This window comes from Streptomyces incarnatus (assembly GCF_001027185.1).
GTDB lineage: Bacteria > Actinomycetota > Actinomycetes > Streptomycetales > Streptomycetaceae > Streptomyces > Streptomyces puniciscabiei.
The window spans coordinates 3,399,811-3,454,235 of sequence record NZ_CP011497.1 but is presented as its reverse complement, the minus strand read 5'-3'; the positions used below and the strand labels follow the sequence as shown (position 1 = coordinate 3,454,235).

Genomic DNA, 54,425 nt, shown 5'->3' with positions numbered 1-54,425 from the left:
GTCCCGGCGCCCCGGCCGCACGGCGTGGCCGGTCGCGGGCGCGGCGCTGGTCGTGGCGGCGGTGGCGGCGTACCTGGTGCTCGCCGACCCCTTCGCGGGCCCGCTGCCCGGCGGCTGGGCGAAGCACCCGGACCCGAAGCTCGGCGTCACCGTCGCCGCCCCGGCGGGCTACCGGGAGATCAGGCCGGCCAAGGACGACTCCGACCAGAACTGGGTGATCTACGAGGACTGGAGCGGCGGCGTCCGGATCAGGCTGGACCTGGCCAGGAAGGCGCAGGACTCGCTGAACGAGATCAAGAACAGCGCGCGGTCCCAGATGTACGCCGACGACGAGAAGTTCCGCGGCGACGGCGACTACACCCTCGACATGCCCGGCCACGCGAGGACCCGTCCGGACGACACCGCGACGTACCACGGCAGGGAAGCCGCGGAGAACACCGTCGACTTCACGACCAGCGACAGCCAGGACCCCCGCCCGCGCGAACTGCAGATCTTCTACTACCGCACCAGCGCAGGCGACCTGTACAAGCTCACCGTCGGCTACCCGGGCAAGGGCGACTTCACGGCCCGCGGCCGCGACGTGGCCAGGGCAGCGATCGCGAACCTGGACATCAAGAGGCTCTGACCTCCGGGGCGCCCCGGCCCCGGTACCGGCCCGGGGTGGTGCCGAACTCCCGGCTGAAGGCGTGCGAGAGGGCGTACGGGCTGCCGTATCCCGTCTCCCGCGCCACCGTCGCGAGCGGCGCGTCCGTCTCGCGCAGCCGTCTCGCCGCCAGGGTCAGCCGCCACCAGGTCAGATACGCCATCGGCGGGCGGCCGACCTGGGCGGTGAAGCGGCGGGCGAGGGTGGCGCGGGATACTCCGGCGCGGGCGGCCAGCAGGCCGTTCGTCCAGGGTGCCGCCGGATCGGAGTGCAGGGCGTGCAGGGCGGTGGCGGTCACGGGGTCGGCCAGGGCCGCGGGCCAGCTGCCCGAGCGGGCGCGGGCCGCCCAGGCGCGGATCATGTAGACCAGCAGCAGGTCCAGCAGCCCGGGCAGCACCAGGGCGGCACCCGGCCGGCCGGCGTCACCGTCCAGTTCCCGGGCCAGCAGGCCCACGGCGGCGCCCAGTTCGGGGCAGCGCCCACTGTCGTCCGGCAGGTGCACCAGGTCGGGCAGCTCGGCCAGCAGGGGGTGCTTCCGGCTGCGGTCGAGGCGGTACTTGCCGCACAGCAGCCGCACATCGGGCCCGGCTCCCGCGAGCGGCCGGTCCGCTTCCCGTACCTCCTCGAAGGGCCGCGCCCGGCGCGTCGCGTCCGGTCCCGCCGTCGCGTCCGCCAGCACGTGCCCGGCGCCGTGCGGCACCAGCACCACGTCGCCGGCACCGAGCGGCACGGGCGCGCCGCCGCCGTCCGGCAGCAGGGTGCAGGCACCGCTGAGCACGACATGGAACCCCGCCCCCTCGTACGGCGCCAGCCGCACCGCCCAGTCGCCGCTCACCCGCAGCCGGCTGGAGGACGGCCGCCCCACCCGTACGGCGGAGATCGCGTCGCTGACCACGTCCATCGGACACCTCCTGGGACGGCCCGCGAAGCGGCCCACGAAACACCTCTGTGAGACTCCAGCGTATTCGATCGAGCCGGTCAAGCATTGGGATGCTCGTCGCGGGCTCCTAGGGTGGAGGCATGGCCGAAGACAGCGTGCAGAAGTTCATGGTCGGGGACGTCGAGGTGCTCCGCGTCGTCGAGTGGCAGGGGCCCATCGCCCCCGCGCGGCGGCTCGTCCCGGACTCGGGCCCCGAGCTGTGGCAGGAGCACGAGGACGAGCTCGCCCCCGAACACTGGGATCCCGGCGCCGACGTCGCGGTCTCGGCGCTGCAGACCTGGGTGGTGCGCAGCGCCGGGCGGACCGTCCTGGTCGACACCGGGGTGGGCCGGAACCGGGAGCGGCCCGCCAACCCGCTGTTCCACCGGCGCCCGGGCGACCTCCCCGAGCGGCTGCGGCGGGCCGGGGTCGACCCCGGCGAGGTGGACATCGTGGTGAACACCCACATCCACGCCGACCACTGTGGCTGGAACACCCATGACGTCAACGGCGCATGGGTGCCGACCTTCCCCCGCGCCCGGTACCTGCTGCCGGCCGCCGACGACCGCCACTTCGGCCCCGAGGGCGGGTACGCCGGCGGGGTGCGGGTGGACGACCGGCTGCTGTACGAGGACAGCGTCGCGCCGGTGCACCGGGCCGGGCAGGCCGTGCTGTGGGAGGACGGCCACCGGATCGACGAGCACCTCGTCCTGGAGCCCGCCCCCGGCCACACCCCGGGCTCCTCCGTGCTGCGGGTCGAATCCGGCGGCGAGCGGGCCGTGTTCGTCGGCGACCTCCTGCACAGCCCGGTGCAGATCCTGCGCCCCGAGTGCAGCAGCTGCTTCTGCCTCGACCCCCGGCAGGCGGCCGCGACCCGGCGGCGGGTCCTGGAACGCGCCGCCGAGGAAAGGGAGTTGGTCGTCCCGGCCCACTTCGCCGGTGCCGGAGCGGTGGAGGTGCGCAAGGCGCGGCACGGCTTCACCCTGCACCGCTGGGCCGCCTGACGCCCGCTACGGACGAGCCGAACCGCCCGCTACGGACGAGCCGAACCGCCCGCTTCGGACGAGCCGAACCGCCCGCTTCGGACGAGCCGAACCGCCCGCTTCGGACGAGCCGAACCGCCCGCTTCGGACGAGCTGACCGCTTCGCTGTGTCCCGCTTCGACAAGAGCCTGGTGCGCACGGTACTCATGTGACATGAGTGGAGACGGCGAACGCCCGCCCGACGCACGTCTGATCGGTGGCCGCTACCGGCTGACCGACCGCCTCGGGTCCGGGCCCACCGGGACGGTCTGGCGTGCCCTGGACGAACAGCGGCCGGGCCGCCAGGTCGCCGTCAAGGAACCGCAGTTGCCCGGCGATCCGGCCGACGACGAGGACAGCCGCCGTATCGCCCACCGCCTCTTCCGGGAGGCCCGCGCCGCGGCCCGGGTGCGCCATCCCTCCGCCGTCACGGTGTACGACGTCGTCACCGAGGGCGAAGTCCCCTGGATCGTCATGGAGCTGGTGGCGGGGGAGTCGCTGGAGGTAGTTCTGCGGCGCGGCCCCCTCCCGCCCGCCGAGGCCGCCCGGATCGGGCTCGCCGTGCTCGGCGCCCTGCGCGCCGCCCACGCCGTCGGCATCGTGCACCGGGACGTCAAACCGGCCAACGTCCTGCTGGAGTCCGGCACCGGGCGGGTGGTCGTCACCGACTTCGGGACCGGCGACGGACACGCCGAGGACGCGCCCGCCGGTTTCGTCGCCCCCGAGCGCGCCGCCGGCCCCGGCGCCGGCCCGGCCTCCGACCTGTGGTCCCTCGGTGCCCTGCTGCGCGCCGCCCTGGCCGGCACGGACCCCGGCCCGCTGAGCCCCCTGCTGGACCGGCTGCACGCCGACGCACCGGAGGCCCGCCCCGGCGCGGCGGAGGTCGCGGCGGCCCTGCGGGAGTACCTCGGGCTCACGCCCATGACCGACCCGGCGCCCGAAGCCGCCCCCGAGCCGCCTGCGCCACCACTCCCCTCTGCGCACCCGACCCCCGGCCCACCTGCGAGTCCGTCCCCCGATCCCCCGCGCCGCACCCCCAGGACCGCGCTCGGGCTGCTCCTCGCGAAAAAAGCCGGACTCCAGTGATCCTTCCGCTCGCCACGGCGCCAACGCCCTGATCAGCACATTCACTGCCAGTGATCACTGGCAATGTGTGAGCACTCGGTGAATCCCCGTTACCGACGGGTACACAAAGGCTGCGCCGCGGCATACCCTGCGCGTCATGACGGACACGCAGGCCCCGGACAGCACCGGCACCAACCCGCTCGCGCCCGCCCCCGAGGGCGCCCGCACCGCCGCCGACGTGGTCACCCCGGAACTGGTGGCCCAGCTCACCAAGGGCGTCGTCGGCTCCGGCCGGACCGCCAACCACACCCCGTTCACCGGCGAGAAGCTGGCCGACCTGCCGGAGTCCACCCCCGAGGACGTACAGAAGGCCTTCGAGGCGGCCCGGTCCGCCCAGGCCCTGTGGGAGAGGACCCCCGTACGGCAGCGGGCCGCCGTCCTCCTGCGCTTCCACGACCTGGTGCTGCAGCGGCAGGCCGAGGTGCTCGACCTGATCCAGCTGGAGACCGGCAAGGCCCGGCTGCACGCGCACGAGGAGGTGCAGGCCGTCGCCGTCGCGGCCCGTCACTACGGCCGCAAGGCCCCGGCCTACCTGCGGCCCAAGGGGCACACCGGCGCCGTCCCCACGCTCACGAAGGTCACCGAACTCCGCCATCCGCGCGGCGTCATCGGCCAGATCGCCCCCTGGAACTACCCCCTTGAGCTGTCCGTCGGTGACGCGCTGCCCGCCTTCGTCGCCGGCAACGCGGTCGTGATGAAGCCGGACACCGAGACCTGCCTCACCGCGCTGTGGGCCCGCGACCTGCTCATCGAGGCCGGTCTGCCCGAGGGCGTCTTCCAGGTGGTGCTCGGCGAGGGCCCGGTCGTCGGCCCGGAGGTCGTCCGGCACGCCGACTACGTCTCCTTCACCGGCTCCACCCGCACAGGGCGCGAGGTCGCGCAGGGTGCGGCGGCCCGCCTGGTCGGCGTGTCCCTCGAACTCGGCGGCAAGAACGCCATGCTGGTCCTCGACGACGCCGACATCGAGAAGGCCGCCGCCGGCGCCGTACGCGCCTGCTTCTCCTCCGCCGGCCAGCTCTGCATCTCCATCGAGCGGCTGTACGTCCACGAGTCGGTCGCCGACGCCTTCCTGGAACGCTTCGCCGCCCGGACGAAGGCCATGCGGCTCGGCAACTCCCTCGCCTACGGCGCCGACATGGGCTCACTGGTCGGCGAGCGCCAGCTGAAGACCGTCGAGCGCCATGTGGAGGAGGCCGTCGCCAAGGGCGCCAAGGTGCTCGCGGGCGGCCGGGCCCGGCCCGACATCGGCCCCTACTTCTTCGAGCCGACCATCCTCGACGGCGTCGAGGACTCCATGGCCGTCTGCGCGGAGGAGACCTTCGGCCCGGTCGTCTCCGTCTACCGGTTCAAGAGCGACGACGAGGCGATCGAGCGCGCCAACGCCACGCCGTACGGCCTCAATTCCTCGGTCTGGACGACCAGCGCCCGGCGCGGCCGCGAGGTCGCCGCCCGCCTGCGCACCGGCACGGTCAACGTCAACGAGGGCTACGCCCCCGCCTACGGCAGCGTCCAGTCCCCGATGGGCGGCATGAAGGACTCCGGCCTCGGCCGCCGCCACGGCTCCGAGGGCATCCTCAAGTACACGGAGGCCCAGACGGTGGCCCAGCAGCGGCTGCTGCCGATGGCGCCGTCGCTGGGCATGACCGATGAGGCCTACGCGCGCTTCATGAGCACGAGTCTCCGGCTCATGAAGGCGTTCCGCTTCCGCTAGAAGCACCCGTACGGAAACACCCGTTCTCGACGAGGAGAGCACGTGTCGCAGGAGAAGTCTGTCCAGACCCGGGACGAGGACGGGTACGACTACGACGTCATCGTGGTCGGATCGGGGTTCGGCGGTTCCGTGTCCGCCCTCCGCCTGACCGAGAAGGGATACCGGGTCGGCGTGCTCGAAGCGGGCCGCCGCTTCACCCGCGACACCCTGCCCAAGAACTCCTGGGACCTGAAGAACTACCTCTGGGCCCCCAGGCTCGGCATGTTCGGCATCCAGCGCATCCACCTGCTGGGCAACGTCATGGTCCTCGCCGGCGCGGGCGTCGGCGGCGGCTCGCTCAACTACGCCAACACCCTCTACGTACCGCCGAAGGCCTTCTTCGACGACCCCCAGTGGCGGGACATCACCGACTGGCAGGAGGAGTTGAAGCCGTACTACGACCAGGCCCAGCGCATGCTCGGCGTACGGCTCAACCCGACGATGACCCCCTCCGACGTCCATCTGAAGGCGGCGGCGCAGCGGATGGGCGTCGGCGACACCTTCCACCTCGCCCCGGTCGGCGTGTTCTTCGGTGACGGCAAGGACGCCGACGGGAAGGCGAAGGCCGGGCCCGGCGAGCAGGTGAACGACCCGTACTTCGGCGGCGCCGGTCCCTCCCGCAACGCCTGCACCGAGTGCGGCGAGTGCATGACCGGCTGCCGGCACGGCGCCAAGAACACCCTGAACGAGAACTACCTCCACCTCGCCGAGAAGGCGGGCGCGGTGATCCACCCCATGACGACGGTCGTGTCCGTCACGGACGACTCCCGTGGCGGGTACGCCGTGGCGACCCTGCCGACGGACCGGAAGAAGAAGGGCGAGGGCCGGCTCTTCACCGCGCGCCGCGTCGTCCTCGCCGCCGGCACGTACGGCACGCAGACCCTGCTGCACCGGATGAAGGCCGGCGGCCAGCTGCCGTACCTCTCCGCCCGGCTCGGCGACCTGACCCGCACCAACTCCGAGGCGCTGGTGGGCGCGCAGACCGACAACCGCCGCTACCGCAAGGCGACCGGTGAACCCAGGGCCGACTTCACGCGGGGCGTGGCCATCACGTCCTCCATCCACCCCGACGAGAACACCCACATCGAGCCGGTCCGCTACGGCAAGGGCTCCAACTCGATGGGCGGCCTGTCCATCCTCCAGGTCCCCTACGCCGAGGGCTCCTCCCGCGCGCTGGCCTGGCTGGCGAACGCGGCCCGGCATCCGCTGCTGGTCCTGCATTCCCTCTCCAACCGGCGCTGGTCCGAGCGGACCATCATCGGCCTGGTGATGCAGTCGCTGGACAACTCCCTGACGACGTATCTGAAGCCCGGCGGCGTCGGCAAGGGCCTGCTGACCGCCCGCCAGGGACACGGCGCCCCGAACCCGAAGCAGATCAGGGCCGCCACCGAGGCCGCCTCCGCGCTCGCCGCCGAGATCAACGGCTTCGCCGGCAGCAACGTCGGCGAGCTGATGGGCACCCCGCTCACCGCGCACTTCCTCGGCGGCTGCCCCATCGGCGACTCCCCGCAGACCGGCGTGATCGACCCCTACCACCGCCTGTACGGCCACCCGGGCATCTCCGTCGTGGACGGCGCCGCGGTCTCGGCGAACCTGGGCGTGAACCCGTCGCTGACCATCACCGCGCAGGCCGAGCGCGCGATGTCCTTCTGGCCGAACAAGGGCGAGGAGGACCCGCGTCCGGCGCAGGGTGCGGTGTACGAGCGGCTGAAGCCGGTGGAGCCGCAGGCCCCGGCCGTTCCCGCGGAGGCGTTCGGCGCGCTGCGCCTGCCGTTCCTGGGGATGCCGGCGGTCCCGCCGAAGAAGTAGTGCGGTCGCCCATGAAGTAGTGCGGGTATGCCGAAGGGGCCTGCACCCCCCTCCTGGTGCAGGCCCCTTCCGGTTGCGCGACTGCTCGTGCGGCCGCGCCCACGTGGCTACGGCTTTACGCGGCCGCGTCCGAACCGGCGCCCTTGCGGCGGCGGACGGCGAACACCGCTCCGGCGCCGACGACGACGGCGACACCGCCGACCAGACCGATGGTCGGCAGCATGGAGCTGGAACCGGTCTCCGCCAGCGAGCCGGTGACGTCCTGGGTGTTGGTCTTGCTCGGCTTCTGGGTGGGAACCGGGACCTGGCCGCCCTCCTGGGGCTTCGTCCCGTCGGTGTCCGTGCCGGCCTTGACGATCTTGATCAGGTAGCTGGCCTGGTCGGTGCCGATGCAGTTCTCCTCGTCGTCGAAGTACATCCCGCCACCGATGGTCAGGCCCTCGCCGACCGGGGCGCCCGCCTTCACGTTCAGCCGGAGCTGGTAGTTGACCGTCTGGCCGGCCTTGATGTTGTTCAGGTCGAGGTAGCCGTTGGAGTGACCGGCGCCGTCCTCGACGTCGTACCAGGACCCGTCGTACTTCACCTGCAGCTGGACCTGGCTGGTCTTGAACGCGTACTGGGCGTTCGGGTCGCTCGGACCGACACCCGCGTAGAAGATGACGTCCTTCAGGTTGCCCGACGTCGGGTTCTTCACGCTGAGGGTGAAGGGGTGCCAGCCGCTGCCCACGGCGATCTCGCCGGGCAGACCGCTGAGCGAGGCGTGGATCTTGGACTTGTAGTGGGCGTCGTCCTCCTCGCAGACCCCGGACGGCGTGGTCGGCCCGTCGCTGGGCTCGGCGCTCTCGCTGGGGCTGGTGGAGGCGGACGCGGAGGCGGACCCGGATGCCGACTCGGACGCGGAGGCGGACGCCGAGGTGCTCGCGCTCGCCGAGTCGGAGGCGGACGGGCTGTCCGACGCCGTGGCGGCGGGCGAGCCCGTGTCGGCGGCCGGGCTGGTGCTCGGGTCGGCCGCAGGAGTCGACTCGGTCGCGTCCGGGCTGCTGACCGTCGCGCTCGGCGCGTCCTCGGCGAACGCGGCAGGGGCGCAGACCAGGGCGAACGGCGCGAGGGCAGCCGTCGCGGCCGCGGTCATCATGGCGCGGCGAAGCTTCATTGGGGACCTCTTGTGGGGCTCGCGTGCTGCCGCGCGGCAGCACGTGTCGGAGGCCTCCGTGTGTGGGGCACGGGCATGGCCGTTGGTTGCGTAGGTGAGACCCGTGACCTGTGAGGAGGGTTGTGCGTCATCCGACGGGATGATGATGTGAAGTAGGCCACACGTGCCGAGGTGTGCCGGGGCATGACGCCCGGGTGTGCCGGGGCATGACGAAGGGCCCCGCGGGACGGAGAGACCGCGGGGCCCTTCTTCTGGTCAGCACCGGCGTCAGGGCAGCGCCGGTGCCTGGGGGCGGCGCCGGGGGGTGCGCCGCTGGTCCTTGGTCCTGCTCCCGACGGGGTGGGTGGTCCTGCCCCCGAGGGGTGGACGGGGTGCAGCCGTGCCGTTGTCGGTGCGGGGACGTGACGGGTGACCCGGCACTGGTGCGCATGTGCAGTTTTCCGCCGGTCGGCCCCGGGCGTCCCCGGAGCCGACCGTTCTCTTGGGTGACCGGGCTGCTGTCCCCTGCCGTCCGGTCACTTCCCTGGAGCGAGGTCCCACGGCGTACGGCACGACCCGTACGCCTCATCGCTCCAGCGAGCCACGCGTGGTTCTGTCGGGCCCGCCCCTGGCTGGCACGGACACCCCGCTCAACGAAGCGCCGCGCGAGCCGGTCACGCGCCGTACGGGTGAGACGGCGCCCGAACTCAGATGCGACGCGCGGACACGGCGGGGACGTGGCGCGGAAGCGGCGCACGGCCAGCCGTCTGGACACGACGCGGCTCGTACACGACGCGGCTCGGACACGGCGTTCAGATGCGGCCCCGGCACAGTTCGAGCAGGGTCATGGCGAGCCCGGTGCCCGGCTTGCCGAGGGCGTCCCGGTACCGGCCGAGGATCTCCATCTCACGGGAGAGGTGCACCCGGCGTCCGCCGGAGGCGATGCGGGTCTGCTGGACGACGGCGGAGACGGCCATCCGCTCCTGGATGAGACCGATGATCCGGTCGTCGAGCACGTCGATGCGCCCACGGGCGTCGGCGATGGTCTGTTCCGGGGTCGAGGCGGTCTCTTCCGGGGTGGTGGTGGTCATGTCGGGGGCTCCTGGTGAAGGTGGCGGGACGCCCCGGAACGGCAGGACCCGGAAAACGACAGGCGCCCCGGGCCTTGTCGGCCCGGGGCGCCTGGGAAGTCGCTTGGCGTTGCGCTCAAGCAGCACGACCATGGCAGCCGGCGGGCCGGGTGCCATAGGTAAAGACGAAGGTCGCGTGCTGAAGCATGCGCCCAGTATGCCACGGCCCACTTCCACCCCACCGGGCCGATCGGGGTCTGGCGGCGGAGCCCCCGGTGACCTGAGCTGTCCCCACGCGCACCCCGTTAGAATCGGTAGCACAGACCCCCGCCCAGACCGCCGGAAGGCACATCGTGTCATCAGCGACCTCCGCTGCCGCCACCCCCGACACCGTCCTGGTCGTCGACTTCGGCGCGCAGTACGCCCAGCTCATCGCCCGTCGCGTCCGCGAGGCCCGGGTCTACAGCGAGATCGTGCCGAGCACCATGCCGGTGAAGGAGATGCTCGCCAAGAACCCCGCGGCGATCATCCTCTCCGGAGGCCCCTCCTCGGTGTACGAGGAAGGCGCCCCCCGCCTCGACCGCGAGATCTTCGAGGCCGGTGTCCCCGTCTTCGGCATGTGCTACGGCTTCCAGCTGATGGCGCAGGTCCTCGGCGGCACCGTCGACAACAGCGGCGCCCGCGAGTACGGCCGTACCGACCTGCACGTCTCCAGGACGTCCTCCACCCTCTTCGAGGGCACCCCGGCCGAGCAGCACGTGTGGATGTCGCACGGCGACGCCTGCTCCGCCGCCCCCGAGGGCTTCACGGTGACCGCGTCCACGGACGTCGTCCCGGTCGCCGCCTTCGAGAACGACGACAAGAAGCTCTACGGCGTCCAATACCACCCCGAGGTCATGCACTCCACGCACGGCCAGCAGGTGCTGGAGCACTTCCTGTACCGCGGCGCGGGCCTGAAGCCGAACTGGACGACCGGCAACGTGATCGAGGAGCAGGTCGCCACGATCCGCGAGCAGGTCGGCGACAAGCGCGCGATCTGCGGTCTGTCCGGCGGCGTGGACTCCGCCGTCGCCGCGGCCCTCGTCGCCCGCGCCATCGGCGACCAGCTGACCTGCGTGTACGTCGACCACGGTCTGATGCGCAAGGGCGAGACCGAGCAGGTCGAGAAGGACTTCGTGGCCGCGACCGGCGTCAAGCTGGTCGTCGTGGACGCCGGGGAGCGCTTCCTGACCGCCCTCAAGGGCGTCTCGGACCCCGAGGAGAAGCGCAAGATCATCGGCCGTGAGTTCATCCGCGTCTTCGAGCAGGCGCAGGCGGACATCATCGCCGACGAGGGCCCGGCCGTGGAGTTCCTGGTCCAGGGCACCCTGTACCCGGACGTGGTCGAGTCCGGCGGCGGCACCGGCACCGCCAACATCAAGTCGCACCACAACGTCGGCGGCCTGCCCGAGGACCTCGAGTTCAAGCTGATCGAGCCGCTGCGCAAGCTGTTCAAGGACGAGGTCCGCATGGTCGGCCAGGAGCTCGGCCTGCCGGAGGAGATCGTCCAGCGCCAGCCCTTCCCGGGCCCCGGCCTCGGCATCCGCATCGTCGGCGAGGTGACGAAGGAGCGCCTGGACCTGCTCCGCGACGCCGACGCCATCGCCCGCGAGGAGCTGACCGCGGCCGGCCTGGACCGGGACATCTGGCAGTGCCCGGTGGTGCTGCTCGCCGACGTCCGCTCCGTCGGCGTCCAGGGCGACGGCCGCACCTACGGCCACCCGATCGTGCTGCGCCCGGTGTCCTCCGAGGACGCCATGACCGCCGACTGGTCCCGGCTGCCGTACGACGTCCTGGCCCGCATCTCGACCCGGATCACCAACGAGGTGCGGGACGTCAACCGCGTCGTGCTCGACGTCACCTCGAAGCCGCCGGGCACCATCGAGTGGGAGTGATCCCCACGGCCCCTAGGTGCGCTTGATCATGCGCACGGGCTCACCGGGCGTCCAGACCTGGACGACCAGATACCGGTCGTCCTCGACGTAGGTTCGCACGACCTCCGTCAGCTCGGTACGGAAGAGGTGGAACGGCTCCGGCGGTTCCACCTCTTCCGCGTATCCGGACTTCCGCTCGCCCTCGACCTCGTACGCCCGCCCCGCGATCCGTACGTCCCCGCCGCCCATCCCCGTGCCCTCGCCCGGGTTCGCCTGGAGCGCGAAACGCGCATCGCGCCGCAGGTCGAGGGCTTTCCGCGAGCCCGCCATCATGCCGAGCCACAGCTCGCCGCCGCGGAAGTCGGCCTCCAGGCCGGACGTGCGCGGCGAGCCGTCCCCGCGGAGGGTGGCGAGGACGTGGTGCCGGAAGGCACGAAACCGCTGCTCGACGGTTGCGGCCAGCTCGGGTTCGGCGGAGCTGAAGGCCGCCCAGTTCATCCGTGTCATGCGCGCCAGTCTCACCGGCAAACCCGACATCTTCTGTCGGGTATCCGTCGCGTACGTCATCTTTACAAAACGTCTCTGCCCTTTTGCGCTGACCGGCGGTAACTTCCGGCTCGTAGAGCAACCCCAGTGCTGGAGGACCTATGCACGGGCCCACCCCGCCGCTGCCGCTGCCCACCGACCAGCTGCGGTTCGCCATGCCGCCGATGTTCGACTCGGTGGCGGACGAACGCCGGCACCGCAAGGAGCGGCTCGCCGGTGCGCTGCGGATCTTCGGCCGGACGGGGCTCGAGGACGGGGTCTCCGGGCACATCACCGCCCGCGACCCGGAATTCACCGACTGCTTCTGGGTCAACCCGTTCGGGATGCCGTTCAAGCACGTCACCGTCGGCGATCTCGTCCTCGTCAACCAGGACGGTCAGGTCGTCGAGGGCCGCTATCACGTCAACCAGGCCGCGTTCACCGTGCACGCCCAGGTCCACGCCGCCCGCCCGGACGTCGTCGCCGTCGCCCACTGCCACTCCGTGTACGGCCGCGCCCTCGCCGCGCTCGGCGAGCTGATCGACCCCATCACCCAGGAGAGCTGCGCCTTCTACGAGGACGTGGCCCTGTACGACGCCTACACCGGCGTCACCGTCGACATCGAGGAAGGCCGCCGGATCGCCGAGGCCCTCGGCTCCCGCAAGGCGCTCGTGCTGCGCAACCACGGCACGCTCACCGTCGGCGACTCGGTGGACGCCGCCGCCTGGTGGTTCCTGTCCATGGAACGGTCCTGCCAGGTGCAGCTGACGGCCAGGGCCGCCGGCCGCCCGGTCCTCATCGACCACAAGCAGGCCGTCGCCACCCGCGAACAGCTCGGCGGCGACCTGGTGGCCTGGATCAACTACCAGCCCCTGTGGCAGGACATCAGCCGCAGCGAGCCGGACCTGCTGAGCTGAACCCGCCGGGCACGCTCAGCCGAACCCCCTGAGCACCGCCGCCTTGGTCGTCGCGAACTCCTCGTCGGTGAGCACCCCGTCCCGGTGCAGCTCCCCCAACTCCCGCAGCCGGCGCAGCAGTACGTCATGGTGGTCGGCCCGCCCCGGTACGGTCCCGCGCCGCCGGTCCCGGCCGTCGCACCCGGCACCCGTGCGGGTGGAGGGATGCGGCAGCCGGGCGGTGACGGCCGTCGCGACCAGCGCGGTCAGCAGATCGCGCCGCACGCTGCCCCACAGGTCCAGGGTGTAGGGGTCCCGCTCGGGCGGCAGCTTGGAGAACACCGTCTCCGGGGTCACGAACCGCAGAAAACCGTCCTCGAACCCGGAGTTCGGCAGCCACTCCACCTGCACCAGGTCGCCGAGGGCGATGATCCGCGGGCCGGTCGCGCGCTTGACCCGGTCGGAGGTGTCGGCCCAGTCGATGCGCACCTGCGTGCCGTCGAAGGAGACCGTGCCGTCGGAGGACCGCACGGACACCGGCACCGGCGGGCCCGGCAGCAGATAGGCGGTCGTGGGCTCCTTGGGGATCCGGTCCAGCAACAGGGCGTGCCGGATCTCCTCGGCGACGTACTCCGCGACCCCGCCGCGGTCCGCGTCCACCGCCAGCCGGTAGGGGTCGGCCGCCTCCGGCAGCCGCCCGCCCGTCGCCTGCAGCAGCGGGTCGGCGCCCTCGCGCAGCCGCATCCGCAGCCGGCCACGCCTGCGCTCGGGTTCCCAGACCACGTCCGAGACGGCTTCCAGCGGCACGGAGACCTCCCCGTACGTCTGCCGGAACAGCGGCACACAGCGGTGCAGTCCGGGGGTGATCCGGATCGTGCTGCCGTCGAAGGCCCAGGTCCCGTCCCGCTGGATGATCTCGGCCATACGGAAATTCTCGCAGCCGGGTCAACACGGCGGCTCGTACTTCACCCGCCGTGACCCGGTCCGACGGTCCCGGACGGCCCGGCGTAGGGCACAATTCGCTGTCGACACAGGGCAGTTGCGCGGCGGCCGGGCCTTCCCACGAGGGCCCGCCGGCCGTGCCGGAAGGACGTGGGGAAGGCGGGCGCCGGTCGTGGCGGTGCAGGAGGCGAGACAGGGCACGGATGCCGAGGGGATCCACCAGGGCGGCTGCAGCTGCGGGGACTGCCCGCACGGCGCCCGGGAGGGACACCGGCGGGCCGTCGCCGCGTTCCTGCGCCGGCGCGACGAGTTCGCGGCCGGGCAGGGCCTGCCGGTGGCCGTGGCGCACTCGGCCTCGGCCTCCCGCCAGTGGGTCTCCGAGGAACTGACCCAGCGGGCGGAGGCCGTCGCCGAACGCGGCCGCGCCGAGGGCGAGGCCTGGCTCGCCCGGCTGTGGCTGCGCACGGTGTGCGTCGTGTGGGGCGCGGTGCTCGCGCTGCTGCTCGGCGAGGCGCTCACCGCGGTCGGCGCGGGCTGGACCGGCGCCCGCACCGCTGCCCTGATCGCCGCGCTCGTCGTCGCCGGTGTGCTCGGCGCCGCCTCCTGGCTGCACCGGGCGCGCGGCGGGGCGCTGGCCCCGGTGATCGGCGAGGACAACCGGATGTCCACCTCCCGTACGGTCGCCGCCTGTTGGGTGCTGTTCGTCGGCTACGCCGTCCTCCTGCTGGCCGCACGCCTCGCCGCCGCCTCCGACCACGCCCGGCGCGACGCGCTGATCTCGGGCCTCGACCTCGCGCGCGGCGCCGGTGTGGTGACCGTCCTCGCCGTGGTGTGCGGCATCGCCGTCCTGGTCCGCCGGGTGGTGGGCCTGCGCATCCTCGCGCAGCGGCTGCAGAAGGTGCCGGCCGACCGGCCGCGCGCCGCCGACCTGCTCACCGACGACTCCGGCCGCGGCGCCTTCACCGACATCCAGTACGTCGCCGTCAGCGCCGTCGCCCTGCTGTTCGCCGCCGTACGGCTGGCCCGCCGCCCCGACCAGCTGCCGGACCTGCCCTGGGGGCTGGGCGTGGTGGTGCTGATCTCGGCCGTGACCTACCTGGCCGGCAAGTACACCGAGGGCGGCCGCCCGGTCGTCCTCTCCGTGGTCCGCGCCCGTGAGCCCGGCGACCTGGACGGGCCGATCCGCACCGGCGACGACATCGAGATCCGGGGCGCCGGTTTCGTGCCGCCCGGCGCCCACAGTGCCGACCGGCTCTCCCGCATGGTCGTCCGCATCGGCAGCGTCGACGTGCACGTCCCGCTGGTCCCCGTCACCGGCGGCTTCAGCAACCCGACCGACAGCGTCCTGACCGTGCCCGTACCGGCCGACGTCGAGCCCGGCGCGGTGGAGGTGCAGGTGGTCACCGCGGCCGGGGTGGCGACCAACCGCTGCATCGTCCAGGTGACGGAGTGAGCGGCGGGGGAGCGGCGTTGCGGTGAGCGACGACATCCTGTCGGTGATACCGGCCGACCCGCACCGGCAGCCGGCACCGGACGCCGGGAAGCGTGCCGCGGCCCTGGTCCTGGAACCGGTCTCCGGCTCTCCCGACGACGCCGAACCCGGCGATGTCGACGATGTCGACCTGGACGTCGACTGGTACGAGGCGATCACCGCCGTCGACTGCGGCTCGAACCTGGTGAGCATCCGCTGCCGCGTGTCGAGCAGGTCCCGGTACCACTCGGGGGCGATGGAGCGGTCGCAGTGGGGGGATCCACAACGCCCCCCGCTCACCCCCGAAGAACTCACCACCGTCGGCCGCGCCCTCGGCCATCCCGTGCGGCAGATCCCGGCGCGCATCTGAACGAGGTCCGACGGGCGCCCGCCGGCCTCTTCGCACCGGGGGCCGAAATCCGGAAAAACATCCGGGTTGGGATTGAACTGCGCCCCCTTGTCGTACGTATGGTCAAGTGAGGGGCGGGACGGCGGGCGAGAGGGCGGTTTGCGGCCATGACTCACGGCATGCGGACGGACACGCACATGAACCGGCTGAACGGCCCGGGCGGTTGGCGGGACACCGCCGCCCACTACGCCCTCCTGCCTCTGCGCGTCTTCCTCGGCGTCACTTTCATCTACGCCAGTCTGGACAAGCTCACCAGCAGCTCCTTCCTGAAGTCCGGCGGGGCCGGGTCCGTCGGCGACACCATGCGCTCGGCCCGCGACTCCGCCGCCATCCCCGCCCTGGTCGACCTGGCCCTGAAGTCCCCGGTCGGCTTCGGCTACGGCATCGCCCTCGGTGAACTGGCCGTCGGCATCGGCACCCTGCTCGGTCTGCTGGCCCGGCTGGCCGCGCTCGGCGGCGCGCTGATCTCGTTCAGCCTGTGGATGACGGTGAGCTGGTCGACGACCCCGTACTACTACGGCAACGACCTCGCCTACTTCATGGCCTGGATCCCCCTGATCCTCGCCGGCGCCCCCTACCTCTCCGTGGACGCGGCCTGGCGAGCCCGCCGCTGGCAGCGACTGGGCGGCTACCGCTAGCGGTCGGACACCCCCGGCCCGGCGGATCCCCCCCGGCCAGCGGATGCCCCGGCGACCGGACACAACCCGGCAACCCTGGCGCCGGCGACGCCCCGGCCACCGGACACCGCCCGGCCACCGGACACCCTGCGGCCCGCCGAACCTGGACCGCCGGCCCCCGACCGTCAGCCGCTCCTGGCGTCGCCCCGTCTGCGGATGCCCCGGGCCACGGCCGCCGTGGCACCGGCGAGGAACAGGCCGCCCACGACCAGCGGCACCACCGCGAACCACGGCGTCTCCCACAAGCCACCCGCGTCACCCGCGAAGACGACGCCGGTCGCGGTGAGGAAGAGCCCGGCGACCAGCCTCCCCGGCTGGAACTCATGACGCAGCACGATCGACCTCCACCTGTCCCGCACCGACCCTGAGCGTGAGGTCCAGCGTGCCGGTGTCCCCGGCGCCCTTGGCCGGCGCCAGCGTCACGTTCTTGAGCCTGCGCGGCTGCACGTCCACGTCCTTCCTGTCCTCCCCCGGCAACCGGATGTCGCCGACGCCCACCTCGATGTTCATCCGCACCCTCGCGTCCGCCGGCACGATCACCTTCAGCTGTCCCGCCCCCACATGGGCGTCCGTCGCGACCGTCCGCCCCGGGCCCGGACGCACCCGGCTCAGGTCCAGCGTGCCGCGCCCGGTGCCGAGGTCGTACGACGGCCGCACCTGCGCTGCCGCGGCGGGCGTCCAGGAGGTGTCTCTCCAGTGGGTGGTGATGTCCTTGGGCATGGCCGCCGCCCCGGCGAGCAGCGCCGCGGTGACGAGCGCCAGGAAGACCGTCCCGGCTCCCGTGCGGCCCAGGAACGCGCTGAGCGTGATGCCCAGGCCGAAGACGGCCAGCGCGCACGCCAGACCGGTCTGCAGACTCGTGCCCAGCGGGTGCGTGTCCCAGGTCAGACCGGTGCCCAGGCCGCCCGCCACCAGGGCGAGCAGGAACACCCAGCCACCGATCCAGCGCGGGCCACGCGGTCTCTCAGGCGCACTGGGCTGCGGCTGTATGGAGCCCTGGTGGCCGTGGTGCGTCCAGGGGGTGGCGATGCCGATGTCGATCAGCGAGGTGATGTCCCGGTCGCGGGCGTCGCCGGGCCCCCACAGATAGCCGGTGCCGCCGACATGGCTGCCGTCCTTGACGATCGGGTCCCGCCACCATGACGGGTAGGTGGCGACGACCGGCGGCGCCTGGGCCTCCGGCGGCGCGTCGGCGGCTGCCTGGGCGGCGAGCGGGTCGGGGTCGGTGGCGCCGCGGCGCCGCGACCAGTACCCGGCGCCCGCCAGCAGCAGGGAGAGCACCACCGCGAAGGTCAGCACCCCGCCGTTTCTCAGCATGGTCAACAGGCCCCCGCAGCCGACCAGGGCGAACAGCACGGCGGCGAGCGCCTGGCCGTCGACCCGGCCCGTCAGCAGCTTGCGGACCTCGTTGCCCTCCTCGTCCTCGTACGGCACCAGCAGCCAGGCGAAGCCGTAGAAGATGAGGCCGATGCCGCCGGTCGCGGACAGCACCGCCAGGGTGATCCGGAAGATCACCGGGTCCATGTCGGTGTGCCGGCCGAGGCCCGCGCACACGCCCGCGATCATCTTGTGCCGGCGGTCGCGCCGGAACCGGTCGGGGGCTCCGGCGGCGGGCTGCTCCTGCTCCTGCCGCTGTGCGTCGGCGGGTGTGCCGGCGCCGGCCGCTCCCTTCTCCTGCGTCGCGGCGGGTGCGGCATCCGTCGGTCCGGTGCCCGGGGCCGGGCGCGGGCCGGTGCCGGGTCCCGGACCCGTCGCGGCGTGCTCGTGATCCGTCATGCGTCCATGGTGACGGTCCGGCCGCCGCCGCGGCAGTCGGGACGACCCTGGCCGAACCCTGAAATCGGCCCTGAGACCAGGCGGGGAACCGTTCGAGCCGCATGCGGCCGCTCCTGCCCGGCGCTCCCCGACCCGGCCCCGAGGAAGATCAGGGGCGTCTCGGGGCCCGACCCTGATGCCTGGCCCCGCCGGGCATGTGACCATCGTTGGCATGCCGGAAGCCGCAAGCCTGCCAGTCGACGACCCGCGGCCGCCGCGCAAGCTCTACCGCAGCAGCGACGGACGCTGGCTCGGCGGAGTGGCGCGGGGCCTCGCCGGGCATCTCGGGCTGCCGGTCGTCTGGGTGCGGCTCGCCTTCGTCGGCCTGTTCATGGCCCACGGCTTCGGAGCGCTGCTCTACGCGGCGTTCTGGTTCTTCGTCCCGCTGGGCGTCGGCGGTGTCGGCGACCAGAAGCCGCCGTCGCTCGTCACCACGGAGACCGCGCCGGACGGCCGCCGCAGACTCGTGAGCCGCAAGCCGGACCGCGGCCAGATCGTCGCGCTGCTCCTCATGGTCATCGTGTCCGTGGTCTTCGTGAGCAGCGTCAATCTCGGCGGCGCGGCCAAGGTGTATCTGCTGCCCGCCGTCCTCGTCGCGGCCGGTGTCGCCCTCGTCTGGCGCCAGGCGGACAACGCCCGCCGGGCCCGCTGGGTCGAGGTCGGCCGCAGGCGGCGCACCCTCACCCTGCTGCGCGCGGCCGGCGGTGTCCTTCTCGTCACGGCCGGTGTCACCGCCATCTTCTGGCTGCAGGGTTCGGCCGCCCATCTCGGCGCGGTGCTGCAGGCGGCCCTCGCCGTCCTCGTCGGCATCACCCTCCTCGCCGGCCCGTATCTGGTCCGCATGACCCAGGACCTGTCCGAGGAGCGCCTGATGCGCATCCGCGCCCAGGAGCGCGCGGAGGTCGCCGCCCACGTCCATGACTCCGTGCTGCACACCCTCACCCTGATCCAGCGCAACGCCGACAACGCGGGCGAGGTGCGCCGCCTCGCCCGCGCCCAGGAGCGCGACCTGCGCACCTGGCTGTACAAGCCGGAGGGCACCGGCAAGGACGAGGCGGATGAGCCGGACACGGTCGCCGAGGCGGTCCGGCGCAGCGCCGCCGAGGTGGAGGACAAGCACGGGGTGCCCATCGAGGTCGTCATCGTCGGCGACTGCCCGCTCGACGAGAGGACCGGCGCGCAGATGCAGGCCGCGCGCGAGGCGATGGTGAACGCCGCCAAGTACGGTGGCGAGGGCGGCGCCGTACAGGTCTATGCCGAAGTCGAGGGGAGGACGGTCTTCGTGTCCGTGCGCGACCGCGGCCCCGGCTTCGACCTCGACTCGATACCCGCCGACCGCATGGGCGTCAGAGAATCGATCATCGGCCGCATGGAGCGCAACGGCGGCACGGCCCGGCTGCGGTCGGTGCCGGGCGGTGGCACGGAGGTCGAACTGGAGATGGAGAGGGCGGAGAAGACGTCATGAGCGACGCGACCGAGGCGAACGGCACGGCGGGCACACCCGAGGGGGCCGGGTCCGGGGCTGCCGACGGCGGCGCGGGCGGACGGCACGTACGGGTGGTGCTGGTGGACGACCACCGGATGTTCCGCACCGGCGTCCAGGCCGAGATCGGGCAGACCGCCCAGACCGGCGTCGAGGTGGTCGGGGAGGCCGCGGACGTCGACCAGGCGGTCACCGTCATCACCGCCACCCGGCCCGAGGTGGTCCTCCTCGACGTGCACCTGCCGGGCGGCGGTGGCGTCGAAGTGCTGCGCCGGTGCGCGGCGTTGATGGCGGACACCGAGCGGCCCGTCCGCTTTCTCGCGCTGTCCGTGTCGGACGCGGCGGAGGACGTGATCGGGGTGATCCGCGGCGGTGCCCGCGGCTATGTCACCAAGACCATCACCGGCACCGATCTGGTCGACTCCATCTTCCGCGTCCAGGAGGGCGACGCCGTCTTCTCCCCGCGCCTGGCCGGGTTCGTCCTGGACGCCTTCGCCTCCACCGACGCCCCGCCCGTGGACGAGGACCTGGACCGCCTCACTCAGCGCGAGCGCGAGGTACTGCGTCTGATCGCCCGGGGGTACGCCTACAAGGAGATCGCCAAGCAGCTGTTCATCTCGGTCAAGACGGTCGAGTCCCATGTCTCGGCGGTCCTGCGCAAGCTCCAGCTGTCCAACCGCCATGAACTGACCCGCTGGGCGACCGCGCGCCGGCTGGTCTGACCCGTACGGCCCGGCCCCTAGACCACCCGGGTCGCCCCCGCGAACGGCATCAGGTCGATGGGGGCCAGCCGGACCGGTGCCGAGGGGTTCGGGGCGTGGATGATCTGCCCGTTGCCCACGTAGATGCCGACGTGGCTGATCCCGGAGTAGAAGAACACCAGGTCACCGGGCTGAAGTTCGGAGCGGGAAACGCGCCGGCCCGCGTTGATCTGGGCGTAGGTGGTGCGGGGCAGGGAGATGCCGGCGGAGCGGTAGGCGGCCTGGACCAGTCCCGAGCAGTCGAAGGCGTCCGGGCCGGCCGCGCCCCACACATAGGGGCTGCCGAGCTTGGCGTAGGCGTAGGCAAGGGCCGCCTCGGCGCGCGCGTTCGGGGCGTCGGCCGATCCGGCCTGCTGCAGCGCGTCCCGGGGGCCCGAGGCCGAGCGGGAGGCACGACCGGGCGCCCCGCCGTCACCGGCCACCTCGGCCCGCTGCTGCGGAGTGAGCCGCGCCAGCAGCCGCCGGGCCTCGTCCAGCTTGCCGGTGATGGTCTTCTTCTGCTGTCGCAGCTCGGCCTGCCGGGACCGCAGCGACGTCAGCTCGATGCGTGCCGCACCCCGCAACTGCTCGATCTCCCGCAGCTGTTCACGCACCCGGGACACGGCGGCGGCCTGCCGGTCACCGGCCCGCTCCACGAACCCGGCGTTGTCCAGGTACCGGTCGGGGTCGCCGGACAGGGCCAGCTGCCAGGTCGGTGCGAAGCCGCCCTCGCGGTACTGCGCCGCCGCGAACGAACCGAGTGCCTCCCGGGCCGAGCTGAGCCTCTGCTGCTTGCGGGCGGTCTCGTCCCGCAGCGCGTTCAGCCGCCGCTGCGCCGTGTCCGCCTTCTCCTTCGTGCCGTCGTACTTCTCGGTCGCGGTCTCGGCCTCCTGGTACAGCTTGTCGACCTGGGCCTTCACCTGCGCCGGCGTCAGCTGTGGCTCGGCGTGTCCCGTCCCGTCGAACCCCGCCGCTGTGGCCGCCCCCGCCAGGGCGATCGTGGCGGCCGTCCGTGCCGTAGGGCCGCCCATCGAGCGTTGCCGGGGCTTGCGGTGCGCTGCCACCTGGACCGTCACGTCCTTCCGTACGACTCGCACGACCGAGCAGTCCGTGCGTCCGGCGGCGGCCCGCACAGGGGAAACGGGCCACCGCCGGACCTTTCTCGGCGGTGGTGGCCGACGGCCGCCCCTGGCCCGGGCGGTGGTGGGGAGCCGGTCACCTGGGGGAGGACGCTAGGCCCGACTGTGACGAGTGGGTAACGCGGTGTACGGAACTGGTCCCGACCGACCGGGAGGTGACCGGAAGTGACCGCATGACCGTTCTGGAGTCGTTGGCTTCACGCAGCGTGGTGACCGAAGCGCGCAAAGCGGGACGCGCAGGAGGCGTGAGGTGCTATGGGGCGCATATATGCAAGATCGCCCGCGTGCTCGCCGGCCGCTGCGGCCGGGGTCGGTGAACCCAGCCCGTTCGCCATCGAATCCAGCCGTTGCGGCGAGGCGCACGGTTCCGTCAGCCCCATCGTCCCGGAGGATGACGGCCCTTCCGCCGTCTGACCGATCCCGCCGCACAGGCCTCGTGCAGGCGGCTCATCCGCGTCCGCCGCGCAGGCTGACGCCAAAGCATCGGGAGGCGCGTGAGCATGAGTCCCATGAGCATTCAGCCGTCCGCCACTCCCGCCACACCCTCGCCGACGCCACCCCGCTGGGCCGTCCGGGCCGCACACCTGACCACCGTGGTGGTCCTGCCGAGCGGTCTCTGGCGCATCGCCTTGGTGCTCGGATGTCCCGCCGGTTACACAGAGACGGGCTTCAGGACCTTCGACACGTTCGGGGCCAAGGTGTGGATGCTGACGCTCAGCGTGCTCTGCGAGCTCGCCGCCTTGCTGACGATCGGCCTGGTGCGGCCGTGGGGCGAGGTTGTCCCGCACTGGATACCGCTGATCGGAGGGCGGAGGGTTCGTCCCATGGCCGCCGTCGTCCCTGCCGCCCTCGGCGCTGCGATCCTGACCGTGATCTGGGCCGATGTCCCCTGGTGGTGGACGTATGCGCACGAGGACATGACACCCACCGGAAACCTGGTCGTCGGCATTCTCTACCAGCCGTTGGTGCTCTGGGGCCCACTGACCGCGGCCGTCACGATCTCCTACTACCGCCGCCGCTGCGTCCGGGTTCAGCCGGTCGACGGTTGAGCCGGCCGTTCTTCATGGGCCGACGGCTGACGCCGGACTTCTACGGCACCCTGCCGTCTCTGGGGCTGCTGCCGACGAATTAGGCTCCGGGCCCATGGACGCACTCATCCATCTCTTCGTCGGCCTGCACATCATCGGCATCGCCGCGCTGCTCGGCGGTTTCCTCACCCAGATGAAGGCGATGGGCCAGGGCACGGCCCAGTTCGTGCCCGGGATGCTGCACGGCGCGCTGACCATGCTGGTCACCGGTGTGGCCCTGGTCGGCCTCAACCAGGCCGACGACCACCACGTCAACACCATCAAGATCGGCGTCAAGCTGGCCCTGCTGATCGTGATCCTCGGGCTGGTCTACGTGAAGCGTGACGAGGAGAGGATCGACAAGGGCATGTTCGGAGTGGTCGGCGCGCTGACCACGGCGAACATCTTCATCGCCGTCCTGTGGACCTGACGGTCATCCGTCCCTGCCGCCGGCGCGGGCCGCGAGCACCGCACCGGCGGCGACCGCGAGCCACACCACCGCCGCCGCCCACAGCAGCACCCGTCCCGGCCGGTTGAGCCACGGGACGCCGAGGGCGGTCGCGACGGCCAGCGTCGCCACCGCCGTCATCCCCATCGGGAACACCGTCGCCCACCGCAGCTCGTGGTAGCCGGGCCGGGGCCGCGCCGCCTCGGCGGCCAGCAGTACGACGTACCCGACCAGGTCCAGCACGAGCAGCACGACTGTCATATTGCGCAGCACGCTCCGTTCGCCGTTGTCCCACAGGTACATGCCCGTGTCCCCGGCGACCATCAGGTTGGCCCCCGCCAGCGCCGAGATCGCCAGTGCACCGCCCGCGATCCAGTGGTCGCCCGCCCCCTGAAGCACCTGCCGTGCGTCGAAGTGGGCCAGCGCCAGGCCGTAGAGCACCAGCCCCAGCCAGAACAGCACCAGCGCGGTGTGCGCGAGCCATGCCGTGCGCTCGGCCGCGGCCAGCGTGGCGGCCAGTACGGCGAGCCCCTCCGTGGCCACACAGCAAAGGAACACCGAGCCCGCCATGCGCGGCCTCCAGTGCCGTACGACCAGGACCAGCAGCACCGGCCAGAGCAGCGCCGCGAGCGCCAGCAGCGCCTCGGCGGGGGTCTGCCGGCCCAGCGCGGAGATCCGGGTGCCGAGCACCGTGGTCGCGGCGACGGAGGTGAGCGCGCCAGGGCTCGCCGACTCGGACACCCAGCGCCGCCGCTCGCCGACCAGCCGCACAGCGAAGTCGGCGGCCAGCGCGGCCCAGGCGACACACGCCATCGCCAGCACGACCCGGGAGACCGTCTCGGCGCCGGTCATGTGCAGCCCCACCGACAGCACGCCGGTCGCCATCACGGCGGCCCCTGCCGCGGGGGGCCGCCCCGCCCACCACGCGAGCAGACCTGAGATGCCGGGCATGCGCCCGATGCTAGGGAGCCGAGGGGCCCCGGCCCGGAAGGGCACGCGCGCGTGGAGACCAAAAACGCCGGTACGCGCGCGTGGGCGGGACTCAGCGACCCGTGCCGGGAGGAGCAGGGCGCCGGGCACTCCGCGCATGGCGCGGGCGGGGCTCAGCGACCGTGCCGGGAGGAGCAGGGCGCCGGGCACTTCGCGCATGGCGCGGGCGCATCCGGCGCCCTCGGCGCGGATCCCATGACTCCCAACCCCCGCACGCCCACGCGCGCGTGGGCGTGGAATGCTGCGGCACCGTGCCTGGACATGCAAGGCGGTGGCACGCACGCGTGCAGCGGGACGGACCGGGGCCCGCGCCCGGGTCACGAGGGGCGGTCAGCCCGGGCGGACCACGCTGTGGATGATCGACTCGCCGCCGTAGTAGATCGACTCCTCGCGGACGTACGCGCCCGGCTTGGGGGCGTGGATCATCATGCCGTTGCCTATGTAGACGCCGACGTGGCTGATGTCGTCGTAGAAGAAGATCAGGTCGCCCGGCCGCGCGTCGGCGAGCGAGACCGTGGTACCCGCATTGACCTGGTCGTACGTGGTGCGCGGAAGCGTGACGCCGGCGGCCTTCCAGGCGGCCTGGGTGAGGCCCGAGCAGTCGTAGGAGTCGGGCCCGGTGGCGCCCCACACATACGGCTTGCCGATCTGCGCGCGGGCGAAGGCGATCGCATTCTCGGCCTTCGTGTCGTACGAGCCGGATGTGGACCCGGTCGAGCCGGATCCCGTCGAACCGGAGGCGGACCCCGACCCCGACCCCGTGGACGAGGACGACGACGAGCCGGCCTGCTGCCGGGCCGCCTGCTGCTTGGCCAGCTCGGCCGCCTTGCGGGCCGCCTCCTGCTGCTTCTCCCGCTCGATGGCGGCCAGCCGCGCCTTCTCCTGGGCCGTCAGCTGCGACAGCAGCTCGCGCGCCGAGGCGAGTTTCCTCTGCACGGTGGCCTTGGCGGTCTGCAGGTCGTGCTGTGAGTCGGTCAGCGTCTGGAGGCTCTCCGCGGCCTCCCGGCGCTTCTTCATGGTCGCGGCCTGCTCGCCGATGTAGTCGTCGACCGCGCTCTTCTCCCGCGAGGTCAGCCGGTTCATCAGCTGGGTCTGGTCGAAGTAGTCCTGCGGGTCGTTCGCCAGCAGGAAGGTGGCCGTGCCGGGAGCGGCGGTGCCGGTGCGGTACTGGGCCGCGGCGAAGGATCCCAGCTCCTCACGGGCCGTGTTGAGGCGTGCGGTGCGCCGGGCGACCTCGTCGCGCAGGGCGTCGGCGCGGCTCCGCTGTTTGCCGGTGCGCTCCTTGGCCGCGTCGTACTTCTCGGTGGCCGACTCCGCCTGGCGGTAGAGGTCGTCGACCTTCTTCTCGACCTCTTCCAGGCTCGGCTTGGCGTGATCGGTTCTCGGGGCGGCCTCGGCGGTCTGCGAGAACACCGCCATGGAGGTGAGGGCGGCGGTGGCGAGGGCGGGGGTGCGGAGACCGGCTCCGGTGGTTCCGCCGGGGCGCGGCTTGCGGTGCGACGCCAAGGGAGGCGACTCCTTCCAATGGGCCGCCTACCGGGTTAGCTGTCGGGTTCGGGCGGCGGTTCGGAAGGGTTGCCCTACGGCGTCGTCCCGGGCGGGAGTCGGCCGATTCACCCCAGGATCGGTGGGTCCCCGGCTCCGGGCACCACGCGGGCGCACCGGACTCGGCGGAGGCCGCGCACGCGGCCTGACGGCAACCTAGCCAACTGGTGTGACTAGTGTGAAGGTTGGTGCGTGATATGTCCGATACATTTTCGTGATCTGGCGCTGAAATCACGTTCCCGTCATCGGCCGATTCCGCACGGTGAGTGGCTTTCCCGGGCGGGCTTCGGCGGCCATCTTCCCGGGACGGCGACCGGTTGTCGGTGGGGCACCCTAGACTCGGAGAGCGATGAGCAGCCTCTTTGACGACAGCTTCCTGGCGGACCTCCAGGCCCCTCGCGGGCACGAGGAGGAGCCCCCGCCGCCGCCCGAGGACGATCACGCTCCGGAGCCGCTTCCGGACGATCTGTTCGGCGGGAAGTTCGACATGCCGCCGGACCGGGACACCCACTACCGCGACGGCGCGCCCCGCCCCGCGATCGACTCGGCGGCGCTGCTGGAGGGGCTGAACGACAACCAGCGCGCGGCGGTCGTGCACGCCGGCTCCCCGCTGCTCATCGTCGCCGGCGCCGGCTCCGGCAAGACCCGCGTGCTCACCCACCGCATCGCGTACCTGCTCGCCGAGCGGCATGTGCACCCCGGCCAGATCCTCGCGATCACCTTCACCAACAAGGCCGCGGGCGAGATGAAGGAGCGCGTCGAGCACCTCGTCGGCCCGCGCGCGAACGTGATGTGGGTGATGACCTTCCACAGCGCGTGCGTGCGCATCCTGCGCCGCGAGTCGAAGAAGCTCGGCTTCACGTCGTCGTTCTCGATCTACGACGCCGCCGACAGCAAGCGTCTGATGGCCCTGGTCTGCCGCGACCTGGACCTCGACCCGAAGCGCTTCCCGCCGAAGTCCTTCAGCGCGAAGATCAGCAATCTGAAGAACGAGCTGATCGACGAGGAGGACTTCGCCGCCCAGGCCACCGACGGCTTCGAGAAGACCCTCGCCCAGGCCTACGCGCTCTACCAGTCGCGGCTCCGCGAGGCCAACGCGCTCGACTTCGACGACCTGATCATGACGACGGTCAACCTGCTGCGCGCCTTCCCGGACGTCGCCGAGCACTACCGCCGCCGCTTCCGGCACGTCCTGGTCGACGAGTACCAGGACACCAACCACGCCCAGTACGCACTCGTACGGGAACTCGTCGGCACGGCAGAGCGCCCCGCCGACGAGGGCGACACCCCGACCGGCGAGTACGACATCCCGCCGGCCGAGCTGTGCGTCGTGGGTGACGCCGACCAGTCGATCTACGCCTTCCGGGGCGCGACCATCCGCAACATCCTCCAGTTCGAGGAGGACTACGCGGACGCGACGACGATCCTGCTGGAGCAGAACTACCGCTCCACGCAGACCATCCTGTCCGCGGCCAACGCGGTCATCGAGCGCAACGAGTCCCGCCGCCCGAAGAACCTGTGGACCAACGCCGGGCAGGGAGCGCGGATCACCGGTTACGTCGCGGACACCGAGCACGACGAGGCCCAGTTCGTCGCCGACGAGATAGACCGCCTGGTCGACGCGGGCGAGGCCAGGGCGGGCGACGTCGCCGTCTTCTACCGCACCAACGCGCAGTCCCGTGTCTTCGAAGAGGTCTTCATCCGCGTCGGCCTGCCCTACAAGGTCGTCGGCGGCGTCCGCTTCTACGAACGCAAGGAGGTCCGGGACGTCCTCGCCTACCTGCGCGTCCTCGCCAACCCGGAGGACTCGGTGCCGCTGCGCCGCATCCTCAACGTGCCCAAGCGGGGCATCGGTGAGCGCGCGGAGGCGATGATCGACGCCCTCGCCCAGCGCGAGAGGATCAGCTTCCCGCAGGCGCTCAAGCGCGTGGACGAGGCGTACGGCATGGCCGCGCGCTCCACCAACGCCGTCAAGCGGTTCAACACGCTGATGGAGGACCTGCGTACGATCGTGGAGTCCGGAGCCGGTCCGGCCACCGTCCTGGAGGCCGTGCTCGAACGGACCGGGTATCTGGCCGAACTGCAGACCTCCACCGACCCGCAGGACGAGACCCGCATCGAGAACCTCCAGGAACTCGCGGCGGTGGCCCTGGAGTTCGAGCAGGAGCGCGGTGAGGGCGAGTCGGTGGGGCTGGCCGACTTCCTGGAGCAGGTGGCCCTGGTCGCCGACTCCGACCAGATCCCCGACGAGGACGAGGACGGCTCCGGAGTCATCACCCTGATGACCCTGCACACCGCCAAGGGCCTGGAGTTCCCGGTCGTCTTCCTGACCGGCATGGAGGACGGCGTCTTCCCGCACATGCGCGCCCTCGGCCAGACCAAGGAGCTGGAGGAGGAGCGCCGCCTGGCGTACGTCGGCATCACGCGCGCGCGGGAGCGGCTCTACCTCACGCGGTCGGCCATGCGCAGCGCCTGGGGCCAGCCGTCGTACAACCCGCCCTCCCGCTTCCTGGAGGAGATCCCGCCCACCCATGTGGACTGGAAGCGGACGGGAGCGACGGCACCGGTCTCGTCCGGTCCCGCGTCCGGGATCGCGGCCTCGCTGTCCTCGACCCGCTCGCGTTCCTCGGCGTCGGGCGCGTCCGGGTTCGCCACCCGGCGCACCTCGGAGAAGCCGGTGGTCGCCCTGGCCGTCGGGGACCGGGTCACCCACGACCAGTTCGGGCTCGGCACGGTCGTCGCCGTGAAGGGCACGGGTGCGAACGCGGAGGCGACGATCGACTTCGGCGACGCCAAGCCGAAGCGGCTGCTGCTGCGGTACGCGCCGGTGGAGAAGCTGTAAGCCGAAGGGGCCCTCGCCGGAACAGCGCGGGCCCCTTCCGGCATTCCTACGCCCCTGGCATTCCTACGCCGACGCGGGATTCCTACGTCGGGTCGAGGCCGTGGCTCCGCAGCCACGGCAGCGGGTCTATGGCCGCCCCGCCCGCGGGTCGTACCTCGAAGTGCAGGTGCGGGCCGGTGGAGTTGCCGGAGTTGCCGGAGTAGGCGATCGGATCGCCGGCCTTGACGACCGTCCCGGAGGCGACGCGGTAGCTGGACAGATGGCAGTACCAGGTCTGCGTACCGTCCTTCGCCGTCACGATCATCATGTTGCCGTAGGCGCTGTTCCACTTGGTGGTGACCGTGCCGTCGGTGGCGGCCATCACCGTGGTGCCGTAGGCGACGGGGAAGTCGATGCCCGTGTGCACGGACATCCAGTTCACGCCCGCCTGGCCGAAGTAGGCGCTGAGCCCCTTCTGCGTGACCGGCAGCACGAACTTGGGGCGCAGCCGCTCCTTGAGCGCGGCCGCCGCGGCGGCCTTCTTCTTCTCCAGCTCCTGCTGGTTCTTGAGGTCGATCCGCTCCTGCGTACGGCTCGCCCGGTCGGCGAAGTCATGGGCGCCGGCGGACAGGGTGTTGAGCTGGGTGTCCAGCTTGCTGTTGGCCACCGAGGCCTTGACCGCGTGCGCGTCCGAGGCGGTGGCGGTGGTGTCCTGACTGCCGTCGGTCAGCGCGCCGATCGAGGCGGCGGCGATGCCGGCGACGCCCATCACACAGGCCGAGGGCACGGCGACGGTCAGCAGCGCGGAGCGCTTGGCGGTCGTACGACGGCGGGAGCGCGCGGCGCTGCGCGAGCCGGCCCGGCGCGCGGGCGCGCGCTCCTCCTCGTCTTCCAGCAGGCCCTGCCCGGCGTGCGCCTCGTCCGGGGCGCCCGACTCCTCGTCCCCGGTGTGCTCTTCACCGAACGCGGTGCTCTCGTACGGCGCCTCGTCCTCGTACGGGGTCCGGTCGTACGGCGCCTGCGGGAAGGCCGCGGTCGCCTGCGGGTCGCCGACCTGGTCGAAGACGCCGGTCGGCTGCTGGCCGAACGGTTCAGCAGCGTGCCCGGCCTGTGCGGGCACGGCCTGGCCGCCGGAATTCCACTGCGTGGCGTCGAACGTGCCCGACTCGAAGGACTGGGTGCCCCACGACCACTGCTGGGTCGGGTCGGTGGCGCCGGACTGCTCGGGCGGCAACCACGCGCTCGTGTCCCACTGCCCGCTGACGTCGTTGCCCCTGGCCTGGGCCGGGATCGTCCAGGCGGTGGAGTCGTAGGCGCCGGAGTCGTAGGCGGCGTGGTGCTGGGCGGCGTACGGGTCGTAGTGCGGGGTCTGGCCGGTCTGCCACTGCGTGCTGTCGTACGAGCCGGTGCCCTGCTGGCCGGGCATGGTGCCGAAGAGCGGGTCCGTGGAGAAGGTGCCGGTGCCGTCCGGAAAACCGGTGGTGCCGTAGCCGCCGTACGTGGTGAGGTCGCCGTAGGGGGCTTCATACGTCCCGTACGGCGCGTAGTGCGCGGCGGAGGCGTCGGAAGCCGGGGCCGGGGTGGTCATGGTCCCCGACGGGTGACGGTCGTTCACCAACTTCTCTTTCGCCTCGACAACAGGGGCTGCCAGAGCAGTGCGGTGACTGTACCCGCCGGTACCTGGGCGCGACAATCTTCGGGTGGTTTCGGGCCCGCCGTAACCGGGCAATCGGCGGCGTTTCGGGGGGCGCCGGACACGAGTTTGGCCGAGAGTTCGATTGCCGTTCGATGTGCGGTGGCTGTTCACCACCTGTGCGTCACCCGGTCGTCGGGCCTCACGCCACTGTCAGACCGCCCGTGACCCGGTCCTCGGGGTGCGGGGAGTCCAGGGCCTCGCGTATCCCGGCCGCGACGGCGGGGTGCACGGGCAGGGCGAGATGCCCGATGCCGGTCACCCGGACGTTCTGCACGTGGAGGTCGGGGTGGTCCAGGCAGGCCGTCTCCAGCGGCACCATCACGGAGTCCAGGTCGCTCCAGAAGCTGACGAACCGGGTACGGCAGCCGGGCGCGGGCCGGGCCAGCTCCTCGATCACCCCCGAACCGGGCCGCATCTGGCGCACGATCGGATGGGCGTTGGCCAGGGGTGCCGCGCTGGTCCCCGAATGCGGTGTACCCAGGGTGACGAGGACGCGCACCCGCAGGTCACCGCCCAGACACTGCACGTAGTAACGGGCGATGAGCCCGCCGAGGCTGTGCCCCACGATGTCGACCCGGTCGCTGCCGGTGCGCTCGCAGAGCTCCTCTATGTGCCGGCCGAGCAGCTCGGCGGCGGCGCGGATGTCGCAGGTCAGCGGGGAGTAGTTGAGCGATACGACGCGCTGCCTGCCGTGCTGGGCGAGGTTGCGGCGCAATAACACGAACACCGAGCGGTTGTCGATGAAACCGTGCAGCAGCACCACCGGAGGGCCGGAGCGGACCGGCAGCTGCGCGGTGCCGCCCTGGGCGGGCAGGGCGCAGGAGCGGCGTTCCTGGGTGAGGCCGGTCGGATACAGCAGCAGATGACCGGCCAGGATCGCGGCCTCGAGGGCGGTCGCCTTGAGCAGCGCCACGGAGATTCCGGCGATTCTGCCGGGCCACAGGCGCCGGCAGAACGGGAGAAAGAGTGGCAGTACTCCGGTGACCTTCATGGGCCGACCTCCTGTCGGCACGCCGGAGGACGGCTCGATCCCCCGTGTGCCCTCATGTCCCACCATGTGATTTCCCCCTCGCTGCGCACCGTAAAACTGCCGGTTGCGGGATGCTGGAGATAACGTTCGTTCACTTCGCGACGGGTGGCGGAACGCGCCAAAAGTGCGGTACTTGTCGTTACGGACGGAAGCGATCGCTTCCGTGGTCGTTTGATGGAGGCAGTGATGGGTGTGGCAGCCGGTCCGATCCGCGTGGTCGTCGCCAAGCCGGGGCTCGACGGCCACGATCGGGGGGCCAAGGTCATCGCGCGTGCCCTGCGCGACGCCGGTATGGAAGTCATCTACACCGGGCTCCACCAGACGCCGGAACAGATCGTGGACACCGCCATCCAGGAGGACGCCGACGCGATCGGCCTGTCCATCCTCTCCGGCGCGCACAACACGCTGTTCGCCGCGGTGATCGACCTGCTCAAGGAGCGCGACGCCGAGGACATCCTCGTCTTCGGCGGCGGCATCATCCCGGACGAGGACATCCCGCCGCTGAAGGAGAAGGGCGTCGCGGAGATCTTCACACCGGGCGCGACGACCGCGTCGATCGTGGAGTGGGTGCGGGAGAACGTCCGTCAGCCCGCCGCGTCCGGCTGAGCGGCCGCCTGCGGCGGTCGGGCCGGCGGCCCGGTGAGCGGGGAGCGGTCCGGGGCGAGTTCCGCGGCCATCTCCGCCCGCAGCCGCAGCGTGGTCACCAGCCGCTGGAACGCCTCCGCCCAGTAGCCGCCGGCTCCCGGCGCGGCGTCCTCCCGTTCGTCCGGTATCGCCAGCAGCGCCTCGAGCCGGCCGGCCTCCGCGGGGTCCAGGCAGCGCTCGGCCAGCCCCATCACCCCGCTGAAGCTCCACGGGTAACTGCCGGCGTCCCGTGCGATGTTGAGCGCGTCCACGACGGCCCGGCCCAGCGGCGCGGCCCAGGGCACCGCGCACACCCCGAGCAGCTGGAACGCCTCCGACAGTCCGTGCGTGGCGATGAACCCGGCCACCCACGCGGCGCGTTCCGCACGGTCCAGGGCGGCCAGCAGCTTCGCGCGTTCCGCCAGCGACACCGCGCCCGGCCCGCCGGCCTCCGGCGCCGACGGCGAGCCGAGCAGCGCCCTCGACCACTCGGCGTCCCGCTGCCGTACGGCCGCCCGGCACCACGCAGCGTGCAGTTCGCCCTGCCAGCCGTCCGTCACCGGCAGCGCCACGATCTGCTCCGCCGTACGTCCGCCGAGCCGCCCCGGCCACGTGCCCAGCGGGGCCGCCTCCACCAACTGCCCCAGCCACCATGAGCGTTCCCCTCTGCCCGCGGGAGGTGTGGCCACCACACCATCCCGCTCCATGCCGGAGTCGCACTCGAGCGGCGCCTCCACCACGATCGCCGGCGAGTTCCCCGTGTGATCGAGGGCCACACACGCCGCGGCCCGCACGGCCATGCGCGCGGCGAGGGCGGAAGCGGGCAGCGCCGACAGGAGTTCCGCCGCCGTCGCCCGGACATTGCGGCTGCGGTCGCCCAACGCGTGCTCAAGGAAAGGCTCGTCCGCTGCGCACAGGCCCGTGCGCAGCGAGTCGAGGAACATCAGCCGGTCCTCGGCCCGCTCCGTCGGCCAGGTCGACGCGAGCAACTCGCGCGCGAACGCGGGCGCAGCGGCGCGCAGCGCGCCCAGCAGGGCCACCCGCTCCGCGAACAGTCCCTCCTGCCACAGCCTGCGCACCGCCTCGGTGTCGCCGGGCCCGGGCAGCGTGGCACCGCCGCCGGGGGCCGCGCGCAGCGCGAAGCGCCAGTCCGCGTTCAGCCGGGCCAGCCACAGCGCCCGCGGGCCCGCGAACGCCAGCGCCGCCGGGCGCAGGTCCGTACGGCCCCGGGCCGCGTCCAGCAGGGCGGGGAGCGTCTGCGGGGGTGCCGCGTATCCGTGCGCGTTGGCCGCCGCGAGCCACTGCGGGAGCAGCTCCATGAGGTCCGGTGAGCTGCCCCGGCGGCCACCGCTTCCGCCGCCGGAACGGTCGGCCAGCAGCGTGGCGAGTCTGCGGGCCGCCGCGGGGGGCAGGGCCGGGCGGGGGTCCTCGGGCGCCGAGTCCGGTCGGCGCGCCGCCCGCGCGGGCCGCAGCCCGGCGCGCCGCCGTACGGTCGCCACGGCGGCCTCGTCGAGCAGCGCGAGGGGTGCCTCACGGCCGGACCGGGCGTACGCCAGCGGGCGTCGGTCGGTGCCGAGAAGAGCGGTGGTGACCAGGTCTTCCCAGGAGCTTGCGGCCGCTGTGGTGTTCGTGTCCGTCGAGGTCGTCCCGTTCATCGCGTTTCCTTCCTTGGATGTGTCCGAGGAATGCCGGCGCCTTCCGGCGGGCTGGTACCTGGGGCTCCGCCCCGGACCCCGCCAGGGGGCTGCGCCGCCTGGACCTCCGCCCCTCCCACCCACCACCCGACCCGGTCGGCTGGAAACGTGCCCGACACGCCCCGCCGGCACCTCGGTTCCGACTCGGCGCCGGTCAGCACAGTGGCACCGCCTCGCCCGTGCCGGCCGGCCAGGCCGTGAGGGGGGTGAAGCCGCGGTGGCCGCACTCGCCGAAGACCGTGACCGGGGCGCCGCCGGACAGGGCGACCAGCCGCCACAGGCCGGGGCGGGAGCGGGCGGCCCGGGTCAGCGGCAGGGCAAGGTCGGTGTCGGCGAGCTGCCACTCGTCGCCGTCCGGGACCGGTATCACCCGGTCCAGGGTCACCGGGACGGACTCCAGCCAGGGGTCGTCGCGCAGCGCCTCGCCGTACCGGGCCGCCGCCTCGGCCGTGCTGGTGCCCGGCGGGCGGAACGCGGCCGGTGCGGGCGGGGCGAACCGCTCGCCCAGGGCGGACCGGGACTGGCCTGCCCCCGGATAGGCGGACAGCTCCGCGTCCAGGGCCAGCCCCACCGGCAGGGACAGCTCCGGCGCCCGGCCGGCCGCGCCATAGGACAGCAGCAGCCGGGTGCGGCCCGAGCCGGCGCCGTGCAGCCAGGTCCGGCGCGTCGTCAGTTTCGCGTCCACCGTGTCGTACTGGGCGAGGACCAGCCAGTGGTCGCGGAGCGGGGCACCGTCCGCCGTGGCGGGCAGGCCGAGCCGGGAGCGGACCGTGGCCACGAGGGCGTCCGGCAGGTGGTCGCGGCGCAGCCAGCCCTGGTCGAGCAGGTGCAGCAGCGCGCACTCCTCCAGCAGCCGGGCCGGCCAGCCGGCGCCGGATGCCGCAATCGCTCCCAACTCCCGCACCCGCGAGGCCAGTCCGGGTGCCTGGGCGTCGACCATGCGGGCCGCCGTCTCGTCCCACAGGGCGTACCCCGCCTGCTCGGCCGCGGCCAGTCCGCCGCGCAGCAGGTCCGCGAGGCGCTGTTCCAGCTCGGTCGCACCCGCAGTGGCCCGCTCGGCCCGGCGCTCGGCCCGCCGCCGGGCCGCCTCCGGATCGGCGGCCCCGCTCCCGGAACACGCTTCGGTTTGGCCCTGCTTGGTCTCGGCGCGCCGGCGTCTGCCCGCGAGCCACTGCTCGGCCCAGTCCGGCGGCTCGGCGAACGCGGGCACCGAGCCGCCGTCTCCCGTCCACAGCAGCAGCAGGCCGAGCGCGTGCTTGCAGGGGAACTTGCGGCTCGGACAACTGCACGTGTACGCCGGTCCGGCCGGGTCGGCGAGATCGACCACCGTCTGGTACGGCCTGCTGCCGCCGCCCTTGCACAGCCCCCACACCGTCCCCTCTCCACTCCCCGCCTCGGACCACGGACCCGCCGTGCCGAGCTTGCCTCCCGCTGTGCGTGACGCGGCGTCAGGCGCCAGTGACAGCACCTGGTCCGCGGTCCAGCGCACCCCCTGCTCAGTCATGCCTCCGACGGTAGGTCCCGCCACTGACAATCCGTCCGGTGCGGGCGTTTGTGCAGGTCAGGGCGATTGTCAGTGGCGTGGTGCACGGTGGATGCCAGATCCGAACCGGCCGAGCTGGAGGGGGCCTCAGCCATGTCAGCCATGTCTGCTTCTGCCACGTCTGCGTCTGCGCCCGTGCGACCGACCACCGCCGAACCGACCGCCGGTGAGGGCGCGTCCGGCACCGCACAGGCGCTGCGACCGCACGCCGAGCACGCCTTCGCCGCCGAACTCGCCGCACTCGCCGCGCAGGACGACCGCCCGCGCCCGGCCCGCTGGAAGCTGTCGCCGTGGGCGGTGGCCACGTACCTGCTCGGCGGCACCCTGCCGGACGGCACCGTGATCACACCCAAGTACGTGGGCCCGCGCCGGATCGTCGAGGTCGCCGTCACCACACTCGCCACCGACCGCGCCCTGCTGCTGCTCGGCGTGCCCGGCACCGCCAAGACCTGGGTCTCGGAGCACCTCGCGGCCGCCGTCAGCGGTGACTCCACCCTGCTGGTGCAGGGCACGGCCGGCACCCCGGAGGAGGCGATCCGCTACGGCTGGAACTACGCGCAGCTGCTCGCGCACGGGCCGAGCCGCGACGCCCTCGTGCCCAGCCCCGTCATGCGCGCCATGGCCGAGGGCATGACGGCCCGGGTGGAGGAACTGACCCGTATCCCGGCCGACGTCCAGGACACGCTGATCACGATCCTGTCCGAGAAGACCCTGCCCATCCCGGAACTGGGCCAGGAGGTCCAGGCGGTCCGCGGGTTCAACCTCATCGCCACCGCCAACGACCGGGACAGAGGGGTCAACGACCTCTCCAGCGCGCTGCGCCGCCGCTTCAACACCGTCGTGCTGCCGCTGCCCGAGAGCGCCGACGCCGAGGTCGACATCGTCACCCGCCGGGTCGAGCAGATCGGCCGCTCGCTGGACCTGCCGGCCGCGCCCGACGGCATCGAGGAGATCCGCCGGGTCGTGACCGTCTTCCGCGAGCTGCGCGACGGCGTCACCGCCGACGGCCGCACCAAGCTGAAGTCGCCCAGCGGCACGCTGTCCACGGCGGAGGCGATCTCCGTCGTCACCAACGGGCTCGCGCTGTCCGCGCACTTCGGGGACGGTGTGCTGCGGCCGGACGATGTCGCCGCCGGCATCCTCGGCGCAGTCGTGCGCGACCCGGCGGCCGACCGGGTCGTCTGGCAGGAGTACCTGGAGACGGTCGTCCGCGAACGCGAGGGCTGGACGGACTTCTACCGCGCCTGCCGGGAGGTGACCGCATGACCGACGACAAGACCGACGACAAGACCGACGACAAGACCGACGACACGCGCTGGCCCAGGGCGCACGGCTCCGGACCGCTCCTGCTGGGCGTGCGGCACCACGGCCCCGGCTCGGCCCGCGCGGTACGCGGCGCCCTGGACGCCGCCCGGCCCGCCGCCGTCCTGATCGAGGGTCCGCCCGAGGCCGACGCGCTGATCCCGCTGGCCGCCGACCCCGGCCTGCGGCCCCCGGTCGCCCTGCTCGCCCATGCCGTCGATGAGCCGGGCCGCTCGGCCTTCTGGCCGTTCGCCGAGTTCAGCCCCGAGTGGGTGGCGATCCGCTGGGCCCTGCGGCACGGCGTCCCGGCCCACTTCATCGACCTGCCGGCCGCGCACACGCTCGCGTGGGAGGGAGGAGAGGGAAGAGAGGGGGAGGGCAACGAGCAGGAGGGGAACGAGCACGAGGGGAACGAGCGTGAGGGAAAAGGAGAGGAGAACACCGCGGCGGATCCGCAGCGCGCCGATGACGGACGGGACGGCGCTGAGCAGGCCCGGGTCGATCCGCTCGCCGTGCTCGCCGAGGCCGCCGGGTACGACGATCCCGAGCGCTGGTGGGAGGACGTGGTCGAGCACCGGGGGCCGGGGGAGCGGGACCCCTTCGCGCCCTTCGGCGCCCTGGAGGAGGCGATGGGCGCTCTCCGCGAGCGGTACGGCGTCGGCGGGCATTCCCGGGACCTGGTCCGCGAGGCGCACATGCGGCTCCGGCTGCGCGCCGCGCGCAAGGAGTTCGGTGACGAGGTGGCCGTGGTCTGCGGGGCCTGGCATGTGCCCGCCCTGCGCGCGAGGACCACGGTCACCGCGGACCGGTCCCTGCTGAAGGGGCTGCCCAAGGTCAAGGCGGACCTGACCTGGGTGCCCTGGACCCACCACAGGCTCGCCCGGTCCAGCGGGTACGGCGCGGGCATCGACTCACCGGGCTGGTACGGCCATCTGTTCCACGCCCCCGACCGGCCGGTCGAGCGGTGGCTGACCAAGGTGGCGCGGCTGCTGCGCGAGGAGGACCGGATCGTGTCCTCCGCCCACGTCATCGAGGCCGTCCGGCTCGCGGAGACCCTGGCGGCACTGCGCGGGCGCCCGCTGCCGGGGCTGGGCGAGACCACCGACGCGGTGCGCGCGGTGATGGGCGACGGCTCGGACGTGCCGCTGGCCCTGGTGCACGACCGGCTGGTGGTCGGGGACGTCCTCGGGGAGGTCCCGGAGTCGGCGCCCGCGGTGCCGCTGCAGCGCGACCTGACGCGGCAGCAGCGTGCGCTGCGGCTCAGACCCGAGGCGCTGGAGCGCGAACTCGAGCTGGACCTGCGCGGCGACACCGACGCCGGCCGCAGCAGGCTGCTGCACCGGCTCCGGCTGCTCGGCGTGGACTGGGGCGAGCCCACGCGGTCACGCGGGAGCACGGGCACCTTCCGGGAGACGTGGCGGCTGCGCTGGGAGCCGGAGTTGTCGGTGCGGGTCGCCGAGGCGGGCGTGTGGGGGACGACCGTCCTGGGCGCGGCACAGGCGAAGGCCGAGTCGGACGCGACGGCCGCACGCACCCTCGCCGACGTCACCGCGCTCGCCGAGCAGTGCCTGCTCGCCGGGCTGCCGGACGCCCTGCCCGTGGTCATGCGGATCCTCGCCGACCGGGCCGCGCTCGACGCCGACGTGGGCCATCTCGCCCAGGCCCTGCCCGCCCTGGTCCGCTCCCTGCGCTACGGCGACGTGCGCGGCACCGACACCGGCGCCCTGGCCGGCGTCGCCGCAGGCCTCGCCGAACGCGTCTTCGTCGGCCTGCCCCCGGCGTGCACCGCGCTCGACACGGACGCGGCGAACGAGATGCGCGCCCATGTGGACGCCGTGCACACAGCGGTGGGGCTGCTGGCGGAGACATCGACCGCGACCGGTTCCGGGACCGGAGGGCGTGCCGGGGGCGGGGTGGACGGCGGTGCCGTCACCGGTGCCGGGCACGGGGATCTGCGGGGCCGCTGGCGAGCGGTGCTGCGGGTCCTGTCGTCGCGTGACGGCGTGGCCGGGGTGCTCCGGGGGCGGGCGGTGCGGCTGCTGTTGAACGACGGGGAGCTGGGGTCCGAGGAGGCGGCGCGGCTGATGGGGCTCGCGTTGTCGCCGGGGACGCCGCCCGCCGACGCCGCCGCCTGGATCGAGGGCTTCGCCGGCGGCGGGGGCGGACTGCTGCTGGTGCACGACGAGCGGCTGCGCGGCCTGGTGGACGGCTGGCTGACCGGGGTGCCGGCGGAGGCCTTCACGGACGTACTGCCGCTGCTGCGGCGCACGTTCGCGGCGTACGAACCGGGGGTGCGCAGAACGCTCGGCGAACTGGTCCGGCGCGGACCGGGAGGCCAGGTGGCCCACGAAGCCGTGACCCCCGGCTTCGCCGCCGAGCCGGACACCGGGCGCGCCGACGCCGTACTACCGGTACTGCGGCTGCTGCTCGGCCTGGACGGACAGGCCGAGACGGCCGACGACAACCACCTTGTGGAGGTGGGCACGTGACGATCGAACCGACAACGACGGATGCGCTCGACCCGGCGCGGGAGCGGTTGCGACGCTGGCGGCTGGTGCTCGGCGGGGAGCAGGCCGACGGCACCGGATGCGCGCTGTCCGGGCGGGACGCGGCGATGGACGGCACGCTGGCCGCGCTGTACGGGAAGGGGGACAAGCCGCAGGCGGGCCGGGACCGTTCGGCGGGGCTCGGGGCCTCGGCGCCGTCGGTGGCGCGCTGGCTCGGGGACATCCGTACGTACTTCCCGTCCTCCGTCGTCCAGGTCATGCAGCGCGACGCCATCGACCGCCTCGGCCTCGCCGCCCTGCTGCTGGAGCCGGAGATGCTGGAAGCGGTGGAGGCGGACGTGCACCTGGTCGGCACGCTGCTCTCGCTGAACAAGGCGATGCCGGAGACGACGCGGGAGACCGCACGCGCGGTCGTGCGCAAGGTCGTTGAGGACCTGGAGAAGCGGCTCGCGAACCGTACGCGGGCCACCCTCACCGGCGCCCTCGACCGCAGCGCGCGGATCAGCCGCCCGCGCCACCACGACATCGACTGGAACCGCACCATCGCGGCCAACCTCAAGCACTACCTGCCCGAGCACCGCACGGTCGTGCCGGCACGGCTCGTCGGATACGGGCGGGCCGCGCGGTCCGTGAAGAAGGAGGTCATCCTCTGCATCGACCAGTCCGGGTCGATGGCCGCGTCCGTGGTCCACGCGTCCGTGTTCGGCGCGGTCCTCGCCTCCATGCGGTCGATCAGCACCCGGCTGGTCGTCTTCGACACGGCGGTGGCCGACCTCACCGACCAGCTGGACGACCCGGTCGACGTCCTCTTCGGCACCCAGCTCGGCGGCGGCACCGACATCAACCGGGCGCTGGCCTACTGCCAGTCACGGATCACCCGGCCCGCCGAGACCGTGGTCGTGCTGATCAGCGACCTCTACGAGGGCGGCATCCGCGACGAGATGCTCAAGCGGGTGGCGGCGATGAAGGCGTCCGGGGTGCAGTTCGTGGCGCTGCTCGCGCTGTCGGACGAGGGGGCGCCCGCCTACGACCGGGAGCACGCGGCGGCGCTCGCCGCGCTCGGCGCACCGGCCTTCGCCTGCACGCCGGACCTGTTCCCCGAGGTCATGGCCGCCGCACTGGAGAAGCGGCCGCTGCCCATACCGGACACGGTGTGACTCCGGACACGAAAGGGGCGAGAAAAGGGACATGACTACCCATCGGTAACAGGGGGCTTGCGCGGGCTCCGGCGTCGCGTGCAAGGATCGGCGGAGCCCATGTCGTGCCGAGCCGAGGATCCAGCTCCTTGACCTTCCCAGCAGCCCTCCTTGGTACCACCGTACGCGTGCTGCGTACGGCGGCCGGGCGGCGTGCGCTCCAACTGACGCTGCTGGTGGGTGGGCTGTTCGCGCTGGGTTTCCTCTGCGGAGAACAGGCGCACGCGGCCGACGGGGCGCCGGTACCGGCGCCGTCGCCGGCTCAGGCGACCTCCGTGAGGTCCGAGGCGGCCGCCGCGCATGCGGGCGCGGCACGGGAAGCGCAGGCCGCACGGTCGGCACAGGCCGTACCGGCAGTGCAGGCCGAACCGGCAGTACAGGCCGTACCTGCGGTGCAGGTGGTCCGTACGGCGGTCGGGCGGGTCACCGCGCGGGCCCAGAGCGTCGGTGGACAGGCCGTCACCCCCGTACGTGACGTGCTCACCACCCTTTCCCGGACTGTCGAGACCACGGCCGCCCAGGCCGTGGCCGACCGGCCCCGGACGGCGGCGCCCTCCCTGCCTCTGCTGGGCCTCCCCCAAGTCACCGACGCACCGGCCCAGTTGACGCCCGGGCCGAAATCCACGGCGCCGGGCCCGCGGCCGAACAGCGGTACGGCGGCGCCCGCTCCGGTGGAGCGGCCGATGCAGGGGCATGCCCGCGCCCAGGGTCGTACGGCCGTCGGCGCACCGGCGCCGGGTGCCGTGTACGGCCCGGTGGCCGTCGCCGTGCCGCAGCGCGTGGCGCACACCTTCGCGCGCCACGGGGCCGCGGTCCCGGGCGTTCCCGGCCGACCCGCGCCCGGCGGAGACTCCGACGGCGTGCCGGGCAAGCAGGCCGCCGACGGCAGCGCGTCCCGCCACGGCGACGCGCACGCCGTCACCCTCGACGCCCGGGCGCCCCTGTGGCTCGCGCCCGGCGCCACGGCGCGCGTGGACGCGCCCCGCACCCGGGACCGGCACCGGGACATCCCCGTCTTCCCCGGCTAGGCAGCAGGGCCGACCTCCCCGCCACGGACCTGTCGAGCGGGGGCGGAACAGGTCTGCCCGTCCGTCCGGACCCTCCAGCGATCAGCGCTGTCGAGCACCGTCAGCCGTCGAAGCGTCAGCGCGACCGGCGTTCAGCGGTCTCCGGGCGGCACCCCCAGCCGATCCCGGCCGTTTCCGGCCATGTCCAAAGGACTTGACGCACGCAATGAACAAGAACATCCGCCGTTCGATCGTGATAGCCGCCGGTGTCACCGGCGCGTGGGCGCTCGGCTCGGCCGTCGCCAGCGCCGACGAGCTGTCCACCAGCTCCGTCTCCGTCCCGGACGCGGGCACCGACAGCGTCGCCGGGACGGTCGACGGCGTCCTCAGCGGCGTCCATGACACCGTGTCCGGAGTTCAGAACACCGTCACCGGCACCGTCTCCGGCCTGACCGGTACGGCCACCGCGGCCACCCCCGCCGCCCCGGCCGCCTCCTCCACCTCGCTCACCTCGACCGCGTCCACCGCCACCGGCACCGCCGACCAGGCCCGCCGCTACGTCGACGCCAAGATCCCGGCCGCCGCGAAGATCCGGGGCGCCGAGGCGGTCAGGGGCGCTCAGGCGGCCCGTGAGGCGCGGCCGCACGTGCGGGCCCGCGTCCAGGCCGACGGCACGCACGTCACCGGACCCGCCGCCCATGCCGCCCACACGGCCGCGCGCGCCGCCTCGGCCGCCTCCCGGGCCGTCCCCCACGTCACCCCGCAGGACGAGATCGACTACCTCTTCGGCCCGCTCTCCTCCTTCGCGCCCGAGCTGGAGCAGGCGCTGGCCGCCGCCCAGACCAAGCTCCAGGCCGCCCAGACGGCCGCCCGCCTCAAGGCGCAGGGTGTCGAGGGCGCCGTACGGACGACGGCACAGCAGACCGTCGCCGCGGCGCAGGGCCGGACCGCCGGTGCCGCGCCCGCCGTGACCGGCACGGCGGCCGGGGCGGCCGGCGTGGCCGAGGCCTCCGTCGCCGGTGTGCCCGCGCACGTCAGCGGTGCGGCCACGGCTGCCGGGCAGCGGGTCGTCGGCACGGTCCGGACCGTACCCGGTGCGGTCACCCCGGTGGTGGACGAGACGACGGCCGCCGTCCTTCCCCCGGTGGCCTCCACGGCGCTGAACGGCGCGGTGCCGGTCGCCGGCGAGGCTGTGACGGGCCTGCGGGGCACGGCAGCGCACGCGGCGGCGGGCGGGTACGGAACCGTCGGGCACGAGGTCCCCGCCGTGCAGGCGGCCGCCGGGGGCGCGGTCTCCGGTGCGCTGGGCGTCGCCGAGGGCGCCGCGTCGGGTGTGTACGGGACGGCCGGGGGCGCCGTGTCGGGTGTGTACGGGACGGCCGAGGGCGCCGTGTCCGGGGTGTACGGGACCGCCGGGGCTGCGGTGTCGGGGGCGTACGGAACCGCCGCGCACACCGCCCCCGGTGTGTACGGGACGGCCGGGGGCGCCGTGTCCGGGGTGCACGCGGTCGCCTTGGGCGCCGTAGGCGATGTGCGGCCGGTGGCAGCGGGCGCTACGGCGTACGTCGGCGGGCCGGCCGGGCAGGTCGCGCGGGACGCCACGGACGCGGTGCTGCCGCCGGTGGCCGCCGGTGCCGTGCACGGCGTCGTGCCGGTCGCCGGGCAGGCCGTCGCGGACGCGGGCGCCCTCGGCCAGGGTGTGGCCGGTGACGCCCAGCCCTTCGCGGGCGGTGCCGTCGGCGCCGTACCCCCGCTCGCGCACGGCCTGACCGCGCGGACCGGAGTCTTCGCCGACGGGGTCACCGCCCAGGTGCCGCCCTTCGCGGCCGGAGTCACCGGCGCGACGGCCCCGCTCACCGGCACCGCCACGTCCACGGTCACGCAGACGGCGCACACCGCCACGGGCACCGCACACCGGGTGGCCGGGACCGCGACGGGGGCCGCCCACCAGGTGGCCGGGACCGCCGCCACCACCGTCTACCAGGTGGCCGGGACCGCGACGGGGATCGCGCACCAGGTGGCCGGGACCGCCGCCACCACCGTCTACCAGGTGGCCGGGACCGCCGCCACCACCGTCTACCAGGTGGCCGGGACCGCGACCGGGACCGTGCACCGGGCGGCCGGGACCGTCGCCGCGACCGTGGCTCCCGTGGCCGGGCAGGTCGGCGGGACCGTGCTGCCGGTGGCCGGCGGCGTCGGCGGGAGCGCCGTCGGGCTGGCCCATGGAGTCGCGGGCGAGGCCGGGCCCTTCGCGGCCGCAGCCACTGGTACGGCCGCTCCGGTCGGCCGGCAGACCGGGGGGTTCGCCCAGGACGTCCAGGGCACGGTGCGGGACGACGGCGGCTCGCTGGCGGGTCACGCGGTCGGCGGGGGCGAAGGGGTCACCCGTACGGCCGTACCGGCGTACCTCCAGGACTCCCACGACCTCCACGACGTCCAGGGCCCCCAGGGCCTCCACGACGTCCAGGGCGTCCAGGGCCTCCAGGACTTCCGGGATTACGCGAGCCTCCCGGACTCCCCGCACGTCCGGGGTGTCCCGGGCGGGTACGGCGTGCCGGGTGCCGCACAGGGCATCCAGTAGCAGGGCTGAGTGCCCCGAACCGCTCCGCGGGGTGTCCGGACCCGGACGGCCGAATGCCGTCGGCGCGTCCGGCCGGGGCCCCGCGGCCCGGGCGGGTGGTCCCCATTGGGGTGGGGATCAACCGCCCCGGCCCCGGCACCACCGGGGCCGCCCCAGAGGCCTCACCGGGTCAACCCCAGCCCGGTGAGGCCTCGCACACCACCCCGATTGCGGCACGGCGTGCCAACAGATCCGGCATCATGTGACAGGTATCACCGCTCACGTGTGACCCTCGATTTAGGGAGCTCCCGCAAGCGGCGATAACCTGCGAGACGGACATGCCGCGCGCTCGGACACCGTGTGCGCCCCCCTAGTGACAAGCGGACGTCACGTTGCCCTTCGCGGCACGCCCACGCATCCAACGAACCGCGAGATCACTGATAGGGACGGAAGCGCGTGGACCTGTTCGAGTACCAGGCGAGGGACCTCTTCGCCAAGCACGATGTACCGGTGCTGGCCGGTGAAGTCATCGACACGCCTGAGGCGGCGCGCGAGATCACCGAGCGTCTGGGCGGCAAGTCCGTCGTCAAGGCGCAGGTGAAGGTCGGTGGTCGCGGCAAGGCCGGCGGCGTCAAGCTGGCCGCCACCCCGGACGAGGCCGTCGCCCGCGCGACGGACATCCTCGGCATGGACATCAAGGGCCACACGGTCCACAAGGTCATGATCGCCGAGACCGCTCCGGAGATCCTCGAGGAGTACTACGTCTCCTTCCTCCTCGACCGTGCCAACCGCACCTTCCTCTCCATCGCCTCCGTCGAGGGCGGCATGGAGATCGAGGAGGTGGCCGCCACCCGTCCGGAGGCCGTCGCCAAGGTCGCGATCGACGCCATCGACGGTGTGGACAAGGCCAAGGCCCAGGAGATCGTGGCCGCCGCCAAGTTCCCGGCCGAGGTCGCCGACAAGGTCGCCGACGTCCTGGTCAAGCTGTGGGACACCTTCATCAAGGAGGACGCCCTCCTGGTCGAGGTCAACCCGCTGGCCAAGGTCGCCTCCGGCGACGTCATCGCCCTCGACGGCAAGGTGTCGCTCGACGACAACGCCGAGTTCCGTCACCCCGAGTTCGAGGAGCTCCACGACAAGGCCGCGGCCAACCCGCTCGAGGCCGCCGCCAAGGAGAAGAACCTCAACTACGTCAAGCTCGACGGCGAGGTCGGCATCATTGGCAACGGCGCCGGTCTCGTCATGAGCACCCTGGACGTCGTCGCGTACGCCGGTGAGAAGCACGGTGGCGTCAAGCCCGCCAACTTCCTGGACATCGGTGGCGGCGCCTCCGCCCAGGTGATGGCGAACGGCCTGGAGATCATCCTGGGCGACCCGGACGTCAAGTCGGTCTTCGTCAACGTCTTCGGTGGCATCACCGCCTGCGACGAGGTCGCCAACGGCATCGTGCAGGCCCTGAAGCTCCTGGAGGACCGCGGCGAGAAGGTCGAGAAGCCGCTCGTCGTCCGCCTCGACGGCAACAACGCCGAGCTGGGCCGGAAGATCCTCACCGACGCCAACCACCCGCTGGTGCAGCGCGTCGACACCATGGACGGCGCGGCCGACAAGGCCGCCGAGCTGGCCGCCGCCAAGTAAGCACTCAGGACGAGGACACCAACACACCATGGCTATCTGGCTCAACAAGGACAGCAAGGTCATCGTCCAGGGCATGACCGGCGCCACCGGCATGAAGCACACCAAGCTCATGCTCGGTGACGGCACGAACGTCGTGGGCGGCGTGAACCCGCGCAAGGCGGGCACCACCGTGGACTTCGACGGCACCGAGGTACCCGTCTTCGGGACCGTCAAGGAGGCCATCGAGAAGACCGGCGCCAACGTCTCCGTCATCTTCGTGCCGGAGAAGTTCACCAAGGACGCGGTCGTCGAGGCCATCGACGCCGAGATCCCGCTGGCCGTCGTCATCACCGAGGGCATCGCCGTGCACGACTCGGCGTCCTTCTGGGCGTACGCCGGCAAGAAGGGCAACAAGACCCGCATCATCGGCCCGAACTGCCCCGGCATCATCACCCCGGGCCAGTCGAACGTCGGCATCATCCCGGGCGACATCACCAAGCCGGGCCGCATCGGCCTGGTGTCGAAGTCCGGCACGCTGACCTACCAGATGATGTACGAGCTGCGTGACATCGGCTTCTCGACGGCCGTCGGCATCGGTGGCGACCCGATCATCGGCTCCACCCACATCGACGCCCTGGCCGCGTTCCAGGACGACCCGGAGACCGAGCTCATCGTGATGATCGGTGAGATCGGTGGCGACGCCGAGGAGCGTGCGGCCGCGTTCATCAAGGAGAACGTGACCAAGCCGGTCGTCGGTTACGTCGCGGGCTTCACCGCGCCCGAGGGCAAGACCATGGGCCACGCCGGCGCCATCGTCTCCGGCTCCTCCGGCACCGCCCAGGCGAAGAAGGAGGCCCTGGAGGCCGCGGGCGTCAAGGTCGGCAAGACCCCGACCGAGACGGCGAAGCTCGCCCGCGAGATCCTCTCGGCCTGAGTGGCTTAGCTGAGCGTCGGTGGGCCCGTCCCGTTGTCTGGGGCGGGCCCACCGACGCTTCCGCTCGCCACGCTGGGTGGGTGCCGCCTGCGCCCACCCGTGCCGCCCCAGCGGCACGACTGCCCGCAGGCTGCGGTGGCGGGGAGCGCCCCGTAGGGGCGCGGGGAACTGCGCGCTCAGCCACGGCGGATCCGCAGTCGGCGGACGGCCCGCAGCCCCAAGGCGGGTCGTCGAACGCTCACCGTGCCTCCGGGAGCACCCTCTCCGGCCCGCTCGCGGCAGCCCCCCTCAACTTCGCCCGCAGCGCCTGTTCCTCCCGCGACAGCGGTCCCATCACCCCCACCGGCGGAACCCCCTGCACGGCCTGGGCCGGGGCGAGCGGCGCCTCGTAGTGCGTCGGCGCCGACCACACCGTGAGCGTCGTCGCGCCGATGATCGTCACCGTGGACGCGATCGCCGCCCGGGTCCACAACGCGTTCCGCCGTTCGCCCTCGCGCCGCACCGGCTCCGGCAGGGCCGCGTGCAGGAGCTCCGCCGAGGCCAGCGCCCGCAGCCGGCGATGCAGCTCGGCGGGGTCGGCCAGCTCCGGCAGCCGCGCGGCGAGCGCCTCGCGGGCGTGGGTCAGCCGGTTCGCGGCGGCCGGTGTGCTCGCCTCCGTCTCCGCCGCCGTCTCCGGCAGGTCGAGGCCCACACCGTCGTACAGGACGAGCGTGCGCCGGTAGGTCGGCGGCAGGTCCAGCAGGGCGTGCAGCAGCGCCCGGTCGGCCGGGTCGGCGGGCGGCGGCTCCGGGTGCCGGTACCGGGGCCGGAAGCGGTGCCAGGGCGAGAGCGCGCAGTCGTGCGCCGCCGCCCGCACCCAGCTCCCCGGATCCCGGTCCCGGGCCACCTCGGGCCAGCGCTGCCAGGCCAGCTGGAACGCCCGCGCCACGGCCTCGCGGGCCAGCTCCCGGCGCCCGGTGAGCAGATAGGTCTGGCGTACGAGGGAGGGGGCGCAGAAGGCGTACAGCTCGTCGAAGGCCTGAGCGGGCGTCAGGGGAGCGGGCGTGCCGGCCAGGGGTGTCCCCCGGCCCGCCCCGGCCGCTGTCGCCGTCTCGACCGTCTGGACCGTCTGGACCGTCTCGACCGTCTCGGCCATCTCCACCGTCTCCACCGTCTCCACCGTCTCGGCGGTCTCCTGGAGCGCGAGCGCCGTCAGCAGCCTGGCGTACGCCTCGCCCTCGCCGCCCTGCGGGACGCGGCGGCCGGTTTCCCACGCGCGCAGCGTCGAGCGGCGGACGCCGACCCGCACCGCGACCTGAGCCCGCGTCAGCGACCGGGAGCGGCGCAGGCGTCGGCGCTCCTTCGGCGGTGGCAGCGGACCGGCGGCGCTCTGCGTCGTCACCGCGCACCCTTACGTGCGAAAAAGAACATAATCGTATATTGAGCGACACTACGGAAGTTCGCCTGTTACGACCGGAAAGCGTGTGTCATTGGGAGCATGGCGGGCGTGATCCCGATGACCGTTCGCCGACCCTCGCTGTCGTCCCTGCTGACCTCGCTGTCGCCCCTGCTGACCCGGATGCGGGACCGCGAGCCCGGACTGGCCGCGAGCCTGCTGGGCGGAGCCGTCGCGGCCGGACTGGGCTTCGCCTCGTTCGCCGCGCTGCTGATGGTGCTGTGGGTCAGCTCGCCGTACCCGGACAGCGGTCCGGGCGGCGCGCTGCATGTCGCCGGTGCGCTGTGGCTGCTGGCCCACGGCGTCGAACTGGTCCGCACCGACACGCTCTCCGGCGCGCCCATGCCGGTGGGTGTCACGCCCTTGCTGCTGCTGGCACTGCCCGTGTGGCTGGTGTACCGGGCGGCCAGGGACGCGGTGGACGCCCCCGCCGACGCCGACGGCCCGCCGCCGGTACCGGCGTACACGGTGTGGACGGGGGTCGTCCTCGGTTACCTCGGCGTCGGCGGCGCGGTGGCGCTGTACTGCTCGGGCGGCGAACTGCGGCCCTCCTGGCCCTGGGTGACGGTGTGTCTGCCGCTGGTCGCGGCGGGCTCGGCGGCGGCCGGGGTGTGGGCGGCGTACGGCCGTCCGCGTGAGCCGGTGCTGAGCGCGCTGGCGGTGCTGCCGGGACCGGTGCGGCGGCTGGTGTTCGGTGAGGACGCACGCGCCCGGCTGGGCACGGCCGTACGGGCCACCGGTGCGGCTGCGGCGGTGTTCCTCGGCGGCGGGGCGCTGGCGCTCGCGGTGTCGCTGGTGTGGCACGGCGGGGCGGCGCGGGCGTCCTTCCTTCAACTGACGGAGGGCTGGACGGGGCGGTTCGCGGTGCTGCTGCTGGGCATCGCGCTGATCCCCAACGCGGCCGTGTGGGCCGCGTCCTACGCCCTCGGCCCCGGCTTCCTGCTCGGCGTCGGGCACGTGGTGCAGCCCTTCGCCTCGGACCCGGCCCCGCTGCTGCCGCCGTTCCCCCTGCTGGCGGCGGTGCCGGACGCGGGTGCCGGGACGCCGCCGAACTGGGCGGCGGGGCTGGTGCCGGTGGCGGCCGGGATGACGGCGGGGTGGTTCGTGGCGCGCGGGGCGGTACGGCGGCCGGAGCCGGGTGCGCCGGTGTCGGCCCGCTGGTCGGCCGCCCGTACCGCGGGGATGGTGCTGCTGACCGCGGTGCTCTGCGCGGCGGCTCTCGCCCTGTTCGCCGACCTGGCCGGCGGCCCGCTCGGCGTGTCCGCGCTGGCCCGCTTCGGACCGGTGTGGTGGCAGACCGGGGGAGCGGCGGGGGTGTGGACGGCGCTGTTCGGGATGCCGGTGGCGCTGGTCGTACGGGCGTGGCGGCTGTGGCGCGGGCGCGGCGCTCGGGGCGGGGAGCTCCCGACGCAGGGGCCGGGGGCGGCGACGGGCAACGCCGGGGCCGGAAAGGACCAGGGGACGACGCAGACGAAGACCACTGCCGAGGGCGGGAAGGCGGAGCCGGAGGAGGAGGCGGCCAGGGGCAGGGGCAAGGGTCTCGCGGGCAAGGCCAAGGAGCCGGGCAAGGGCAAGGAGTCGGCCAAGGGCACGGAGTCGGGTAAGGGCAGAAGCCCTGTCATCCGGCCGGAGGTCTCCGCGCCCGACGAAGAGGAGCTGTACGACTTCCTCCCGGCCGACGACCCGTTCCCGCCCGACCGGCACGACGACCTGACCCGCGCCTCACGCTGGGCGGCCCTGCGAGAGGCAGCCGCCTCCCCCGACCTGCCCACCCCCGCTGCGGCCCCCGCAGGCCCTTCGACGCCGGTACCGGAGTCAAGCCCACCCGCAGAGCCAACCCCTGGCGCGCAGTCAAGGCCCCCGGCGGAGTCAACACCTCGCGTGGGGGCGACGTCCTCGGCAGAGCCACTGCCCCGCTCAGAGTCGCTGCCCCGCGCGGAGTCACTGCCCCGCTCAGAGTCACTGCCCCACGCAAGGCCCCTGGCCGAGTCAACGCCTCGCGAGGGGTCACCGCACCCTGCGGAGCCACTGTCCCGTGCGGAGTCGACGCCTCCTGCAGAGCCAGCGCCCGGCGCGGACACGCCCCCGCCGGCCCCTCAGCCGGACCTCCCGGACCTCTCCGATTCCTCCCCCGCCCCTCCGGAACCCCCGGACACGGCGACGGCCCACTGACCCCGCCGGACCCATGCCTGCGGCCGGCGGAAGCACCGCCATCTCACCGGACCCACCCGGCACCGAGCGGATCACGCCCCCCAGCGCGGCCTCAGCTGTTCCCCGCTCCCAGGACGCCGCGCAGCTCCTGCGGGAGCAGCCGGTCGCAGGACTGTTTGGCCTCGTGGGTGAGGGCGTCGTTCACGCAGGTGTAGTAGTCGCGGTAGACGAACTGGACGGTGAAGGTCGAGGCCACCAGAACCAGGGCCAGGGATGCCGTGACCAGGCCGCCGACGGCTGCCGTGACCTGGGGACGGCCCGCGCCCGGTGGCGGCGCCGGGGTGTCGGGGTTCGTCGTGCGCGGCTTGGCGCGCAGCGCGCTGCTGCCCCAGTACAGGGCCAGCGCGCCCAGCAGCAGGGACACGTACGGCCAGCTGAACAGGGCGAAGAAGACGGCCCACATGCCGGACAGCAGGGCGTAGCGCGCACGGCGCTGGGCGGGGTCGGTGGGATCCCAGCGCATGCCGCCGGGGCCGGCCGGTCCGCCGGGGCCCTGGGGACCGCCGCCGGGCCGCTCGCCGAAACCGCCGGGGGAGCGCCCGGGCTGGCGGTCGCTCCACTGGTTGCCCCACGGGGAGCCGCCCCCGGGGCCCGTGCCGTGACCGGAGCCCTCGGGGTGGCGGGGCTGCCAGGGCCGGTCCGGGGCGCCCTCGGGCGGTGGCGCGAAGGGATTGTCGTCCTGCCGCCCACCGCCGCGTCCGTCACCGCCCGGGCCACCGTGCCCCCCAGGCGCGCCGTGACCGCCGGTCCCGCCGGAGCCCGCGTGCCCGCCGGTCCCGCCCTGCCCCGCGGCCTCGTCGTGACCTGCACGGCCACCCGCACCACCATGCCCGCCGGCCTGACCACCAGTCCCGGGAGCTCCGCCCCGACCGCCCTGGCCGCCACCGCGAGCCTCCGGCGGCGATGCCGGCCGCTCTCGCAGCACCGTGCCACGCTCGCCTCCCCGGGGCGGGCCGAGAGGGAACGTGAGGACTCGCAGGCTGCGATCGGGCATCAAAAGAGCGTCTTCCCCTAGGTGAATACGGCTGTGCACACGGCTGTCCGATATGAGCTTCCACCCCGACAACGCACCGTACGACGACCGCGTTCCCGAGGGTGCCCTTCGTGATCCTTGCGTGATTCCCTGCGAACGCTACCTTCCGGCCACGCCCCCGTCCCGTGGGGGCCTTCCCGAGGTGCCGGTATCGTTGCTGACGGTCGGCCGCTTCGTAGACTTCCCTGTATCGAGGGGCGTAACGCATTCGTACGAATGTACAAAGCGCCGGCTCGACCCGTCGCCACCCCAGAAAGGGCCCCAACGTGGCCGCCACCCCCGCCGGCTCAGCGGTCAAGCGCCTCGTCGTGCTGGTCTCCGGATCCGGCACCAATCTGCAGGCGCTCCTGGACGAGATCGAGCGCACCGGAGCCGAGGAGTACGGCGCCCGGATCGTTGCCGTAGGGGCCGACCGCGCCGGTGTCGAGGGGCTCGCCCGCGCCGAGCGGGCCGGGCTGCCGACCTTCGTGTGCAAGGTGAAGGACTACGGCAGCCGTGAGGAGTGGGATGCCGCCCTCACCGAGGCCGTCGCCGCCCACCAGCCCGACCTCGTGGTCTCCGCCGGGTTCATGAAGATCGTGGGGAAGGAGTTCCTCGCGCGCTTCGGCGGGCGGTTCGTGAACACGCACCCCGCCCTGCTGCCCAGCTTTCCGGGGGCCCACGGTGTCCGTGACGCGCTCGCGTACGGCGCCAAGGTCACCGGCTGCACCGTCCACTTCGTCGACGACGGCGTCGACACCGGCCCGATCATCGCCCAGGGCGTGGTCGAGGTCCGGGACGAGGACGACGAGAGCGCGCTGCACGAGCGCATCAAGGAAGTCGAGCGAAGGCTGCTCGTCGAGGTCGTGGGGCGGCTCGCCCGCCACGGCCATCGCATTGAGGGACGAAAGGTAGTAATCCAGTGACCGCCGAGAGCACAGTCACGGCCGAGAGCACCAAGCGGGCCATTCGCCGCGCGCTCGTCAGCGTCTACGACAAGACCGGGCTGGAAGACCTGGCGCGCGGGCTGCACGAGGCCGGTGTCGAGCTCGTCTCCACCGGGTCCACGGCCGGCCGGATCGCCGCCGCCGGCGTCCCCGTCACCAAGGTCGAGGAGCTGACCGGCTTCCCCGAGTGCCTGGACGGCCGGGTGAAGACCCTGCACCCCAGGGTGCACGCGGGCATCCTCGCCGACCTGCGGCTGGACAGCCACCGCGAGCAGCTCGCCGAGCTGGGCGTCGAGCCGTTCGACCTCGTCGTCGTCAACCTCTACCCGTTCCGCGAGACGGTCGCCTCGGGCGCCTCGGACGACGAGTGCGTGGAGCAGATCGACATCGGCGGGCCGTCGATGGTCCGTGCCGCCGCCAAGAACCACCCCTCCGTCGCCGTGGTCACCAGCCCGGAGCGGTACGCCGACGTGCTCTCGGCCGTCAAGGACGGCGGCTTCGACCTGGTCGCCCGCAAGCGCCTGGCCGCCGAGGCGTTCCAGCACACCGCCGCCTACGACGTGGCCGTCGCCTCCTGGTTCGCCTCCTCGTACGCCCCGGTGGACGAGTCGCCATTCCCCGACTTCCTCGGCGCCACCTACGAGCGCAAGAACACGCTGCGCTACGGCGAGAACCCGCACCAGCCGGCCGCCCTGTACGTCGACGGCAGCGGCGGGCTCGCGGACGCCGAGCAGCTGCACGGCAAGGAGATGTCGTACAACAACTACACGGACACGGACGCCGCCCGCCGTGCCGCGTACGACCACGACGAGCCGTGCGTCGCGATCATCAAGCACGCCAACCCCTGCGGTATCGCGGTGGGTTCGGACGTCGCCGAGGCGCACCGCAAGGCGCACGCCTGCGACCCGGTCTCCGCGTACGGCGGTGTCATCGCCGTCAACCGGCCGGTGAGCCGGGAGATGGCCGAGCAGGTCGCGGAGATCTTCACCGAGGTCATCGTGGCCCCGGACTACGAGGAGGGGGCCCTGGAGGCCCTCAGCAAGAAGAAGAACATCCGGGTCCTGAGGGCTCCGGGCGCGCCCTGCAACCGGGTCGAGGCCAAGCAGGTCGACGGCGGTGTCCTGCTCCAGGTCACCGACCGGCTCCAGGCCGAGGGCGACGACCCGGCGGGCTGGACGCTGGCGTCCGGCGAGGCGCTGAGCGACGAGGAGCTGAAGGAACTGGCCTTCGCCTGGAAGGCGTGCCGTGCGGTGAAGTCCAACGCCATCCTGCTCGCCAAGGACGGCGCCTCGGTCGGCGTCGGCATGGGACAGGTCAACCGGGTGGACTCCTGCAAGCTGGCCGTCGAGCGGGCCGGTGAGGAGCGGGCGCACGGCTCCTACGCAGCCTCGGACGCGTTCTTCCCGTTCCCCGATGGCCCGCAGATCCTCATCGACGCCGGTGTCCGGGCGATCGTCCAGCCGGGCGGTTCGATCCGTGACGAGCAGGTCGTCGAGGCCGCCAAGGAGGCGGGCGTGACGATGTACTTCACGGGCACGCGCCACTTCTTCCACTGAGCACCGCATACGCGTGACGGCCTCCGGCCCTCCCCCGAGGGAGCCGGAGGCCGTCGGCCTTTGCCGGGCCGGGTCAGCAGGGACGCAGGGAGTAGATCGGGTCCCACGTCGCCGTGCCGGCCTCGTACGCCGTCGACGTCCAGCGGACGCTGCCGTCCTGGTTGTAGAACCTGGCGACCGTGCCCGGGGTCTGGTTGTTGGTGAACGGGCCGTCGCCGGTCCAGTTGGAGACGGTCCACGTCTGGCACTTGTAGAAGTCGAACTTGGTGCCCCTGACGATCATGCACAGGTGGCCGTAGGCACAGTCCAGGTCCTTCTTGGCGGCCAGCTTCGGGGCCTTGGTCAGGGTCAGGCCGTCGTAGCGGACCTGGTCGGCGGAGGCCGAGAGCGGCTTCGGGTGGCCCGCGAGGACCTGGTCGGCGACCTGCTGGACGCCGGTGACGCGGGTGCCGTCCGGGGTGGCCGCGGTGGCCCAGGCCGTGGAGCCGGCGAGCAGGGCGGTGGCCGCGACGAGCAGCGCGGCGGGCTTGGCGATGTTCACGTGTTCCCCCATGTGAACGAACGGTGTCGGTCGCTCCGCCGGGCCGAGCGGTCCGTGGCGGAGTGGTCCCACCGTCGCAGCCGTACCCTCCGGCCGGTACCTCGGACGTCTCAGGGTCACTTCTTGCCCGCGGGCGCGTACTCCTTGAGGTAGTGGGCGACGCGGGCGCAGTAGTCGCGGTACTTCGGGGGAACTCCGCCCGCGTCGTTCACCTTCGAGTACGACGTCCGGTAGGCGGCCGCGAGCAGTACCCGCTCGTCGCCGGGCAGGCCGGCCTTCAGGTGGGGCGCGATGAAGCAGAGGTAGCGGCCCATGGCCGGGATGGAGACGGAGGGGGTGAGGGGCGGGGTGGGCGTGGCCGGGGCGGGGACACCGTCGTCGCGCATGTACCAGCGCAGGACGGCGGGGGTCCAGCGGGCGATGCCGAACTCGTGCCTGGCCGGGTCGGAGAGGTTCGGGTCGAAGTTGCTCTCGGCCTTCAGCATCGCCGCCATGAGGGCGGGCGTGACATCGGACTCGGGGCAGGCGTGGGCGGAGTCCACGATGAGCCTGCGGTAGACGACCGGGATGCCCTGGTCGGTGCGCAGTTCCGAGGCGCCGTAGGACGCGTCGCGGGCGTTGCCGTGCATGTCGTGGCCGCCGCCCGCGGCCCAGGTGCTGATGCC

Annotated in this window: 43 protein-coding genes, 1 pseudogene and 1 riboswitch; of the genes and pseudogenes, 26 read left to right on the top strand and 18 right to left on the bottom strand. The window is 73.1% G+C overall.

Translation table 11 applies throughout. The features are described from left to right. Nucleotides 1–625 (top strand): annotated as a pseudogene (locus tag ABB07_RS40835) (serine/threonine protein kinase); the annotation flags it as partial. On the opposite strand, the gene ABB07_RS15260 reads toward ABB07_RS40835, so the two are convergent. After that, on the bottom strand, nucleotides 612–1,544 hold the full coding sequence (locus ABB07_RS15260; RefSeq protein ID WP_208899238.1) for an AraC family transcriptional regulator: 933 nt from the start codon (nucleotides 1,542–1,544) through the stop codon (nucleotides 612–614). The pseudogene ABB07_RS40835 and the gene ABB07_RS15260 sit on opposite strands and share 14 nt — an antisense overlap. Nucleotides 1,545–1,663: 119 nt before the next feature. Here ABB07_RS15260 and ABB07_RS15255 point away from each other — a divergent pair, with 119 nt between their 5' ends. From ABB07_RS15255 to ABB07_RS15240, 4 genes are all read left to right on the top strand, one after another. Further along, nucleotides 1,664–2,566, top strand: a complete 903-nt coding sequence (locus tag ABB07_RS15255; RefSeq protein WP_208899237.1) for an MBL fold metallo-hydrolase — start codon at nucleotides 1,664–1,666, stop codon at nucleotides 2,564–2,566. Between the two features lie 192 nt (nucleotides 2,567–2,758). Next, entirely contained in the window at nucleotides 2,759–3,670 is a 912-nt protein-coding gene (locus ABB07_RS15250; protein ID WP_208899236.1) for a serine/threonine-protein kinase, read from the top strand. Between the two features lie 136 nt (nucleotides 3,671–3,806). Further along, nucleotides 3,807–5,420 carry a succinic semialdehyde dehydrogenase gene (locus tag ABB07_RS15245; protein ID WP_208899235.1) on the top strand — a complete coding sequence of 538 codons (1,614 nt, stop codon included), beginning with the start codon at nucleotides 3,807–3,809 and terminating at the stop codon, nucleotides 5,418–5,420. A gap of 42 nt (nucleotides 5,421–5,462) precedes the next feature. Continuing rightward, the gene (locus ABB07_RS15240; RefSeq protein WP_208899234.1) at nucleotides 5,463–7,268 is read left to right on the top strand and encodes a GMC family oxidoreductase N-terminal domain-containing protein; all 1,806 of its coding nucleotides are present in this window, start codon (nucleotides 5,463–5,465) and stop codon (nucleotides 7,266–7,268) included. Between the two features lie 115 nt (nucleotides 7,269–7,383). Here ABB07_RS15240 and ABB07_RS15235 read toward each other — a convergent pair whose 3' ends face one another. Further along, the gene (locus tag ABB07_RS15235) at nucleotides 7,384–8,421 is read right to left on the bottom strand and encodes an LAETG motif-containing sortase-dependent surface protein (RefSeq protein WP_208899233.1); all 1,038 of its coding nucleotides are present in this window, start codon (nucleotides 8,419–8,421) and stop codon (nucleotides 7,384–7,386) included. Nucleotides 8,422–9,212: 791 nt separating this feature from the next. Beyond that, nucleotides 9,213–9,491: a chorismate mutase gene (locus ABB07_RS15230; protein WP_208899232.1), complete on the bottom strand. Its 279-nt coding sequence runs from the start codon at nucleotides 9,489–9,491 to the stop codon at nucleotides 9,213–9,215. A 332-nt stretch (nucleotides 9,492–9,823) separates the two neighbouring features. On the opposite strand from ABB07_RS15230, the gene guaA reads away from it, so the two are divergent. After that, a complete protein-coding gene (guaA, locus tag ABB07_RS15225; RefSeq protein ID WP_208899231.1) occupies nucleotides 9,824–11,404 on the top strand; it encodes a glutamine-hydrolyzing GMP synthase in 1,581 nt (526 codons plus the stop codon). A 12-nt stretch (nucleotides 11,405–11,416) separates the two neighbouring features. Here guaA and ABB07_RS15220 read toward each other — a convergent pair whose 3' ends face one another. Next, a complete protein-coding gene (locus ABB07_RS15220) occupies nucleotides 11,417–11,881 on the bottom strand; it encodes a pyridoxamine 5'-phosphate oxidase family protein (protein ID WP_208903457.1) in 465 nt (154 codons plus the stop codon). Nucleotides 11,882–12,030: 149 nt separating this feature from the next. On the opposite strand from ABB07_RS15220, the gene ABB07_RS15215 reads away from it, so the two are divergent. Then, nucleotides 12,031–12,825 carry a class II aldolase/adducin family protein gene (locus ABB07_RS15215; RefSeq protein ID WP_208899230.1) on the top strand — a complete coding sequence of 265 codons (795 nt, stop codon included), beginning with the start codon at nucleotides 12,031–12,033 and terminating at the stop codon, nucleotides 12,823–12,825. 15 nt (nucleotides 12,826–12,840) lie between these two features. On the opposite strand, the gene ABB07_RS15210 is transcribed toward ABB07_RS15215, so the two are convergent. Next, entirely contained in the window at nucleotides 12,841–13,728 is an 888-nt protein-coding gene (locus ABB07_RS15210) for a DUF4429 domain-containing protein (protein WP_208899229.1), read from the bottom strand. Nucleotides 13,729–13,918: 190 nt separating this feature from the next. Here ABB07_RS15210 and ABB07_RS15205 point away from each other — a divergent pair, with 190 nt between their 5' ends. The 3 genes from ABB07_RS15205 (at nucleotide 13,919) to ABB07_RS15195 (ending at nucleotide 16,264) form a co-directional block, all read left to right on the top strand. Beyond that, a complete protein-coding gene (locus ABB07_RS15205; RefSeq protein ID WP_208899228.1) occupies nucleotides 13,919–15,199 on the top strand; it encodes a hypothetical protein in 1,281 nt (426 codons plus the stop codon). 22 nt (nucleotides 15,200–15,221) lie between these two features. Next, a complete protein-coding gene (locus ABB07_RS15200; protein WP_208899227.1) occupies nucleotides 15,222–15,587 on the top strand; it encodes a hypothetical protein in 366 nt (121 codons plus the stop codon). 146 nt (nucleotides 15,588–15,733) lie between these two features. Continuing rightward, nucleotides 15,734–16,264 carry a DoxX family membrane protein gene (locus tag ABB07_RS15195; protein WP_208899226.1) on the top strand — a complete coding sequence of 177 codons (531 nt, stop codon included), beginning with the start codon at nucleotides 15,734–15,736 and terminating at the stop codon, nucleotides 16,262–16,264. Nucleotides 16,265–16,428: 164 nt separating this feature from the next. Here ABB07_RS15195 and ABB07_RS15190 read toward each other — a convergent pair whose 3' ends face one another. Both ABB07_RS15190 and ABB07_RS15185 read right to left on the bottom strand, forming a co-directional pair. Then, nucleotides 16,429–16,638, bottom strand: coding sequence for a hypothetical protein (locus ABB07_RS15190; protein WP_208899225.1), 210 nt, complete (start codon nucleotides 16,636–16,638; stop codon nucleotides 16,429–16,431). Continuing rightward, nucleotides 16,625–18,079, bottom strand: a complete 1,455-nt coding sequence (locus ABB07_RS15185; RefSeq protein WP_208899224.1) for a PspC domain-containing protein — start codon at nucleotides 18,077–18,079, stop codon at nucleotides 16,625–16,627. Before ABB07_RS15185 ends, ABB07_RS15190 begins: the two co-directional genes overlap by 14 nt. A gap of 211 nt (nucleotides 18,080–18,290) precedes the next feature. On the opposite strand from ABB07_RS15185, the gene ABB07_RS15180 reads away from it, so the two are divergent. Then, nucleotides 18,291–19,583, top strand: coding sequence for an ATP-binding protein (locus ABB07_RS15180; RefSeq protein WP_208899223.1), 1,293 nt, complete (start codon nucleotides 18,291–18,293; stop codon nucleotides 19,581–19,583). Beyond that, the gene (locus ABB07_RS15175; protein ID WP_208899222.1) at nucleotides 19,580–20,323 is read left to right on the top strand and encodes a LuxR C-terminal-related transcriptional regulator; all 744 of its coding nucleotides are present in this window, start codon (nucleotides 19,580–19,582) and stop codon (nucleotides 20,321–20,323) included. Before ABB07_RS15180 ends, ABB07_RS15175 begins: the two co-directional genes overlap by 4 nt. 17 nt (nucleotides 20,324–20,340) lie before the next feature. Here ABB07_RS15175 and ABB07_RS15170 read toward each other — a convergent pair whose 3' ends face one another. Continuing rightward, entirely contained in the window at nucleotides 20,341–21,405 is a 1,065-nt protein-coding gene (locus ABB07_RS15170; RefSeq protein WP_208903456.1) for a C40 family peptidase, read from the bottom strand. Between the two features lie 584 nt (nucleotides 21,406–21,989). Here ABB07_RS15170 and ABB07_RS15165 point away from each other — a divergent pair. Together ABB07_RS15165 and ABB07_RS15160 are read left to right on the top strand one after the other, a co-directional pair. Continuing rightward, nucleotides 21,990–22,529 carry a hypothetical protein gene (locus ABB07_RS15165; RefSeq protein WP_425264725.1) on the top strand — a complete coding sequence of 180 codons (540 nt, stop codon included), beginning with the start codon at nucleotides 21,990–21,992 and terminating at the stop codon, nucleotides 22,527–22,529. A 94-nt stretch (nucleotides 22,530–22,623) separates the two neighbouring features. Continuing rightward, a complete protein-coding gene (locus tag ABB07_RS15160; RefSeq protein ID WP_208899221.1) occupies nucleotides 22,624–22,977 on the top strand; it encodes a hypothetical protein in 354 nt (117 codons plus the stop codon). Nucleotides 22,978–22,980: 3 nt separating this feature from the next. On the opposite strand, the gene ABB07_RS15155 is transcribed toward ABB07_RS15160, so the two are convergent. Continuing rightward, entirely contained in the window at nucleotides 22,981–23,946 is a 966-nt protein-coding gene (locus ABB07_RS15155) for an SLAC1 family transporter (protein WP_208899220.1), read from the bottom strand. 369 nt (nucleotides 23,947–24,315) lie between these two features. Beyond that, a complete protein-coding gene (locus tag ABB07_RS15150; RefSeq protein ID WP_208899219.1) occupies nucleotides 24,316–25,491 on the bottom strand; it encodes a C40 family peptidase in 1,176 nt (391 codons plus the stop codon). 7 nt (nucleotides 25,492–25,498) lie between these two features. After that, a riboswitch (cyclic di-AMP (ydaO/yuaA leader) is annotated at nucleotides 25,499–25,668 on the bottom strand. 211 nt (nucleotides 25,669–25,879) lie between these two features. Here ABB07_RS15150 and pcrA point away from each other — a divergent pair. After that, nucleotides 25,880–28,372 carry a DNA helicase PcrA gene (pcrA, locus tag ABB07_RS15145; RefSeq protein WP_208899218.1) on the top strand — a complete coding sequence of 831 codons (2,493 nt, stop codon included), beginning with the start codon at nucleotides 25,880–25,882 and terminating at the stop codon, nucleotides 28,370–28,372. Between the two features lie 82 nt (nucleotides 28,373–28,454). On the opposite strand, the gene ABB07_RS15140 is transcribed toward pcrA, so the two are convergent. After that, entirely contained in the window at nucleotides 28,455–29,966 is a 1,512-nt protein-coding gene (locus ABB07_RS15140; RefSeq protein ID WP_208899217.1) for a M23 family metallopeptidase, read from the bottom strand. A 220-nt stretch (nucleotides 29,967–30,186) separates the two neighbouring features. Then, nucleotides 30,187–31,038 (bottom strand): esterase/lipase family protein, encoded by an 852-nt coding sequence (locus tag ABB07_RS15135; RefSeq protein ID WP_208899216.1) that lies wholly within the window; start codon nucleotides 31,036–31,038, stop codon nucleotides 30,187–30,189. A gap of 225 nt (nucleotides 31,039–31,263) precedes the next feature. Here ABB07_RS15135 and icmB point away from each other — a divergent pair, with 225 nt between their 5' ends. Then, complete coding sequence (gene icmB, locus ABB07_RS15130) at nucleotides 31,264–31,683, top strand: coenzyme B12-dependent isobutyryl CoA mutase small subunit (protein WP_208899215.1); 420 nt, start codon at nucleotides 31,264–31,266, stop codon at nucleotides 31,681–31,683. On the opposite strand, the gene ABB07_RS15125 is transcribed toward icmB, so the two are convergent. Together ABB07_RS15125 and ABB07_RS15120 are read right to left on the bottom strand one after the other, a co-directional pair. Continuing rightward, nucleotides 31,662–33,356, bottom strand: a complete 1,695-nt coding sequence (locus tag ABB07_RS15125; protein WP_208899214.1) for a DUF5691 domain-containing protein — start codon at nucleotides 33,354–33,356, stop codon at nucleotides 31,662–31,664. The two genes, icmB and ABB07_RS15125, sit on opposite strands and share 22 nt — an antisense overlap. Nucleotides 33,357–33,549: 193 nt before the next feature. After that, complete coding sequence (locus ABB07_RS15120) at nucleotides 33,550–34,899, bottom strand: SWIM zinc finger family protein (RefSeq protein ID WP_208899213.1); 1,350 nt, start codon at nucleotides 34,897–34,899, stop codon at nucleotides 33,550–33,552. Nucleotides 34,900–35,040: 141 nt separating this feature from the next. Between ABB07_RS15120 and ABB07_RS15115 the strand changes: the two genes are divergently transcribed. The 7 genes from ABB07_RS15115 (at nucleotide 35,041) to sucD (ending at nucleotide 46,058) form a co-directional block, all read left to right on the top strand. Next, the gene (locus ABB07_RS15115) at nucleotides 35,041–36,204 is read left to right on the top strand and encodes an ATP-binding protein (RefSeq protein ID WP_425264724.1); all 1,164 of its coding nucleotides are present in this window, start codon (nucleotides 35,041–35,043) and stop codon (nucleotides 36,202–36,204) included. Further along, nucleotides 36,201–38,729, top strand: a complete 2,529-nt coding sequence (locus ABB07_RS15110; protein ID WP_244189368.1) for a DUF5682 family protein — start codon at nucleotides 36,201–36,203, stop codon at nucleotides 38,727–38,729. The genes ABB07_RS15115 and ABB07_RS15110 overlap by 4 nt, the downstream gene beginning before the upstream one ends. Continuing rightward, on the top strand, nucleotides 38,726–39,904 hold the full coding sequence (locus tag ABB07_RS15105) for a VWA domain-containing protein (RefSeq protein ID WP_244189367.1): 1,179 nt from the start codon (nucleotides 38,726–38,728) through the stop codon (nucleotides 39,902–39,904). Before ABB07_RS15110 ends, ABB07_RS15105 begins: the two co-directional genes overlap by 4 nt. 128 nt (nucleotides 39,905–40,032) lie before the next feature. Next, entirely contained in the window at nucleotides 40,033–40,971 is a 939-nt protein-coding gene (locus tag ABB07_RS15100; RefSeq protein ID WP_208899211.1) for a hypothetical protein, read from the top strand. Nucleotides 40,972–41,176: 205 nt separating this feature from the next. Next, complete coding sequence (locus ABB07_RS15095; protein WP_208899210.1) at nucleotides 41,177–43,531, top strand: hypothetical protein; 2,355 nt, start codon at nucleotides 41,177–41,179, stop codon at nucleotides 43,529–43,531. A gap of 435 nt (nucleotides 43,532–43,966) precedes the next feature. After that, nucleotides 43,967–45,145, top strand: coding sequence for an ADP-forming succinate--CoA ligase subunit beta (sucC, locus tag ABB07_RS15090; protein WP_208899209.1), 1,179 nt, complete (start codon nucleotides 43,967–43,969; stop codon nucleotides 45,143–45,145). Nucleotides 45,146–45,173: 28 nt separating this feature from the next. Next, nucleotides 45,174–46,058 carry a succinate--CoA ligase subunit alpha gene (gene sucD / locus ABB07_RS15085; RefSeq protein WP_208899208.1) on the top strand — a complete coding sequence of 295 codons (885 nt, stop codon included), beginning with the start codon at nucleotides 45,174–45,176 and terminating at the stop codon, nucleotides 46,056–46,058. A gap of 238 nt (nucleotides 46,059–46,296) precedes the next feature. Here the strand turns inward: sucD and ABB07_RS15080 are convergent, their stop codons facing one another. Beyond that, nucleotides 46,297–47,439: a transcriptional regulator gene (locus ABB07_RS15080; protein WP_208899207.1), complete on the bottom strand. Its 1,143-nt coding sequence runs from the start codon at nucleotides 47,437–47,439 to the stop codon at nucleotides 46,297–46,299. 96 nt (nucleotides 47,440–47,535) lie between these two features. Here ABB07_RS15080 and ABB07_RS40830 point away from each other — a divergent pair, with 96 nt between their 5' ends. Further along, the gene (locus tag ABB07_RS40830; RefSeq protein ID WP_244189366.1) at nucleotides 47,536–49,665 is read left to right on the top strand and encodes a cell division protein PerM; all 2,130 of its coding nucleotides are present in this window, start codon (nucleotides 47,536–47,538) and stop codon (nucleotides 49,663–49,665) included. Nucleotides 49,666–49,756: 91 nt separating this feature from the next. On the opposite strand, the gene ABB07_RS15070 is transcribed toward ABB07_RS40830, so the two are convergent. Then, nucleotides 49,757–50,698, bottom strand: coding sequence for a hypothetical protein (locus tag ABB07_RS15070; protein ID WP_425264723.1), 942 nt, complete (start codon nucleotides 50,696–50,698; stop codon nucleotides 49,757–49,759). A 305-nt stretch (nucleotides 50,699–51,003) separates the two neighbouring features. Here ABB07_RS15070 and purN point away from each other — a divergent pair, with 305 nt between their 5' ends. After that, nucleotides 51,004–51,642 (top strand): phosphoribosylglycinamide formyltransferase, encoded by a 639-nt coding sequence (gene purN, locus ABB07_RS15060; RefSeq protein WP_208899206.1) that lies wholly within the window; start codon nucleotides 51,004–51,006, stop codon nucleotides 51,640–51,642. Continuing rightward, nucleotides 51,639–53,219, top strand: a complete 1,581-nt coding sequence (gene purH, locus ABB07_RS15055; protein ID WP_208899205.1) for a bifunctional phosphoribosylaminoimidazolecarboxamide formyltransferase/IMP cyclohydrolase — start codon at nucleotides 51,639–51,641, stop codon at nucleotides 53,217–53,219. Before purN ends, purH begins: the two co-directional genes overlap by 4 nt. Before the next feature lie 73 nt (nucleotides 53,220–53,292). Here purH and ABB07_RS15050 read toward each other — a convergent pair whose 3' ends face one another. Together ABB07_RS15050 and ABB07_RS15045 are read right to left on the bottom strand one after the other, a co-directional pair. Then, nucleotides 53,293–53,772, bottom strand: a complete 480-nt coding sequence (locus ABB07_RS15050) for a hypothetical protein (protein WP_244189365.1) — start codon at nucleotides 53,770–53,772, stop codon at nucleotides 53,293–53,295. 104 nt (nucleotides 53,773–53,876) lie between these two features. Next, the coding region (locus ABB07_RS15045; RefSeq protein WP_482268571.1) for a lysozyme family protein at nucleotides 53,877–54,425 on the bottom strand (549 nt) is incomplete at its 5' end.

What these genes read in the sequence shown, in the direction of transcription:
- ABB07_RS15195 (WP_208899226.1), top strand. Translation starts at nt 15,734, where the DNA reads ATGACTCACGGCATGCGGACGGACACGCACATGAACCGGCTGAACGGC.
- ABB07_RS15260 (WP_208899238.1), bottom strand. Translation starts at nt 1,544, where the DNA reads ATGGACGTGGTCAGCGACGCGATCTCCGCCGTACGGGTGGGGCGGCCG.
- ABB07_RS15095 (WP_208899210.1), top strand. Translation starts at nt 41,177, where the DNA reads ATGAACAAGAACATCCGCCGTTCGATCGTGATAGCCGCCGGTGTCACC.
- sucD (WP_208899208.1), top strand. Translation starts at nt 45,174, where the DNA reads ATGGCTATCTGGCTCAACAAGGACAGCAAGGTCATCGTCCAGGGCATG.
- ABB07_RS15210 (WP_208899229.1), bottom strand. Translation starts at nt 13,728, where the DNA reads ATGGCCGAGATCATCCAGCGGGACGGGACCTGGGCCTTCGACGGCAGC.
- ABB07_RS15120 (WP_208899213.1), bottom strand. Translation starts at nt 34,899, where the DNA reads ATGACTGAGCAGGGGGTGCGCTGGACCGCGGACCAGGTGCTGTCACTG.
- ABB07_RS15160 (WP_208899221.1), top strand. Translation starts at nt 22,624, where the DNA reads ATGGACGCACTCATCCATCTCTTCGTCGGCCTGCACATCATCGGCATC.
- ABB07_RS15255 (WP_208899237.1), top strand. Translation starts at nt 1,664, where the DNA reads ATGGCCGAAGACAGCGTGCAGAAGTTCATGGTCGGGGACGTCGAGGTG.
- ABB07_RS15125 (WP_208899214.1), bottom strand. Translation starts at nt 33,356, where the DNA reads ATGAACGGGACGACCTCGACGGACACGAACACCACAGCGGCCGCAAGC.
- ABB07_RS15175 (WP_208899222.1), top strand. Translation starts at nt 19,580, where the DNA reads ATGAGCGACGCGACCGAGGCGAACGGCACGGCGGGCACACCCGAGGGG.
- ABB07_RS15165 (WP_425264725.1), top strand. Translation starts at nt 21,990, where the DNA reads ATGAGCATTCAGCCGTCCGCCACTCCCGCCACACCCTCGCCGACGCCA.
- ABB07_RS15230 (WP_208899232.1), bottom strand. Translation starts at nt 9,491, where the DNA reads ATGACCACCACCACCCCGGAAGAGACCGCCTCGACCCCGGAACAGACC.
- ABB07_RS15155 (WP_208899220.1), bottom strand. Translation starts at nt 23,946, where the DNA reads ATGCCCGGCATCTCAGGTCTGCTCGCGTGGTGGGCGGGGCGGCCCCCC.
- ABB07_RS15185 (WP_208899224.1), bottom strand. Translation starts at nt 18,079, where the DNA reads ATGACGGATCACGAGCACGCCGCGACGGGTCCGGGACCCGGCACCGGC.
- ABB07_RS15180 (WP_208899223.1), top strand. Translation starts at nt 18,291, where the DNA reads ATGCCGGAAGCCGCAAGCCTGCCAGTCGACGACCCGCGGCCGCCGCGC.
- ABB07_RS15050 (WP_244189365.1), bottom strand. Translation starts at nt 53,772, where the DNA reads ATGGGGGAACACGTGAACATCGCCAAGCCCGCCGCGCTGCTCGTCGCG.
- ABB07_RS15220 (WP_208903457.1), bottom strand. Translation starts at nt 11,881, where the DNA reads ATGAACTGGGCGGCCTTCAGCTCCGCCGAACCCGAGCTGGCCGCAACC.
- pcrA (WP_208899218.1), top strand. Translation starts at nt 25,880, where the DNA reads ATGAGCAGCCTCTTTGACGACAGCTTCCTGGCGGACCTCCAGGCCCCT.
- ABB07_RS15115 (WP_425264724.1), top strand. Translation starts at nt 35,041, where the DNA reads ATGTCTGCTTCTGCCACGTCTGCGTCTGCGCCCGTGCGACCGACCACC.
- ABB07_RS40830 (WP_244189366.1), top strand. Translation starts at nt 47,536, where the DNA reads ATGGCGGGCGTGATCCCGATGACCGTTCGCCGACCCTCGCTGTCGTCC.
- ABB07_RS15245 (WP_208899235.1), top strand. Translation starts at nt 3,807, where the DNA reads ATGACGGACACGCAGGCCCCGGACAGCACCGGCACCAACCCGCTCGCG.
- ABB07_RS15135 (WP_208899216.1), bottom strand. Translation starts at nt 31,038, where the DNA reads ATGAAGGTCACCGGAGTACTGCCACTCTTTCTCCCGTTCTGCCGGCGC.
- ABB07_RS15070 (WP_425264723.1), bottom strand. Translation starts at nt 50,698, where the DNA reads ATGCCCGATCGCAGCCTGCGAGTCCTCACGTTCCCTCTCGGCCCGCCC.
- ABB07_RS15235 (WP_208899233.1), bottom strand. Translation starts at nt 8,421, where the DNA reads ATGAAGCTTCGCCGCGCCATGATGACCGCGGCCGCGACGGCTGCCCTC.
- ABB07_RS15215 (WP_208899230.1), top strand. Translation starts at nt 12,031, where the DNA reads ATGCACGGGCCCACCCCGCCGCTGCCGCTGCCCACCGACCAGCTGCGG.
- ABB07_RS15110 (WP_244189368.1), top strand. Translation starts at nt 36,201, where the DNA reads ATGACCGACGACAAGACCGACGACAAGACCGACGACAAGACCGACGAC.
- icmB (WP_208899215.1), top strand. Translation starts at nt 31,264, where the DNA reads ATGGGTGTGGCAGCCGGTCCGATCCGCGTGGTCGTCGCCAAGCCGGGG.
- ABB07_RS15250 (WP_208899236.1), top strand. Translation starts at nt 2,759, where the DNA reads ATGAGTGGAGACGGCGAACGCCCGCCCGACGCACGTCTGATCGGTGGC.